Origin of the sequence: Thiocystis minor, from assembly GCF_016653465.1 — a bacterium.
Classification (GTDB): domain Bacteria; phylum Pseudomonadota; class Gammaproteobacteria; order Chromatiales; family Chromatiaceae; genus Chromatium; species Chromatium minus.
Genome location: NZ_NHSQ01000065.1, coordinates 54,959 through 99,222 on the forward strand (window position 1 = coordinate 54,959; position 44,264 = coordinate 99,222).

Sequence of the window (44,264 nt, forward strand, 5' to 3'; positions counted from 1 at the left end):
CGGTCTCGGCGGCGCTGTCCTCGGCATAGTCCAGGTCGAGCACGGGGACGCCGTTGTAGATGCCGACCGAAACCGCCGCGACCTGCGAATGGATGGGACTGGACGCCAGTTCGCCGCGCGCGAGCAGCCCGTCGACGGCGTCGCGCAGCGCGACCCAGGCGCCGGTGATGGAGGCGGTGCGGGTGCCGCCGTCGGCTTGCAGCACGTCGCAATCCAGGGTGATCGAGCGTTCTCCGAGCGCCCGCAGATCGACGGCCGCGCGCAACGAGCGACCGATGAGACGCTGAATCTCCAGGGTGCGGCCACCCTGTTTGCCCTTGGTCGCCTCGCGCTGGGTCCGTTGATCGGTGGCGCGCGGCAGCATCCCGTATTCGGCCGTGATCCAGCCCTTGCCCTGTCCCTTGAGGAAGGGCGGTACGCGCGCCTCGACGCTGGCCGTGCAGAGCACGCGGGTGTCGCCGCATTCGACCAGCACCGAACCCTCGGCGTGGCGCGTGAAACCGCGAGTGAAGCGGAGCGGACGGAGTTCGTCGGGGCGTCGTTGCGATGGTCTCATGATGTCTCGGTGTTCAGTGATGTGGCTTTGGCGATTTCAGGAAATCACCTTGATGATCGATTCCGTGACTGGCGACCGAAGCCGCCGGGGCCGTTTCCGTGAGTCGGGCAAGCTGAGTCTCGTCGAGGTGCGAGGACAGCACGGTCAAGAGTTGCGCGGCATCCTGGGGACGCTCCGCGGGATCCATGCGGAGCGACCAGTCGACGGCCTCCAGCAGAAACGCCGGATAGCGGTCCTTGAGCGCAACGGCGGCGGGGACGAGTGTATCCTCCTTTTGACGCTCGGGCGCGGGCTGGGGCGTGCGGCCCTCCATGCAGGTGCGAAGACTGGCGCCGACCGCGTAGACATCGGTCCAGGGACCGACCTGGCCCGTCCGGAAATATTGCTCCACCGGAGAGTAACCGGCCGTAATCACCTGACCGCCGCGGGTCCGCCCTCGACTGAGCGGATGGACCGCGCCCAGATCGAGCAGCAGCGGCTGATTGCCATGACGTAGATGGATGTTGCCCGGTTTCACGTCCAGGTGCAGCATGGCGCTGCGATGCAGCAGCGCCAGCGCATCCAGAATCGGCACGAAGACCTCCAGCAGAAAGGTGGTACTGAGCCCGCCCTTGCGTTCGTGCAGATAGGCGCCAAGATTGCGGCCGCGCTCGTTCGGCATCACCAGATAGCCGGTGTCGTAGGCCAGAATAAAGGCCAAAACCCGCACGATGTTGGGATGCTTCAGCGCTGCCAGCGCCTTGACTTCCTGGAAAAATAACTTCTTACCGTGGTGGAGGTTTTCGGTATAGTCGGGATTGATCGGCACCACCCGCAGCGCGCTGTCGCGGCACGCGATCTTCTTGGGCATGTATTCCTTGATCACCACCTCCCCGCCGCTATCCTCATCCTTGGCCAGATAGATGAGGCTGAAACCGCCCTTGGCGATCGGCTTGACGATTCGATAACAGCCCACAAGGGTGCCAGGGGGAAGACTCTCGCGGGCGGCGGCCATGATTGCGGGTGCTGATTTCCGGGCAAACGTTGATTGGATTCAACCGGTATAATAGACCCATCGCGCGCGGATTTAGGCCGCCGTTGCGTTTTTTTGCGCCCTGACTGACCCGAGAGACACTCCTCATCATGATCAAAAGTATGACGGCCTTCGCCCGCGAATCACGCGGCGGAGACTTCGGCGAGCTGACCTGGGAAATTCGATCCGTCAACCATCGCTATCTGGAATCCTATCTTCGCCTGCCCGAGGAACTGCGCGCGCTCGATGTCACCGTGCGGGCACGTCTAGCGGCCCGTCTCCAGCGGGGCAAGGTCGATTGCGGACTGCGTTATGTCCCGGCGGTCGGCGCCGTGGGCCGTCTGCGGATCAACCGCGCGTTCGTCGAGCAACTGCTGGCGGCCGGGCAGGAAGTGGGACAACTGATCGGGCGCGGCGTCGAGCCGTCCCCGTTCGAACTCCTGCGCTGGCCGGGGGTCATTCAGGAACAGGAGCCGGATCTGGATCGGCTGACGACCGCGGCCCTGGAACTGCTGGAGGTGACGCTCGACACCCTGCTCGCGACCCGCGAGCGCGAGGGCGCGCGGTTGGAGGTTTTGCTGCGCGATCGCTGCGACCGTCTGCTGGAAAGCGTGACGAGGGTACGCGCGCGCATGCCGGAGGTGCTGGCAGGGGTGCGCGGGCGGCTCGCCGAGCGGCTCGCCGAGCTGCGGGCCGAGCTGGATCCCGCCCGCTTGGAACAGGAAATCTCGCTCCTGGCCGCGAAACTCGACGTGGACGAAGAGATGGACCGGCTGGAGGCCCACGCGGCCGAGGTTCGGGATGTCCTGACCCGCGACGAGCCAGTCGGCCGACGACTGGATTTCCTGATGCAGGAACTCAACCGCGAGGCCAATACCCTGGGTTCGAAATCCGCGGACGTAGCGGTGACGCGCGAGGCGGTGGAGATGAAGGTGCTGATCGAGCAGATGCGCGAACAGATCCAGAATCTGGAATAGACGCCGACAACCGCGCGCGGAGAGCAGCATGGACGAAGGAGTTCTTTTCATTGTCTCGGCCCCGTCGGGCGCCGGTAAAACCAGTCTGGTCAAGGCGCTGCTGACGCGCGACCCCGGTCTGTCGCTGTCCGTCTCCTGCACCACGCGGCCCGCGCGCGCGGGCGAGGAGGACGGGGTCCACTATCATTTTCTGGACCAGGATCGGTTTCGCCAAGCGCTTGCCGAGGGCGCCTTTCTGGAATCCGCGGAGGTGTTCGGCAACCTCTACGGCACGCGCGAGCGGGACGTGCGCGACTGTCTGGCCGAGGGTCGGGATCTGATCCTGGAGATCGACTGGCAGGGCGCGCGTCAGGTGCGGGAACGCTTTCCGACGGCAGTGGGGATTTTCGTGCTGCCGCCGACGATCGCGGAACTGGAACGCCGGCTGCGGGGTCGGGGCACGGACAGCGACGCGGTTATCGCGCGCCGCATGACCCAGGCGCGCGATGAGATGGCACATTATGCCGAATACGATTATCTGGTGGTCAACGATCGTTTCGAGACCGCGCTCGACGCGCTCGCGGCGATCGCCACCGCCGAGCGGCATCGTCTGGTCCGCCAGCGGCCGCTTTTGAGCGATCTGCTCGATTGCCTGGACTGAATTCATAGGAGAAAAACATGGCAAGAATTACCGTCGAGGATTGTCTCGACCATGTCGATAACCGCTTCGATCTCGTCCTGCTCGCCACCAAGCGCGCGCGGCAACTGGCCAATGGCGTCGAACCCATTCTGCCCTGGGCCAATGACAAACCGACCGTGATGGCGCTGCGCGAGATTGCCGCCGGGCATATCTCCAATGCGATGGTTCAAGCGGCTCAGCGGGAGATGGACGAGACGGCGGCGGCCCTGGAGCAGGCCATCGCGGAAGGCTTTCGCGTCGATCCCTCGGAACCGGAGCCACCGGGGAATGCCCTCGACTGAGTGAATGACGTGCCCGCCACGCTGGGACAACTCGATGCACCGGGCGTCTGCCCCGCTTCCGCCGCGCCGCTGCCGCACAGTGTGAGCGGCCCGAGCACCGCTGGTTCGCGACCGCTGCAGACGGTCGCGGCATCGGAGGCAGGGGCCGGCTTGAGGTCTGGCGAGCGGGCTGACAGCGAAGTCCCGGCGCCAACCGAGCAGCGCTATCTGATCAGCGACCTGTGCGCCTATCTCGACGCTTACCTGCCGCCCGAGCAGGTGAGGGAGTGTTATCGCGCCTATATGTTCGGAGCCGAGGCGCATTCCGGACAGACGCGCAAATCCGGCGAGCCCTACATCTATCACCCGCTGGCGGTGGCACGCATCCTCGCCGAGATGCGGATGGACTATAAGTGTCTGATCGCGGCCTTTCTGCACGATGTCATCGAGGACACCGAGATCGCCAAGGAGCGGGTGGCCGAACTCTTCGGCGAGGATGTCGCCGAGCTGGTCGATGGCGTCAGTAAACTGACTCAGATCGACTTCAAATCGCGGGCCGAGGCCCAGGCGGCCAGCCTGCAGAAAATGCTGCTGGCGATGACGCGGGATATCCGCGTGATCCTGATCAAGCTCGCCGATCGTCTGCACAATATGCGCACGCTTGACTCCATGAGTCCGGAGGCCTGTCGGCGCATCTCCCGCGAGACCCTCGACATCTTTGCCCCGATCGCCAACCGGCTCGGGATCAATCGGGTGCGGGTGGAGCTGGAGGAACTGGGCTTCGCGCATTACTGGCCCTGGCGGCGCCGGGTCATCCAGCGCGCCTTGATCAAGACCAGCGGCGCGCGCATCGAGATGGTCTCCACCGTGGAGACCGCGCTGAAACGCGCCTTGCAACAGGAGGACATTCAGGGCGCGGTCGAGGGGAGGCGCAAGCATCTCTATGGCATCTATCGCAAAATGCGCGACAAGTCGCGCGATTTCTCCCAAGTGGTCGATGTATTCGCCTTCCGGGTCACCGTGGACCGGGTGGATACCTGCTACCGGGTGCTCGGTCTTGTGCACAACATGTACAAGCCGGTACCGGGGCGTTTCAAGGACTATATCGCGATCCCCAAGGCCAACGGCTATCAATCCCTGCACACCGCGCTGGTCGGTCCGCAGGGCATCCAGATCGAGATTCAGATTCGCACCGAGGACATGCAGCGGGTCGCGGAGTCGGGCATCGCCGCGCACTGGATGTATAAGTCCGGTGGCCAGGCGGCCGCCAACCCCGCCACGCTGGCCGCCGACTGGTTGCAGAACCTGCTGGAGATGCAGCGCGAGGCGGGCAATTCGGTGGAGTTCCTGGAGCATGTCAAGGTCGACCTCTTTCCGGGCGAGGTCTATATTTTTACCCCCAAGGGCCACATCCTGAGCCTCAAGCGCGGCGCCACCGTGGTCGATTTCGCCTACGCGATCCACTCCGACGTGGGCAATAGCTGCGTGGCCGCGCGGATCGACCGGCGGATGGCGCACCTGAACACGATCCTGCGCAATGGTCAGACCGTGGAAATCATCACCGCGCCTGGCGCACGGCCGAATCCCGGCTGGCTCAATTTCGTGGTGACGGCCAAGGCGCGGGTCAATATCCGCGGCTATCTCAAAAATATCCGCCATCTCGAAGCGCAGAACTTTGGGCGACGACTCCTGAGCGTCGAACTCGCCGCCTTCAATACCGACATCGATCGGGTCGATCCGCTGCGCCTTGCGGCCTATCTGGAGGACGGCCATCTGCGCGGTATCGAGGATCTGTTCGGTGAGATCGGTCTCGGCAATCGTCTGGCCACCCTGGTCGCCCGACGCTTGGTCGGGGTCGAGGGCGACGAAACCGCTGGCGAGGCTCGCCAGGATCGGGATCTCCACCCCCACCGGCTTGCCATCCGTGGAACCGAAGGCATGGTGGTCAGCTTCGCCCGCTGCTGTCGCCCCATTCCCGGCGATGACATCACCGCAATCTTCAGTCCGGGTCGCGGCATCGTGGTCCACCGCGCCGAGTGCCGCAACCTGGGGAGTCTGGACGGCAAGCGCGACAAGCGTCTCGACGTGCAATGGTCGGACCAGCCCGAGGGCGAATATCCCACCGAGATTCGGGTCGAGATCGGCAATCGCCGCGGCGCCCTGGCCGTGGTCGCCGGGGCGATCGCCGAGCAGGGCTCGAATATCGAAAACGTTCTCTCAAAAGAAAAGGACGGCATGACGACCGATCTGGAGTTCCTGATTCTGGTCCACAGCCGCGCCCACCTTGCCCGCATCATGCGCCGCCTGCGGCAGATCCCGCTGATTACCCGGATTGTGCGCGTGGCGCGTTCGTAAGCCGCATCCTCGGTTGTAACCCTGGTTGCACGACGCCAACTAACGCCTGAAGCAGCCACAAGCGCATCCCGCGCGGGCGTTGTGTAAGGGTGATCCCCAATGAATGAAATCTCACGCGACGAGCGTCTGTCCGCGACCCGGCGCACCATGGACCTCCTGCAGGGCTGGGGGCTGGGCACCCGCGAGATTGCCGTGATCCTGCAACTCCCGGAGACCGTCAAGTCCCGTCATATTGGCCGCTTTTGCGATAGCGAGCCATTCCCCGACGATCCTCGGGTAAACCGCCGGGTCGACTATCTCTCCCGGATCGAGGAGGCATTGCAGACCTTTTTTCCCCGCAATCCGGAGATGCGTCATCTGTGGGTCAAGCGGGCGAACAAGCGCTTCGGGCAGCGCGCGCCGGTGTCGGTGATGGTGGAGGACGGCGAGAGCGGCATGATCTCGGTGCTGTCCCATCTGGATTGCACCTTTGCCTGGGATCTGACCGGCTCGAAGACGGACTACGGCAAGACCTGACGCATCCGCGCGCCAAGGGCTTTCCATTTTTGCCGAGAAGGCAGAAGATTGCGTCATGGACGCATTCCCACTCCCCCTTGCCCGTATCGGCATCATTGGCGGCGGTCAACTTGGCCGTATGATGGCCAAGGCCGCGAAACGACTCGGCTGTACCTGCGTGGTGCTCGATCCGACTCCCGGCTCGCCCGCCGGACAGGTCGCCGGGCATCAGATCGTCGGTCATTATCATGACCCGGCGAAACTGCGCGAACTGGCCGAATCCTGCGATGTCACCACCTTCGATATCGAGGATATCGACACCGACACCCTGATCCAGCTCGTCCGCGAAGGTCACAACGTCCATCCCTCGCCCAAGGTACTGGCGCTGATCCAGGACAAGCTGACTCAAAAACAGGCGCTGGCGGAGGCTGGAATCCCCACCGCGCCCTTCATCCCGATGGCGGATCCCTGTCCGGCGGCCTTCGCCGACTTCGGCTATCCGCTGGTACAGAAGGCCCGTCGCGGCGGTTATGACGGACGCGGGGTGGCGATCATGCGGAGTCCCGAGGACTATCCGCAGCACCTGCCGGTTCCCTCGCTGGTCGAGCGCTTCGTCCCGGCCACGAAAGAACTGGCCGTGCTGGTGGCGCGCGGACTGGATGGCGACTGCCGCAGTTACCCCGTGGTGGAGATGTGTTTTCGCCCCGGCGAGAATGTGCTCGACATGCTACTGGCCCCGGCGAACCTTCCCGCCGAGACGGCCGCCGCCGCTGAGAATCTGGCCGTGCGGACGCTGGAGGTGCTGGGCGGTGTCGGGATCTTTGGCGTGGAGATGTTCCTGACCGGGGACGGCTCGCTCCTGGTCAACGAAGTGGCCCCACGCACCCATAATTCCGGCCACCACACCATCGAAGCCAATGTCACCGATCAGTTCGAGCAGCATCTGCGGGCCATCGTCGGTCTTCCGCTGGGATCGACGGCGCAATTGTCGCCGGCGGCCATGATCAATCTGCTTGGCGCGCCCGGACATCGGGGCCGTCCCGTGATCAAGGGCATGGCGGAGGCGCTGGCGATTCCCGGCGTCTGTCTGCATCTGTACGGCAAGGCCGCGACCTCGCCCTTCCGCAAGATGGGCCATGTCACGGTGCTCGATCCGGACATCGAGACCGCCCGCCGCAAGGCCGAGCGTGTCCGCGATCTCATTGAAATTTCCGGAGAGGATCATCCATGAGCCAGTCCGCAAACCATGGCCTGCCGCTGGTCGGGATCATCATGGGCAGCGATTCGGATCTGCCGGTGATGCGCGAGGCCGCCGAGATCCTGACCGAATTCGGCGTGCCGTATGAGATGACCATCGTCTCCGCGCATCGCACGCCCCGCCGACTCTTCGAGTATGCCGAGTCGGCCGTGGACCGCGGGCTGCGGGTGATCGTCGCCGGCGCGGGTGGCGCGGCGCATCTGCCGGGCATGGCCGCGGCCATCACCCCGCTGCCGGTGATCGGCGTGCCAGTCAAGAGCGCCTGCCTGTCCGGGGAGGACTCGCTGCTCTCCATCGTCCAGATGCCGCCCGGCGTGCCGGTAGCGACGGTGGCGATCAATGGCGCGAAAAACGCCGGCATCCTCGCCGTCCAGATCCTCGGGGCCTCGGATCCGGCGATGCGCGAACGGATCGTCCGCTATAAGCGCGATCTGGAGGCGTTGGTGATGGAAAAAGTGGCTAAGCTGGAGCAAACCGCGCGGGAGTCATGACCATGAATCCTTTGTCTCGTATCGATCCCGACGATCCCTATCCCGAGAGTGACGGACAGCCCATGGCGGACAACACGGAGCAGTACGAATGGATCGTCAGGATCAAGGAAAACCTGGAGATTCTGTTCGCCGACCGGGCGGATGTCTTCATCGCCGGTGACCTCCTGTGGTATCCGGTCCCTGACCGGCAGATCATCGGTCCCATCGCGCCGGATGTGCTTGTCGCCTTTGGCCGGCCCAAGGGCAAGCGCGGCTCGTACAAACAATGGGAAGAAGGCGGTATCGCCCCGCAGGTGGTCTTCGAGATCCTGTCGCCCTCCAACAGCCGCAAGGAGATGGCCGACAAGCGGGACTATTACGAGATCTATGGCGTCGAGGAATATTACCTCTATGACCCGGACCGCAACCGTCTGGAGATCTGGCGGCGCGAGGACGGTCGGTTGCAGCCGGTCTCCCATCTGAACGGCTGGGTGAGTCCGCGTCTGGGCATCCGGTTCGCCCTGCGTCCCGAAACGCTGGAACTTTTCGACCCGCACGGTCGTCCGTTCATGACCTCGGTCGAGTTGGCGCGCCATGTCGAGCAGGCACAGGCACGGGCCGATCAGGAGCAGGCGCGGGCGAACGCGGAACAGGCGCGAGCGGAGCAGGAGCGGGCGCGGGCGGACCAGGCCAGCCAGCGCGCGGAACGTCTGGCCGAACGCTTGCGCGCACTTGGGATCGATCCGGAGACACTCGACCCTGACACGCATCAGCATTGAACGCTGGAATTCGTGAACCGGTCGAAGGTTCCCGAGCCCGGATGCGTTTTCAATTCAGGCTCATTTTGCAGAAGCCGAACGGGCTGACCACCAACGGAGTGACGCGTGGATATCGCCGAACTACTTGCCTTCAGTGTCAAGAACAATGCCTCCGACCTGCATCTGTCGGCCGGGCTTCCTCCCATGATTCGTGTCGATGGCGACATGCGCCGGATCAATGTTCCGCCCCTGGAACATCGCTCCGTGCATTCGCTGGTCTACGACATCATGAACGACAAGCAGCGCAAGGATTACGAGGAATTCCTGGAGACCGACTTTTCGTTCGAAATCCCCGGCGTGGCGCGTTTCCGCGTCAACGCCTTCAACCAGAAGCGCGGCGCCGGCGCGGTCTTCCGGACCATCCCCTCGAAGGTGCTGTCGCTGGAAGATCTGAAGGCCCCCGCGAGTTTCAAGGACATCGTCGATGTCCCACGCGGTCTGGTGCTGGTGACCGGCCCGACCGGCTCGGGCAAATCGACCACCCTGGCGGCGATGGTGGATCATCTCAACGACAATAAATACGAACATATCCTCACCATCGAGGATCCGATCGAGTTCGTGCACACCAGCAAGAAGTGTCTGGTCAATCAGCGCGAGGTCCATCGCGATACCCTCGGCTTCAGCGAGGCGCTGCGCTCCGCCCTGCGCCAGGATCCGGACATCATTCTGGTCGGCGAAATGCGCGACCTGGAGACCATCCGGCTCGCGCTCACCGCCGCCGAGACCGGCCATCTGGTGTTTGGCACCCTGCACACGACCTCAGCGGCCAAGACCATCGACCGCATCATCGACGTCTTTCCCGCCGCCGAGAAGGACATGGTTCGTGCCATGCTCTCGGAATCGCTGCGCTCGGTCATCGCCCAAACCCTGCTCAAAAAGATCGGCGGCGGTCGAATCGCGGCCCACGAGATCATGATCGGCACGCCCGCCATCCGCAACCTGATCCGCGAGGCCAAGGTCGCGCAGATGTACTCGGCGATCCAGACCGGTCAGGCACACGGCATGCAGACCCTGGATCAGAATTTGAAAGAGTTAATGCAAAAGGGTCTGATCGCGCGCAAGGATGCCCGCGCGAAGGCCCAGAACAAGGATGATTTCATGTAATGGATCTGAAACGCGCGCTGGAACAACTGCTTGGCGCACTGGACGAAAAGAAGGGTTCCGACCTTTTCATCACGGCAGGCTGGCCGCCCAGTATCAAGATTGATGGCGCGATCTATCCCGCCGCCAAACAGCCGCTCACCGCCGATCAGGCGCGCGGCATGGTCTATGAAATCATGAACGAGCGCCAGCGCGCCGAGTTCGACGACACCAAGGAGTGTCAATTCGCGATCGACCGCTCGCCGCTCGGACGCTTCCGTGTCAGCGCCTTCGTCCAGCGCGATTCGGTTGGGATGGTACTGCGGCGTATCGAGTCCCGGATCCCCACCCTGGAAGAACTCAAACTGCCTTCGATTCTGCGCGATCTGGGCATGGTCAAACGCGGCCTGGTGATTTTCGTTGGTGCGACTGGTACCGGCAAATCGACCTCGCTCGCGGCCCTGGTCGGCTATCGCAATCGCAAGAGCAGCGGGCACATCATCACAGTCGAGGATCCGATCGAGTTCGTGCATGAACACGACGGCTGCATCATCACCCAGCGCGAGGTGGGGGTGGATACCGAGTCCTTCGAGGTCGCGCTGCGCAATACCCTGCGCCAGGCCCCGGATGTCATCCTGATCGGCGAGATCCGCACCCGGGCGACCATGGAATACGCCATCACCTTCGCCGAGACCGGCCATCTGGTGCTGGCCACCCTGCATGCCAACAATGCCAATCAGGCGTTGGACCGCGTCATCAACTTCTTTCCGGAGGACTCCCGCGATCAGATGCTGCTGGATCTTTCGCTCAACCTCAGGGCCATCGTCGCCCAGCAACTGGTGCCCCGCAAGAGCGGCCAGGGGCGGCGCGCGGTGGTCGAAATCCTGCTCAACACGCCGCTGGCCGCCGACCTGATCCGCAAGGGCGAGGTGAGCAAGCTCAAGGAGTTGATGAAGAAGTCCGGCGAGCAGGGAATGATCACCTTCGACCAGGCGCTCTTCAATCTCTACGAGGAGGGCGAGATCAGTTACGAGGACGCGATCCGTTACGCCGATTCGGCCAACGAGGTGCGACTCATCATCAAATTACAGGGAGGCACCGCGCAACGGGCCGCGACCGATCGCACCATCGACGGCATTACGCTGGTGCAAGAGGAAGAGCGGAAGCCATCGCCGCGGTAGCGGTGGCCCATCGCGCATCGGATGGGGCTTCGCCGCGCGCGATCAGCCCTGTTTCTCGAACACGACGCGACCGCCCAGCAGCGTCCAGACGACTCGCCCACGCATTTCCTGACCCAGGAACGGCGAATGATGGCCGCGACTGACCAGGGTCTCGGCGGTCGGAATCCAGATCTCCCCAGGATCGAAGACACAGAGGTCGGCGGGATCGCCGGGCGCGAGCCGCCCCAGGTTGCGGCCCAGGATCGCGGCGGGGCCGGCGGTCAGCCGTTCGATCGCCCCGGACAGATCCAACACACCCTCGGCGACCAGACGCAGCGCCAGCGGCAGCAGGGTCTCCAGGCTGGAGATGCCGGGCGCGGTCTCCGGAAAAGGCGCGAGCTTGGCGTCCGCGTCATGCGGCTGGTGGTCGGAGCAGATGGCGGCGAGGTCGCCTCTCGCGAGCGCGGCGCGCAGGGCGTCCCGGTCGGCGAGGGTGCGCAGCGGCGGGATCAGATGACAGTTCGCGTCGAAGCCGGCGAGATCCGCTTCGGTTAGAAAGAGCTGATGCAGGCTGACATCGCCGCTGGCGCGCACCCCTCGGCGGCGCGCCTCGGCCAGCATCGCCACCCCGCGCGCCGTCGAAAGACCGCGAAAGTGAATGCGCGCCCCGGTCTGTTCGGCAAGCGCCAAGTCGCGCGCGACCGCCACCGTCTCGCTGGCTTCCGGGATGCCGGGGAGTCCAAGTCGCGTGCTCATGCGTCCTTCATGCACGCAGCCGCCCTCGCCCAGATCCTGATCCCGCGGGTGGAGAAAGACCGTGAGCCCGAAGGTGGCGGCATACTCCAGCGCCCGGCGCTGTACCTGCGCATTGCGGATCGGCCGGTCGGCCTGGCTCAGCACCGGACAACCGGCCTGCTTGAGCGCGGCCATCTCGGTGATCTTGCGGCCCTCCAGACCCTGAGTCACGGCGCCCGCCGGCAGGACATGGGCATACCCCAGACGTTCGGCGGTCTGATGCACGAGCTGCGCGACGGCTGGGGTGTCGATCACCGGTAAGGTATCGGGCGGACAGCAGAGCATGGTGATCCCGGAGGCGGCGGCAGCGCGGGTTTCGCTGGCGATGGTCGCCTTCTGTTCGTGACCGGGCTCGCGCAGCCGGGCGCAGAGATCGACGAAGCCGGGGCAGACGATCAGACCCCGCGCGTCGAGCGTGCGCTCGGGCCGAAAGCCTTCCGGGGCGTCGCCGATGGCGAGCACCCAGCCCTCGGCGAGGTGCAGATCGGCGATACGGTCGATGCCGCTGGCGGGGTCGATCAGCCGCCCGTTGCACAGACTGATGCGGGATGCATTAACCATTGAGAAACTCGCCTCGCCCCTGGCTGTTCAGAGTTTGGGTGCCGATGCACATCGACATCACCGCCATGCGCACCGCAATCCCGTTCGTCACCTGTTCCAGAATGACCGAGCGGGGACCGTCGGCCACCTGCGAATCCATCTCCACGCCCCGATTGATGGGGCCGGGGTGCATGACGATGGCGTCCGGGCGGGCACCGGACAGACGCTTCTCGGTCAGCCCGAACAGGTGGAAATATTCATGCTCGCTGGGCAGGAGCGCGCTGTTCATGCGCTCGCGCTGGATGCGCAGCATGATGACCACGTCCACGTCGCGCACGCCCTCGCTCAGATCATGGAAGGCGCGCACGCCGAAGGCTTCCTCGACCTGGCTGGGCAGCAGGGTGCGCGGGGCGATGACGCGGATCTCCGCGACGCCCAGGGTCGTCAACGCCAGGATCTGGGAGCGCGCGACCCGCGAGTGCAGGATGTCGCCGACGATGGCGACGCGCAGACTCGCGAAGTCGGGCTTGTGCCGGCGAATGGTGAACATGTCCAGCATGCCCTGGGTCGGGTGCGAGTGCCGCCCGTCGCCGGCATTGATGATGCTGACATGCGGATCGGCATGCGCGGCGATGAAGTGGGCGGCGCCGCTGGTGGCGTGACGCACCACGAACATGTCGACATGCATCGCCTCCAGGTTGTGCAGGGTATCGAGCAGCGTTTCGCCCTTGGCAGTGGCCGAGGTGGAGATGTTGAGATTGAGCACGTCCGCCGACAACCGCTTGGCGGCCAGCTCGAAGGTGGTGCGGGTGCGGGTGCTGTTCTCGAAAAAGAGATTGGCGACGACCTTGCCGCGGCATAGCGGCACCTTCTTGACCGCCTGCTGGGCGACCCCGAGAAAGCCTTCCGCGCGGTCTAGGATCTCGGTCAGAAGCTCACGGCTCAGACCCTCGATGGTGAGGAAGTGCTTGAGATGACCCTGCGCATCGAGTTGTGGATTCGGCGTGTTCATGGGCGGTTCGTTTCCGGATCGGAGCCTGTGCCTGCGCGCGGATCCTCCTCGGGGGTTGACCGCGCGTCCTTGAGGTCGCTCTTGCCGGCGGGTTTTCGGGGCGTTTGTCCCCGGAGCAGGACCAAGGGGTCGGGGCCACTGAGCTTGATCTGTTCGTCCCGTTCCAGACGCGCGCGCAGGCCAACTACATCCGGGGCGATCGGCAACTCGCGTCCGGTGCGCTCGGCCAGGGTCGCCAGAATCACCGAGGCCGGCCGGCCGTAATCGAACAGGACATTGAGCGCGGCGCGGATGGTGCGCCCGCTTTGCAGCACGTCGTCGACCAGGATCAGATGACGATCGTCGATGCCGACCGGCAGACAGGAGGGGCGGACCTGCGGATGCAGGCCGATCCGGGTGAAGTCGTCGCGGTAGAAGGAGATGTCCAGATGACCGAGCGGCTCGTGCAGGCCAAGCGCCCGATGCAGCCGTTCCGCGACCCAGACGCCACCGGTATGGATGCCGATCATGAGTGGGTCGGCAATGCCCTGGCGAGCCAGCAGGACGGTCAGTTCATCGACCATCCTGGCGATGGCGGCGTCGATCTCGGCGGCGTTCTTCCAAAGTTCGGTCCGACCGGGATCGGGCGTGCGGATATCAGGGTTGCTCACAAAGCCAGGTTTCCAGGATGAGGGCCGCCGCGAGCGCGTCGACGGCTTCCCGGGTGGGCGGTGCGTGGCCAGGGCGCTCCATGATCTGACGGCGAGCCTCGATGGAGGTCAGGCGCTCGTCGATCAGATGGACCGCGAGTCCGTAGCGACCCTGAAGCTGGCGCGCGAATCGGTGGACCCGCGGCGACCAGTCCACTTCGGTATCGTCCATATTGAAGGGAAGCCCGACGATCAGCGCGCTGGGGCGCCAGTCGCGGATCAGCGTCTCGATCTGTGGCCAGTCCGGCTGTTCGTTCCGATTGCGCAGCGTGATTAAGGGCGTTGCCGAGCGTGTCACCATCTGGCCCACGGCCACGCCGATCTTGCGGGTGCCGAAATCGAATCCTAACAGGGTCGTCATACGCGATCCGGACGCGGTTTACGCGTGACCGGCTTCGCCGCTGAGCAGGTTGAGATCCACGACGCCAAGCAATTGGGCGGCCGCCATCCAGCGCGCGCTCGATGGCAGGCGGAAAATGATGTCATTGCTGGCCGGTCCGTTGAGCCAGGCATTGGCGCCCATCTCCTGCTCCAGTTGACCGCCGCCCCAGCCGGCATAGCCGAGCGCGATCAGGATTTGTTCTGGCCCCTCGCCGCTGGCGATCGCTTCGAGGACGTCGCGGGAGGTGGTGACGCTGATATCGGGCGTGATGGCCAGGGTGGAATCGAAGGCCGGTCCGGCGGTATGGAGCACGAAACCGCGATCAGTCTGGACCGGGCCGCCCTGATAGACCGGCGTCTCGCGCACCGCGGCGCTCAAGGTCGTGATATCGAGTTGGGAGAGCAGGTCGCCGAGCGTGACTTCCAGCGGGCGATTGATCACGATGCCCATGGCGCCTTGATCGGTATGCTCGCAGACATAGGTGACCGTGCGCGCGAAATTCGGATCCTGCAGACCCGGCATCGCGATCAGAAAATGGTTGGTTAGTGAGGTGCTGAATGGCATGGGCGTTAGTATCCTGATCGGCGCGCGGCGAGGCAAGCGTTGCCGAGCGATATTCTGACCGATTTCAGCGTTCAGGAACCAGAAAGATAATCCCCGCCAACTGCCAAATCTCCGATGGACCTGCGCTGGAGACTGGTCGCTGGAAGCTGACTGCTCTATTCAACGCTCCCAGCCCAAAACGCCGCCCTGCATGAACTGCCAGGTGCGGATGATGTCGAGCACATCGGTTTCGGCGGCGATGTCCGGCGGAAAAGGCGAATAGGGTGCCGCCAGTTCGACGATCTGGATCGCGGCCTGATCCAGCAGATCCAGACCGGAGGAGCGCACCACGCGGATGCGTTCCACGCTGCCGTCCGAGCGCAGCGCGACATGCAGGATCAAACTGCCATAGAGTTGCTCCTCCTTGGCCGCCTGAGGGTAGTTGAGGTTGCCGATGCGCTCCACTTTACGTGCCCACGCACCCAGATAGTTGGCATAGCGAAATTCGCGGGTGCTGGCACTGATGGATTTGCGCCGCACGCGACTTGCGTAGCGGTTTGCCCTGGACTCCAGCCTGGCGGTCAAACTGGCAATCTCCGTGCCTTGGCTGGCGAGGATGCGGGCGGCGTTCGCGGGAGCTTGCTGTCGCGACAGCGTGTCGGGCGGCGGTCGAGGCTCCGGTGTGGGCGCGACCCTGGCGGCGAGCACCGCTGGATCATCCCGTGAGACAGGCTCCTCCGGTGGCGCTGACGGCTCCTGGGCGATTTCGTTGCGGGCGACTGACGGTTGGACCACCTCCACCGGGGTGGGCGGCTCGGCGACAGTGCTCTCCGGACGCGTCTCCGCGAGGGTCTGGCTCGCCGCCGGCGCTGGGTCGTCGCCGGGTTGCCGCGCCCGCTCGGACCGAATCGTCGTGGCGGTATCGCCTCGTGGCGACTCTCCCAACCGATTCTGTCTCGAAAGTGCCGCGTCTGGCGCTGGCTGGGCGATCGCCGGTCCGGCTTCGTGCAGAATCAGAACCTCGAGAGCCGTTTCCGGAGTTGGTTTTGGTTCCGGTTTCGGTGGAGCGACGGGCGCCAGCAGGATTGCAAGCAGATGGATCAACCCGGCGCCGATCAGCGCCGGGGCGAAGGCAGGTGTCGCGTGGCCACCATCCGCGGCTGTCAGGAGGCGCGGCAGCGTCCTCGGCGCGTCCGGGTCACTGGAGAGGGTCATTTCAATTCGGTTTTCGATGACTCGGCGGCAATTTCCAGCGGCTCGCTCAGCACGATTTCATCCTGGTCATCCACGCGTTCGAGGCGTTCCGCCATGCCGGGGTTCAGATGCGTTCTGCCCTGGCGATCCATCAACAGGACATAACGCACCCCCATGTTGACCGCGATCCGGTGCCAGTCCGTCGGTCCGGCGATGAAGAGCGCGGTGGCGGCCGCCGCCGCCGTCGTCGCATCGTCGTGGATGACGGTGACCGCCCGCGTTTCCTGGGCCGGCGAGCCGGTGCGCGGATCGATGACATCATGGTACAGCCTGCCCTCAAACAGAAAATTGCGGTCATAGTCGGCGATCGTGGCCACACTCTCGTTGCCCCGAAGCGGCAGGATGGCGAAGACGCCCGAACCGTTGGGGCGGCGAATCGGGATCCGCCAGGGCTGGCCGGCGCGGTCGCCGATGGCGCGCAGATGCCCGCCGGCCTTGATCAGGGCATTGTCGATGCCGGCTTCCATCAGATGCCTGATGGACAGATCGATCGCATGACTTTTGGCGATCGCGTTGAAATCCAGGCGAAGCGAGGGATTGTGGCCGCGCAGCTCAAGATCCTCGATGTCAATCTGCGCCATGGTCGGGTTGGCCTTGACCAGACGCGCAATCCGTTCGGGCGAGGGTGGCGGACGGCTGCCCAACTGATCGTCATGAAAGCCCCACAGATCCATCAAGTGGCCAATGGCTGGATTGAAGAGGCCGTCGCTACGCGCTTCCAGGGCCTTGCCAAGACGGACCAACGGCAGCATGGAGGGCGGCGCGACGAAAGGTTCGCTGCTGGCAAGCAGCCGATTGACGCGCGTCATGGGGCCGGGTTCCCAGGCATGCCAGTCGCGTTCCAGGTAGACAAAGTCCTGCTCGATCCGGTCCGCGGCCTGTTTTGCCTGTTCCTTGCCGACACCCACCAGACTTACGTCTACCTGGGTTCCGAATGCCGTGAAGCGGGTGACGATGACCGGAGACCGGTCTTTGCAAGCGGTCAGCGCGAGCAGAACGATCAGGACAATCAGGGCCATTCGTCGACGCATCGCGCGGTTTGCGCCAGGGTCGGTCGCGGGGGACAACGCATACAGCATAGTGTCGCCGTTCCTCAGGGTAGGGGTTGGCCAGATCGCGCCTAAACCGCGGCGACCGCAATCTTCGTTGGATCAGGCGAGTCCGCTCTCACGGAGGGGTGGCGCGGATCACGCTTGGGCGCGGCTCAGGCGAGTCTGGATGCATTCCATCAAATCTCCCGCAATGTCGAGACCATGGGCCGCATCCAGTTCGCGGATACAGGTTGGACTGGTGACATTGATTTCGGTGAGATAGTCGCCGATCACGTCCAGGCCCGCGAACAGGATGCCTCGCGCCTTGAGTTCGGGGCCGACCTGTCCGGCGATCCAGCGATCCCGCTCGGTCAATGGGCGTGCCTCGGCGCTGGCCCCGGCGGCGAGGTTGCCGCGAGTCTCGCCTGGCGCGGGGATGCGCGCCAGACAGTAAGGCACGGGTTCGCCATCGACCATCAGAATCCGTTTGTCGCCGTCACGGATGTCGGGAATGAAACGCTGGACCATACAGAACCGTCGGCCAAAATCGGTCAACGTCTCGATGATGACGCTCAGATTGGGATCGTCCTGACGCACCCGAAACACCGACGCACCGCCCATGCCATCGAGCGGCTTCAAAATGATGTCGCGATGCCGGGCGTGGAAGGCGCGGATATCCAGCGCGCGACGGGTGATCAGGGTGGGCGGCGTACACTGCGGGAATGCGGACGTAAAGACCTTTTCGTTCGCATCGCGCAGGCTGCGCGGATGATTGACCACCAGACAACCTTCTCGCTGGGCTTGTTCCAGGAGGTAGGTCGTAAAAATATATTCCATGTCGAACGGCGGATCCTTGCGCATCAGCAGGGCATCGAGCCGGGCGAGCGGGCGCGTTTCCTCCACCCCGAAACGATACCAGCCGCTGGGGTCATCGGTGACATCGATGGCCCGCAGGCGCGCCATGGCGCGACCGTCAAGCAGGTAAAGGTCGGCGACCTCCAGGTACCAGAGTGGCCAGCCACGCCGCTGCGCCGCCAGCATCATGGCAAAGGTGCTGTCTTTTTTGATGTTGATGGATCCGATCGGATCCATCGCAAAGCCGATCTCGATGGACATGCCGGCAGTGTACTTCAGCCGCCGGTTGCTTGTCAGCGCATTCGCGCGGGCTTGCATGCTGCATCGCTTGACTCTAGGATCACGGATCATTCCGCCATCGTGGATCCTGAGCGCATCCGGATGCTCGGTCGTTTGGCCTCCTGTCGCTCTTATTTTCGGAATGATGACGCCGTTCACATCGACGCACCGCCTCGACCATGGTACAAATCCCAGCTATGTATAGTCGTCTTACAACTTGCTTTGGCAAGGAGCCGCAACCGTGACGGACCAGGCGGATCGTCCTGACTTGCGTGGCACCAGGATCCTGGTGATCGATGACAGTAAAACCATCCGGCGCACGGCGGAAAACCTGTTGGTGAAAGCCGGTTTCGAGGTCTGTGTCGCGGAAGATGGATTTGACGCGCTCGGCAAGATCGTCAGTTTCAAACCCGAACTGGTCTTTGTCGATATCATGATGCCGAGGCTCGATGGCTACCATACCTGCGCGCTGATCAAGAGCAACCCTGCTTTGCAGCATACGCCGGTGGTGATGCTCTCGAGCAAGGATGGATTATTCGATCGCGCCAGGGGGCGAATGGTGGGCGCGCAGATGTATCTGTCCAAGCCCTTCACTGGCGAGGAACTGCTGCGGGCAGTACGCGGCATTCTGCGCCAATCCTCCCCGCCCCTTTTCGGGCAGGCGGACGGACAGGATCCATCCAGCTCTTGAATGCCTGTCAGCCATTCACCGGCCAGGAATTTGCGCAAGCGGATGCTTTGTCGATACGGCCTCGTTCATGAGCAAGGATCATTCGCTGACAAGCCTTAGGCATATCATGAGACGCTTAAACCCGAACGCAAACCCGCCAGCTCAGGACGTGAGTGCTACCAGCGTCTCATCCGTGACCGCAACCGTGCTGGTGGTCGACGATTCGCCGACCGAGACACGCATCCTGTTCAATACGCTCACCAAAGCCGGATACCGGGTCGAAACCGCGGCGAATGGCGAGGAAGGGGTCGACGCGGCACGCCGCCTCCATCCTGACGTCATCCTAATGGATGTCATCATGCCAGTCCTGAACGGTTTTCAGGCGACACGGATTCTGCGTGGCGACGTGCAAACCGCGAATATCCCCATCATCATGGTAACGACCAAGGATATGAAAACGGACCGAACCTGGGGTTTGCGCCAAGGCGCAAACGACTACCTGGTCAAGCCAGTGGATCGCCAGCTACTCCTCGAACGGATTCGCATCCTCTTGGGTGCTTGACGCAAATGGCGCGCACCAACCGTTCCAGAACCGATCTGCACGCGCTGATTCGCGACCTTGACGCTCGCTGTCGGGCGCGCGCCGCCGGCTTGCCGGACGACACGAAACCTTCCGATAGCTGGGCGGCGGTGTTGTTTCTGGTGCGCGCGCAGCCCTTTTTGACGCCGCTGGAGCAGATTGCCGAAGTCCTTGAAATGCCACGCGACATTACACGGGTGCCGGGTACCCGGCCGTGGCTGCTCGGCGTCGCGAATAATCGGGGAATTCTGCTGCCAATTTTCGATCTGGGCGCCTTTATCGAGGGCGGGAAGCCCCCGCTTCAGGGTAGGGTCCAGGAATCTGGCTCGGACCGCCGCCGCGAAACCCGCGGTCGAGAGCGCGTGCTGGTGGTAAGGCAGGATGAATTGCCCTGCGGTCTGGTCGTCTCCGAGGCGATCGGTATGCGCTACATCAAACGCGGCGACCAAGTCGCCGAGGTACCGGAGGGGCTCGGCGCGAGCAAACCCTACGTCGATGCCTCGTTTCTTCTCGATGGCGCGCCAGTGCCGGTCGTCCGGCTGGGTCGCCTGATCGCCGATCCACTGTTCAACGCGGCCATGGTGTAGACGCTCGCGATCGACCTCGGCGGCGAGTTCGCTCAATGGTCAAGGTTCATGACTGACCTTGAAGCACGTTATGTACCGTCAGGCGTGACCAGGACATTCAATGGACATTCGAAAAGACAATCAACGCATCGGGAGTCGGCACTAGATGGCGAAGCCAATGAAAATAACTTTAGGCAAAACCGCGGCGGGGCGGTTCCCGGGAGGTTCACAGTGGACGACGCTTCTGTGGTTACTGATCGCGTTGATCTTTGCGGCGCTGGCGTTGCTGAGCGATCTTCAACTGAGCAATGTCGACGAAGCGAATCGACGGCAGTCGCTCGCCGCGGCCATGCAAACCATCGAAGCGCGGAATTTGATCGAATCCGCACGCGAGGCCGCGCGGGGCAACGTCGACGCCTTTGAGCGGCTACGCCAGGCGCACGAGCAATTGCAGGCCAGTTTGGCGACCCCGATCAGCGGTGCTGCCGACATGGCGACGCCACTCAGGGATCACGCGAGACAAGCCGAGAAATCCTGGGCGGCGGTCAGCGCCGCCGCCAAAGGGATTCTGGCCGAGAAGGCTCGTCTGCTGACCCTGCGCGAACACATCGAGACCGTGCAGGAAGCACTGCCGCAAGTCAACGAGAAGATGGCTGCGGCGCAGCGGGTCGTCGCCGAGACCGCTACGCCCTCTCAGGCGCTTCAAGCCGGCCTGCAAACGGCCCGGCTGGAGCGCATGAGCGCGGCTCTCGCGCAATTCCTGGCGGGCGAGACGCTCGCCGCCCAAACGATCGAGGATTTTTCGGCGGGCAACGACGCGTTCGCCGCCACGCTCGACGACCTGATCGAAGCATCCCGGAGCGGTTCGGTGTCGAGTGCCGGCGCTCGTTCCGCACTCGCCGAAACGAAGCTTCACTTCGACACGCTGCGCGCGTCGGCCAGCGACCTGCTGGGATCGATGCAAGAGGTTCAGCCAGCGCTCGACCAATTGCCGAGCCTGGAGACCGAGGGGCTTCGGCTGGAGACGTCATTGCAAGCCCTGATGTCTGACACTGGCCTGGGGGGAGGGCACTTCACGCTGGCCGGCATTCCCATTGGCAAAGGCGCGGTTCTGCTGTTCGGCGCCATCGCCGTGCTGAGTCTCGTTCTGTTGACGCTATTGACCTTGCGCGACGCCAAGCGTCGGGAGGAACTTTCGACCGCCCAGACCGAGCGTGACGAGGGCGCGATCCTGCGTCTGCTTGATGAAATGGGCGATCTCGCCAGCGGCGATCTGACGGTCGAGGCCACGGTCACCGAGGACAAAACGGGAGCCATCGCCGATGCCATTAACTATGCGATCGAGGCCCTGCGAAGCCTGGTGACCACCATCAACACGACCGCCGCCAGGGTCACGCACTCGGCGCAAGAGAGTCGCGCGATCGCCATGCGGCTCGCCGAGGCGAGCAGCGTTCAATCGCTGCAGATCACCCAGGCCTCGGCGGCCGTGCAGTCGCTGACGGTTCAGATCGACGAAGTCGCCCGCAATGCCGGCGAGTCCGCCGAGGTGGCGTCCCGTTCGGTGGAAGTGGCCGGACGCGGCGCCCAGACGGTGCGCGATACGATCCAGGGCATGGATGCAATCCGCGAGCAGATTCAGGAAACCTCGAAGCGTATCAAGCGGTTGGGCGAAAGCTCACAAGAGATTGGCGAGATCGTCGAGCTGATCGACGACATTGCCGATCAGACCAACATCCTGGCGCTGAACGCCGCCATGCAGGCGGCGATGGCGGGCGAGGCCGGACGCGGTTTCGCGGTGGTCGCCGACGAGGTCCAGCGGCTGGCCGAGCGTTCGCGCAACGCCACCAAGCAGATCGAGGTGCTGGTGCGGACCATCCAGGCGGACACCAACGAGGCGGTCAGTTCCATGGAGGCCAGTACCGCCGGCGTGGTCGAAGGCGCCAACTTGGCCGAGAACGCGGGCGAGGCGCTGCGCGAGATCGAGAACGTCTCGGCCTACATCGCCGATCTGACCAAGCGCATTTCCGATTCCTCCCAGCGTCAGTCCCGGCAGTCCGCTGAGATCAACGATACCGTCCAGGCCATTCGCGCCATCACCGAGGAGAATACGGATGGCACGCGCCGCGCCGCGGACTCGGTCGAGGAACTCGCCAACCTGGCCATCGAATTGCAGCGGTCGGTAGCAGGCTTCCGGCTTCCCTAACGGACAGGCTGACCACGAGTAGCGGGTCCATGGCAGAAAAAAAGGTGGTTGAAGGTCTTCATTGGGTCAAGGGCGAGATCGCCGCGACCCTGCGTCCAGTGCGTGACTTGGTTGAGGCAGGAGGTGCCTCTACCTCGCCGGGGAGTCTGGCGGCTGCCGTTCAAGCCCTGGAGCAGGTGCAAGGCGTCCTGCTGGCGCTGCAATTGAATACGCCGGCGCGTCTGGTGCAAGAGATGACCCGGCTGGCCGAGTGCCTGAGCGATGGCGGTTCGATGGCGCTCGAGGCGGAAGACACCCAGGACGTTCACGCGGTCGCGCGGGTGATGGGTCAGGCGCTTGCCCAGTTGAACAGTCACCTCGACAGCCTGGATGCCGGCTTCGATGAACGCCCGTTGAACCTCTGGTCGAGCATCAATGAGGTCCGCGCTGCCCGCAATGACCTGCCGCTGACCCATTTCGAATTCCTGACGTTAGCGGCAACGGAGACCGACGGCGATGTTCAATGGCGGCCCGAGGCGCTGGAGACTCTGGCCGAAGTCGTGCGTCAGGTACGGCCTCAATATCACCGTTATCTGGTCGAATGGTATCGGGGCGGTCCTGACAATCAGGGCCTGATCCGTCTCGGGAGTCTCTTTCGTCATCTGCATGGCTACCTCAAGGAGGGGGTGCTCGCCGACCTGTTTCTTCTCAGCGAGGCATTTGCCGAAGCCGTGCGGGACGAACGTCTGGCCACCGATGCCAAAACGCGCTCATTGATGGGGCATATCGATCGGGTCTTGAAGCCGTTGGCCCAAAAGCCGCCGCAGTGGCCGGACGTTGATGTACTGTCCCTCATCGAACATCTCCTGAATAGTCTTTCAGCGGTCGCGGTCAGCAATCCGGCCGTTGCCCGGCTATGGTCCTGGTATGGTCCAGACCGGTCCGGCACCTCCCGGTCACGCGAAGACAGGGATGGTTTTGGTGGCGATGCCGCGCTCGCCGAGCTCGCAGGCTCGCTCTTGAGCGAGTTCTCCCAGCTCAAAGAGCAGTTCGATCTGCTGACGCGCGAGGAACCGACCGATCACGATGCGTTGGATGCCTTCAGCGCGCGCCTGCGTCGTCTCGCCGACACCCTGGACGTGGCCGACGTCGGCAACCTGTCGGAGCGACTGCGCACGCTTGCCAATGATTTCAGTGGCTCAACGCGCGACGAGATGGCGAGAGATCGGGTACGGCTGGAGTCGCAGGCCATGGAACTGCTTGGCATCGAGGCGGTTCTGCTCGCCCATGCCGGTCATCGTTCGACGCGGGCCAAACAGATCATCGTGCCCGAGATGGATCTGTCCGAACTCACCGCGGCCACGTTGCGCGAAGCGGGTTACGAACTATTGCAAGTCAAGGAGGCCATTGCTGGCTGCCATGCCGAACAGGGCACGCTGGATGCCCTGAGCCCGGTGAAGCAACATCTTCTCAGTGTCTCCGGCGCCTTGACCGTTCTCGGCGAGATTCCGGCGGCGGAGCTTACCGATTCGATCGGCGAACTGGTCCAGAATCGCTATGTCAAGGCCGGGCGGACTCTCACGGCTGCCGAATTCGAGCATCTTGCCGATGCCGTCGCAGCACTCGAACTCTATCTTGGTCATCTCCAGGAGGCGGTGCCCTTCGGCGGCAGCCTGATCGAGCGCGGCAGCGAGTCTATTCGCGCCCTTCGGTCCGAGCCTGAGCCAACCCTAGCGCTTTCGATCGAAGAGCCAACCGGCACGACGGCCGCCTCGACCGATGTCGAGCGGCCCCTTGAGCTTGATCTCCCTCTCGATTCCGACATCATCCCCGACTCCCAGGTCTCCATCCCGAATCAACCCGCTTCGGAGATCGTCCCCGGCTTGATCGAATCGGAGTTTTCCGACGATGACGAGACGGCATTTCTCGATATCTTCATGGAGGAGGCCCGCGAGGAAACCGCTTCGGTCCAGATCCAGTTTGCACGCTGGGAGTCCAATCCCAACGATGTCTCCGCCCTGGCCACACTCAGGCGCAGCTTCCATACCCTCAAGGGCAGCGGCCGACTGGTCGGAGCCCTGCAGGTCGCCGAGTTTGCTCAGTCGATCGAGTTACTGCTCAATCGTCTGATGGAAGAGCAAGCGTTCCCCACCGAGGACATTCTGAGCTGCGTGGCAGAGGCGGTGAGTCTGTTGCCCGGTCTTGTCACGGCCGAGTCCGAGGGGCTCCAGTTCGACGTCGATCCTCTCGTTTCGCGCGCCAATCGGTTGCGGGAGACGTCCAGCCTTGCGGCTGGTCAAGAGCTCGTGACCACGATCGCACCAGCCGAGTTGTCAGACGAACTGGCGGCCGCGAAGCTGGCGGATCTTGCGGAGCAGGTGACCGACCACGATAGTCTGTTCGTCGCCGACGAAGAATTGCAGCGAATCTTTCAGGCGGAGACGTACGAGCATCTCGACGAGTTGCGGGTCTTTCTGCGGCGGGCCGAGGCGGGTGACGCCAGGGTGGATGAAGCGAGCCGACGCGCCTTGCATACCCTGACCGGTAGTGCGCGAATGTCTGGCATCGACTCCATTGCCACGGTGACCAAGGGGTTGGAGCAATGTATCAAACCGTTGCTGGCCTTGGGCGGCGTGCTGGATGAGCGCCTGTTGACTCTCATCGGGCGCGCTGTCGACGCCATTCGAGAACGGGTCGACGAATTGCCAGCCCTGGGTGCCGGCGCCTCGGCCCTGGTGGACCTTGCCGCCGAGATCGCCCAACTTGAGCCGCCCGTTCTGGCGGACGATAAGATCGAAATCCCCACGGCCATCGACGCTCTTCAGATCGAGGTGCCACCCGAGCCAGAGCCTTCGCGCGAGCATCTCATTCCGCTAGAGACCGCTCTCGACGACTCGCCTCGGTATCCCGCGGTGGCAGTCGAACAGGAGGCAGGCGACTGGCGGTCGGCGGCTGAATGTGCGGGCGAGCTGGAGACAGCGGAACCGACCGACGCCATGCCGGCGCCCGATCCGGACATGGTCAGCCTGTTCCTGGAAGACGCGCGGGATCTGCTCGACAAACTGGACACGCAATTCCGCGAATGGCAATTGACCCCCCAGAACCTTGGTGCGCTGGATGGCATCAATCGCCTCCTGCATACACTGAAAGGTAGCGCGCGCCTCTCCGGGGTAGCGGCTATCGGCGATCTCAGTCACGCGCTGGAAACCCGCCTGAAGGCATTGAGCGAAGATCCGCGCGCGGTCAATGAGACGACGCTGGAATTGACCCAGCGTGCCGTGGACACCCTCTCGGCGCAGGTCGACGCACTGGAACAGGGAGCGCCACTCCAGCGCATGACGACCCTGATCGAGGCGCTTGGCCGTTCGCCGTTGGAGATTCCGGGCGTCCCCGAAATGCCAGTGGAAGCGGCCTTGCCGCTGGCCGCGCCGTTCCAGCTCGCCGGGGCGATTCCCCCAGATGAATACGCGGATCTGGCGAGTGTTCGCGAAGGGCCGGCCCCGAGCGGCGTCGAAGGGCTGCCCCCGAGCGGCGTCGAAGGGCTTGCTCCGAGCGGCGTCGAAGGGCCGGCCCCGAGCGGCGCCGAAGGGCTTGCTCCGAGCGGCGTCGAAGGGTCGGCCCCGAGCGGCGTCGAAGGGCTGCCCCCGAGCGGCGTCGAAGGGCTTGCTCCGAGTGGCGTCGAAGGGCCGGCCCCGAGCGGCGTCGAGGGGACTGCGGCGCTTCCCGCCAGCCCACAGATCCGAGTGCGTTCCGATCTGCTGAACCGATTAGTCAACCACGCCGGCGAGATCAGTATCTACCGCGGGCGTTTGACGCAACGCAATGGATTGTTGGGTTTTGGCCTGGGAGAACTCGACCAGACCGTCGCGCGTCTGCGTGAGCAACTCCGACTGCTGGAGATCGAAACGCAGACTCAGATCATGCATCGCTTCGAGCGCGAACGTGAGCGTGAGCGCGAGCGCGAGGAAGAAGCACGCGGGTATGACGGCGAGTTCGATCCGCTTGAAATGGACCGCTTCTCAAGACTCCAGCAGCTTTCCGGCAGCCTGGCGGAGACCGTCAACGACCTGGTCAGCGTCAAGGAAATGCTGGGCGGCTATCAGCGCGAATTCACGGATCTGTTGACCCAGCAGGCGCGCATCGCCGACGATCTTCAGGACGGACTGCTCCGCACCCGGCTGGTGCCCTTTGTCCAAGTGGTTCCGCGTCTGCATCGCCTGGTGCGCCAGACCGCCGACACCCTCGGCAAGTCGGCGCGCCTGGAGGTGATCGGACCCGAGGTGGAACTGGACCGCACCATCCTGGATCGGCTGGTCGCGCCGCTCGAACACCTGTTGCGCAACGCGGTGGATCACGGCCTGGAGGATTCCAAGACGCGGACCGCGAACGGCAAGCCGGCGACGGGCAAGGTGACGCTGGCCCTGCGCCGCGAAGGCAATGACGCGGTGATCAGCCTGAGCGACGATGGCAAAGGCATGGATCTCGCCGCCATTCGACAACAGGCGATTGCCCGCGGATTGCTGGCGCCCCAGACCATTCTGCCGGACGAGGCGCTGCTGCAATTCATCCTCGAACCCGGCTTTACGACCTCCGGCAAAGTCACCCAGATCTCGGGGCGCGGCGTCGGTCTGGACGTGGTGGCCTCCGAGATCAAGGTCGCCAATGGCTCGATCGCCCTGGAATCGGTCCCCGGCCAGGGTGCCCGTTTCACCGTCCGGCTGCCCTTGACGCTGGCCATTATCGAGGCGTTTCTGGTCTCCGCGGGGGACAACATCTATGCCGTGCCGCACAGTACTGTGGAAGCGGCGGGCCGTATCGGTCGTGACGACCTGCTGGCCATCTACCGGGGCGAGGCGACGGAATTCACCTCGCGCGGCCACAGCTACAAGGTCGTCTATCTGGGCGGCGTGCTCGATCCTGCTCACGAACCCGATCTCGGCGAACGGCGCTGGCTGCCGCTGCTGATGATCCGGCTCGGCGAGCAGCGCGTGGCACTGCATGTCGACAGTCTGCTCGAAAGTCAACGGATCCTGGTCAAGCCACTGGGTCCACAACTTGCTGGCGTGCGCTGGCTGAGCGGGGGCACCATTTTGCCGGATGGGCGGGTCGCGCTGATCCTTGACGCCTTGGCGCTGCTGCGATCCGGCGCGGCTCAGCTCTATCGGCCGGCCGCCGCGACGGTGGAGACCACGAAGGGGCCAGTCTGTGTGATGGTGGTGGACGACTCGCTCACCGTCCGGCGTGTCACGAGCCGTTTGCTGCGGCGTCAGAATATGGAAGTGCTGACGGCCAAGGACGGGGTCGAGGCCCTCACTCTGCTCGACGAGCGCATGCCCGATCTGTTGCTGCTGGATATCGAGATGCCGCGCATGGACGGCTACGAACTGGCGCGCCACATCCGCCGCTCCGAGGGCCTGCGGGATCTGCCGATCATCATGATCACCTCGCGCACCGGCGCCAAACATCGAGAGTACGCCATGCAGTTGGGAGTGGATCGCTACCTCGGCAAGCCGTATCAGGAATCCGAACTGCTCAACGAGATCAACTCGCTGCTGGCGGAGCGTGCCGGTTAAACTGGAAAAGAGCTGCCAGCCGCCAGCAAATAGCTGAACACGCTTCTTGGAGTGATTTTGTGGTCTTTCGCCGTTCACCTAGTGGGTGACAGTTTCGATCAGCGAAAACTTTGGCAAAATAACGGCTGGCGGCTGGCGGCTGGCGGCTGGCGGCTGGCGGCTGGCGGCTGGCGGCTCTTACCCGAAATCCCCCCACAGCGCCTGAATGACCGCGATGGCGGCGAGCGGCGCCGTCTCGGTGCGGAGAATGCGCGGCCCCAGACGCACGCCTTGAAAACCCTGGCGTCGGGCCTGCTCGCGTTCGCGCGAACTCAATCCGCCCTCCGGTCCCACCAGCAGGGTTACGTCTATCTCCGGCGCGGGAAACTCGGTCAGAGCCAGCGGCGCCAGGGGATCGAGCAGCAGACCGCCGGCGGGCGCGGTCGCCAACCAGGGTTCCAGTGTGGCGGCCGGTTCCAGCGTCGGCAGCCGCCGCCGCCCGGACTGCTCGCAGGCGCCGATCACGATGCCGCGCCAGTGTTCCAGGCGCCGTTCAAGGCGCGCGCCATCCAGGCGGACCTGACTGCGTTCGGTGAACAGGGGCGTGAGTCGGTCGACCCCGAGTTCCACCGCCTTTTGGATGGCATAGTCCATACGCTCGCCTTTGGAGACGCCAAGCGCCAGATGGATACGCAGTCGTGGGGCGGTTTCCGGTTCGCTCGCGCCCTCGACGAGGACCGTCGCGGCCGTGCGATTCGGCTCGATCAGGCGGGCCGGATAGTCGCGGCCATCGCCATTGAACAGAATCAGCGGGGTGTTGGCGGTCAGTCGCAGAACCTGGGTCAGATGGCGGGTCGGGCCAGCGGGCAAGACCAGATTGGATCCGGCGCTCAGGGGCGACTCAACGAAAATGCGCGGGAGACGCATCGTACCGATCAGCCCGGATTCGCGGTTGCGCGCCAAGTGCCCACGGCCAGCAGTCCCCAGCCGAGGATCAAGGCAATACCGCCCAAGGGCGTGATCGCACCGAGCCAGCGCTCGCCGCTGAGCGTCATCAGAAACAGGCTGCCGCTGAACAGGGTGCCGCCGAGCAGAAAGGCCCAGGCGGCGGCATGCACCAATCTAGCGCTTGGGCGCTGGAGCAGGAACAGGCCGCAGACCAGGATGGCCAGCGTATGCAGTCCCAGATAGTCCGCGCCGGTCCCCCAGTTGACGAGCAGATCAGGCGCGACGCGTCCCTTGAGTCCATGGGCGCCGAATGCGCCGAGGGCGACCGTCAGCAAACCGCCGACGGCTCCCAACGTCAGCCACAGTCGCGCCTGATTCATGGCGTGATTTCCCGAGAGCGACTCGCGCATAGTGGACTGCCTCATATGAATTTGGGTGATTCCCGGCCTTGTCGATGACCGTGCGGCTCAGGCCGCTGAAAACGTCACGTATCGCGCTGACCACACGGTCGATCCATTCGACGGGCTCATCGCCATCAGAATTACCTAATAAGGCAATTTTATGAAAGCAGCCGGAAATACTGTTTTGATTTTACCGTGGCGAATCACTACGCTCCGATCCCCATAGTACCCGGTCAGGACTTGAGCGTCCTCGTTGCAGTCGCCCCACAGGATTGTGCCCGGCGATCGAGAGGACGAGCCTTGTCGAACCAGGCGCGGATGCAAAATTCCAAACCATCTCCCGAGGATCCGATGCCACGGGAGTCGAGAGCCGCTTCCCGTCCTTAGTCAAGCAATAAGGCGGCATTCACCGCAGTGAACCGTTAGGAGACAAGCACCATGCCAACGTTTGTGCGTACCGATAAGTGCGATGGTTGCAAGGGTCAGGACAAGACCGCTTGCATGTATATCTGCCCCCACGACCTGATGAAACTCGACCAGGACGGTTCCGAGACCGGCCACGCCATGAAGGCGTTCAACCAAGAACCCGAGCAGTGCTGGGAATGTTACTCCTGCGTCAAGATCTGCCCTCAGCAGGCGATCGAATGCCGCCATTACGCCGATGTGGTGCCGATGGGCGCCTCGGTGCAACCCCTGCGCGGCACCGATTCGATCATGTGGACCATTAAGTTCCGCAACGGCAACATGAAGCGCTTCAAATTCCCCATCCGCACCACCCCCGAGGGCTCCATCGATCCCTACGGCTCCAAGCCAGAGGCCGACATCGCCAAGATCGGCGACGCTGGATTCTTCACCCTGGGCGGCGTTCAGAAGCCCGGCAATCCGAGCGAACTGATCCGGAAATAATCGGCTCCCGGCCCGGCAAAGCGCCGGGCAGGATCAAGGCGACGTTCATCCGTCGCCCCAGGAACACCTAGAACAAAAACTCTGAGGTAGACGAAATGGCTGGAGAATTCGGCAATCCCGAAATCGTCGAGGAAGAAGTTGACATCCTCATCATCGGTGGCGGCATGGGCGCCTGCGGCGCCGCCTACGAGATCGGCCCCTGGCTCGATCAGGCGAAGAAACAAGGCTTTGACCTCAAGGTCAAGCTGGTCGACAAGGCCGCCATGGACCGCTCCGGCGCCGTGGCCCAGGGCCTGTCCGCCATCAATACCTATCTGGGCGATAACGATCCCGCCGACTATGCCCGCATGGTCTCCAATGACTTAATGGGCATCACCCGTGACGACCTGGCCTACGACCTGGGCCGTCACGTCGACGACTCCGTGCATCTCTTCGAGGAATGGGGCCTGCCGATCTGGAAGCAACCCGGCGACGAAGGCAAGAATCTGGTCGACGGCGGCAAGCCGGTGCGTTCCGGCAAGTGGCAGATCATGATCAACGGCGAGTCCTACAAGTGGATCGTCGCCGAGGCCGCCAAGAAGGCGCTGGGCACCGACCGCATCCAGGAACGCGTCTTCATCGTCAAGCTGGTCAACGATAAGAAAGATAAGAACCGCATCGCCGGTGCCATCGGCTTCTCGGTCCGCGAGCACAAGGTCTTTGTCTACAAGTTCAAGGCGTGCCTGCTGGTCGCCGGCGGCTGCGTGAACATCTTCCGTCCGCGTTCGGTCGGTGAAGGCACCGGTCGCGCCTGGTATCCGGTGTGGAATGCCGGCTCGACCTACGCCATGGCCGCCGAGGCTGGCGCCGAGCTTACCATGATGGAAAACCGCTTCGTGCCCGCCCGCTTCAAGGACGGTTACGGCCCGGTTGGCGCCTGGTTCCTGCTCTTCAAGGCCAAGGCCACCAACGCCTTCGGCGAAGTCTACATGGACACCAACAAGGAATTGTTGAACGACTATCCTCCCTATGGCCAAGCCGCCGTGCCGGCGTCCTGCCTGCGCAACCATCTCATGATGAAAGAGATGCGCGAGGGTCGCGGCCCGATCTACATGGACACGGTCACCGCGCTCGGCAAGCTCGCCGAAACCATGACTCCTAAGGAGATCAAGCACCTCGAAGCCGAGGCCTGGGAAGACTTCCTGGATATGTGCATCGGTCAGGCCGGTGTCTGGGCTGGCGAGAACATCGAGCCGGAGAAGAAGAACTCCGAGCTGATGCCCACCGAACCCTACCTGCTCGGCTCGCATTCGGGCTGCTGCGGCATCTGGGTCTCGGGTCCGACCGATCTCGGCGCCCCGACCTCCGAGGATCACGCCGACGCCGGCAAGATCCCGAGCCACCTGCCCTCCGGCTGGAGCTGGGGCTATCGCTCCATGACCACCGTCAAGGGTTTGTTCACCGCCGCTGACGGCGTGGGCGCCTCCGGTCACAAGTTCTCCTCCGGCTCGCATGCCGAGGGGCGCCTTGCGGCCAAGGCGATGGTCAAGTTCTGCATGGACCACAAGGACCACAAGCCCGAGCTGGCCGATTCGGTCGCCGATCTGGTCGATGCGATCTACCGTCCGGTGCGCAACTTCCTCGAGAACAAGGACTACAGCACCGCCATCGACGTGAATCCGCACTACATCACGCCGAAGATGCTTCAGTTCCGCTTGCAGAAGATCATGGACGAATACGTCGCCGGCGTCTCGACCATGTATCAGACCAACGCCAAGATGATGGAAGTGGCGGAGATGAAGCTGGAAATGCTCAAGGAAGACGCGCTGAAGATGCGGGCGAAGGATCTGCACGAACTGCTGCGCGCCTGGGAGAACTACCACCGCATCCTGACCGCTGAAGCGCACATGAAGCACATCCAGTTCCGCGAGGAAAGCCGTTACCCCGGCTTCTACTACCGGATGGATTACAACTTCGTCGACGAAAAGAACTGGAAGTGTTTCGTCAACTCGGTCTATGACAAGGAGAGCAAGACCTGGAACTGCTTCAAGCGCGCCCATGTCGATGTCGTCGATAAGGCGAAGCTATTCAAGTAGGCATTCGCTCTTTCCCTTCCGCTCCCTGATCGGGAGCAGGAAGGTAAGGGACTCAGTGACGACAAGTCCGGTCGCCGCAAGGCGTTCGGGCTTTTTTATTGCGGGACGTGTAGGGCTGTGTTTTACGATTGCGCACTGCGCGCCAGGAGGCTACGCTGTAATACATCGTAGCCTACTCGATAGAGGTACCAGGATGGGCGTCACGAGCGTAAGACTTCGGCCTGACCTCGAATTACCACTTGAAGAACTTGCAACACGTCTCGATAGAAGCAAAAATTACATTATCAATCAAGCGGTTAATGATTTTATTGCACGTCAGTCACAGGCCGATGAGCAGTGGCGCGAAACCCTTGAGGCGATCGATTCCATCAAGGCCGGCCAGCGCATCGATGAAAGAGACGTCACGCGGTGGCTTGAGACTTGGGGGACGGAGCACGAGCTGGCCCCCCCCGCCACATGAGGGTTTTCTACTCGCCCGAAGCGGTCGCGGATTTGAAGCGTCTCAGGGAGTTTATCGAGGTCAAAAATCCCCAAGCCGCACTGCAGGCAGCGGCTTCCCTCTTAAAGGGAATCGGCCAGCTCAAAACCTTCCCGTTGCTTGGCTCCGAGGTTCGACAAGCGCCAGATCCGGAACGGATTCGAGATCTGATCATCGGAAAATATGTCGTCCGTTATCTGGTAAACCGTCACGAGATCGTCCTCCTTCGTGTCTGGCATCATCGAGAAAATCACTGATCTCATCCCATTCGTCCTGAAAAGCCTGCCGAATGATTCGCAGGCCATCGGACCTCCCCGAGGATCCACCGCCATGATTCAGACCAAACCTGCCATTCCCTTTCAGAGCGTCGTCATGCCCGAGGCACTGCAGGCGGAAAACCGGATCCAGTTCCGTTGTCACCAGGGCATTTCCTGCTTCAACGCCTGCTGCAAGCGAGCGGATGTCACCCTGGCACCCTACGATGTGCTACGGCTCAAGCGCCGGCTCGGACTGACCTCGACCGAGTTCGTCCGCCAGTACACGGTTCCTTTCCAGATGGACGGCGACGGACTTCCCGGCATCAAGCTCAAGACCGACGAGAACGGCACCTGCCTCCAACTCGCGGGCGATGCCGGCTGCGGCGTCTACACGGATCGCCCGACCGTCTGTCGCTACTATCCGCTGGCACTCCTGGCCCTGCGCGAAAAGGACTCGCCCACTGCCGAGGAGCGCTATTCGCTGGTCCGGGAGGATCACTGCAAGGGCCACGAAGAACCGCGCGAGATCAGCATCCAGGACTATCGCGCCGAACAAAGCTGCGAAGACTTCGATGCACACAATCGCGGGTGGTATCAGTTGGTTCTGAAGAAAAAATCCGCCGGCCCCACCGTCGGGCAGCCGCCCCAGACGAGTCTGCAACTCTTTTTCATGGCATCCTATGACATCGATACCTTCCGCCGTTTCGTCCTGAGCGAGAATTTTCGCAAGACCTACGCGCTTCCCGATGGCTTTTATGTCGAGGGGGAGCAGGACGACGAAGCCCTGCTGGCCTTCGCCTTCCGGTTTTTGCGTCAGGTCCTGTTCGGCGAGCGCACGGTCCAGGAGGTCGCGGACGCCTGGGACCAGCGCGTGGCCCAGCGCCGGGAGATCTGGGACGCGCGCAAACAAGCCGAAATCGAGCGGCGTCTGGTGGCGGAAGATCGGAAATATGCCGAGGGCGGCGATGGCGTCTGTACCGAGTAACGCGCGTTCCGCGTGACATTCGCCGTTGCGAGCATCCCCAACCCGGCAGAGCCGGAACCAAAAACGTGGCCGAGGATTCCGCTCGTTGTCGTTGTCGTTGTCGTTGTCGTTGTCGTTGTCGTTGTCGTTGTCGTTGTCGTTGTCGTTGTCGTTGTCGTTGTCGATGGTCCGATTACGACAACGACAACGAGCGATGGCCGAAACGATGATCGACGCCTCGTTGTCGAATATCCGCGCGACAACGAAGTTTCTTCGACAGTTTTTTCAAGATTTGCGGACGAAGGGACTCGGTCGATTGTTTTCAGGAAATCGCCTTATAAGCCACTTTGACTCGCGACGATGGACGCCCTTTGATGAATGAACCCACCGATCCGCGCGCACGGCTCGCGGCACGACTCGACGCGACCGCCACGCTGCTGGCGGCCGTGCAGGCCGACGCCGAGTTGCTGGCCACGACCCTCCAGGCCGCGACCCGGACCGCCGAGTCCATCAATCGGGGCGGCACGCTCTTCATCTGCGGCAACGGCGGCAGTGCCGGGGAAGCCACTCACCTGAGCGGCGAGCTGATCGGCCCCTTCCTCGACAAGACCCGCCGCCCGCTCCCGGCCATCGCGCTCGGATTCGACACCAGCGCCGTCACCGCCGTCGCCAACGATTTTTCGTTCGACGAGATTTTTGCGCGACAACTCGCCGCCCTGGCGCGTCCCGGCGATGTGCTCTGGGCGCTGTCCACCAGCGGCCGCTCGCCCAATATCGTGCGCGCCCTGGAGACCGCCGCCGCGCGCGGCGTCCTGACCGTGCTGCTCACCGGCGCGCGTCACCCTGACCTGCCCGCCGCCGCCGAGATCGTCCTTGCGGTTCCCTCGCGGGAGACGCCCAGAATCCAGGAACTGCATCTCGTCCTTGGACACTTCCTGTGCGAGATCGTCGAGTCGTTGACCGCCGACAGCCGCGTCCTCTCGCCTTACCTTGGAACGACCTCGATCTGATACAGCCGCGGCCAGTATTTACCCGTGACGTACAGGCGATCGGTGGCCGCGTCATGAGCAATGCCGTTGAGCACCGCCTCGCGGCTCGGTCGCTCGGACTCCGGGTAGAGTCCACTCAGATCGAGATAGCCCGTCACCGCGCCGCTGTCAGGGTCGATCCGCACCAGATAGTCCTGGTGCCAGACATTGGCCCAGACCTCGCCCGCGATGTATTCCAATTCGTTCAAAAAGCGGATGGGGCGCGTGCCATCGCGCACGGTCAGTCGGCGCACGACACGCCGTGACTCAGGATTCAGAAAGCGCAGCTCGGCCGTGCCGTCGCTCATGATCCAGTGGCGCCCGTCCTGCGCGAGGCCCCAGCCCTCACCTTGGTACCGGAAAGTTTCGCGGGTCTCCAGGCTATCCCGATCGCGGATGAGACCAAGTCCTTCGCGCCAGGTCAGTTGAACGAGCCGCCCGTTCCAATGGGCGATCCCCTCTCCGAACAGATCGGGCGCCAGCCGGGTTTCCCGCTCGACGCGGCCGGTGGCAAGATCCACCCGGCGCAACGTCGATGCACCATAGTGTCCGGTCCCCTCGAAGAGTTGACCATCGACCACAATCAGACCCTGGGTGAAGGCGGTAGGGTCATGCGGGAAGCTCGCCACGACGCGGTAGCCGAAAACCGGGGCCGTGGTGGATGGCAGACCGCTGGCGCAACCGCTGTCCGGGAAGACGCTGAACAAGGCCAACAGCATTGAAACTTGTGCCGCGCGAAGCCGAAGGGGGTTGGCTGTGGATGCCATCCAGACACGGTCCTTGCGGGAACCTCGTTGGTCTATTTTAGGATGTATTCTCATACAATCTCGACGAGCTAACCGTCGGCGATGCGAAATGCACCTGCGAGGTCTCGAACCATGGCAAAAGATCCCCGAAAAATCTATCAACTCAAGATCGGTCTCAGCGGCGCGAAACCGCCGATCTGGCGGCGTCTGCTGATCGTCGATACCGTTCCGCTGCCGGCGTTTCATACCGTGCTGCAAATCGTCATGGGCTGGGAGGATTCGCATCTGCATCAATTCGTCACGGGCGGCAATGACTACGGCACCCCGGATCCGGGCGATCATTTCTCGGAAACCCTGAACGAGAGCCGCTACAAGCTCAACCATGTCTCTACGTGCCTTTACGCGCTATCGGTTGCTATGACTCCGTATGTTTAGAGACAAGGCAATGCCTTGTCTCTACGTGACCGGGGCGTGTCAGGATAAGGCAAGGGCGTCTGCCCGCCGGAGGACGGTGGCGGGAATCGACATCAGGCGGCAATCCCCGCCTGCTGCAACTCACGAATCTGGTCCCGGATCGCGGCGGCCTGCTCGAATTCCAGATTCTTTGCGTGCTGATACATCTCCTTTTCCAGCGACTTGAGCCGCTTGGCCATCTGCGCCGGGGTCAGTCTGGCGTATTCGGCAACCTGCTCGGCCACTTTGGCGAAAGCGCGCGCCTTCATCGGCGCACCGGGAGTGGCACTTTCCAGAATGTCGGCGACCGCTTTGCGGATGGTCTGCGGCGTGACTCCGCTGGCGAGATTGGACGCGACCTGTTTGGCGCGCCGGCGATCGGTTTCCTCGATGGCGCGCTGCATCGAGCCGGTGATTTTGTCGGCATAGAGAATCGCCTTGCCGTGGGCATTGCGCGCGGCGCGCCCGATGGTCTGGATCAGCGAGTCAGCCGAGCGCAGAAAGCCTTCCTTGTCGGCATCCAGGATGGCGACCAGTGAGACCTCTGGCATGTCCAGCCCCTCGCGTAACAGATTGATCCCGACCAGCACGTCGAATTCGCCCAGGCGCAGGTCGCGGATGATCTCGACCCGCTCCACGGTCTCGATGTCCGAATGCAGATAGCGGACCTTGACGCCGTGATCGTTCAGATAGTCGGTCAGATCCTCGGCCATGCGCTTGGTCAGGGTGGTGACCAGCACCCGTTCGTCGACGGCCACGCGCGGGCCGATCTCGGAGAGCAGATCGTCGACCTGGTTCAGCGCCGGGCGGACTTCCAGTTCCGGATCGACCAGCCCGGTGGGCCGCACCACCTGTTCGACCACCGCGCCCGAGTGGTCGATTTCGTACTGACGCGGCGTGGCCGAGACATAGATGGTCTGGGGCTGGCGCGCCTGAAATTCCTCGAACTTGAGCGGCCGGTTATCGAGCGCCGAGGGCAACCGAAATCCGTACTCCACCAGATTCTCCTTGCGCGAGCGGTCACCCCGGTACATGCCGCCGAGCTGCGGGATGGTGACATGGCTCTCGTCGATCACGACGATGGCGTCGGGCGGCAGATAATCGTAGAGCGTCGGTGGCGCCTCGCCGGGTCCGCGACCGGAGAGATAACGGCTGTAGTTCTCGATGCCGGAGCAATAGCCGACCTCCAGCATCATTTCCAGATCATAGAGCGTGCGCTGTTCCAGACGCTGGGCCTCGACCAGTTTGTCATTGTCGCGCAGCCAGTCGAGCCGCTGTTTCAGCTCGGGCTTGATCTGTTCGACGGCATTCAGGATGGTCGCGCGCGGCGTCGCATAGTGGGTCTTGGGAAAGACCGTGTAGCGCGTGACCTTGCGCCTGACCTCGCCGGTCAGCGGATCGAACAGCGACAGCGCCTCGATCTCCTCGTCGAACAGCTCGATGCGTACCGCTTCCTCGTCGGATTCGGCCGGATGGATGTCGATGACATCGCCGCGCACCCGGTAGGTGCCGCGAGCGAGTTCGACCTCGTTGCGTTTGTACTGGAGATCCGCCAGACGGCGCAGGATGGCGCGCTGGTCGATCCGGTCGCCACGTTTGAGGATGAGCACCATCTTGAGATAGGCCTCCGGATCGCCCAGACCGTAAATGGACGAGACGGTCGCGACGATGATGACATCCTTGCGCTCCAGCAGCGCCTTGGTGGCGGACAGGCGCATCTGTTCGATGTGTTCGTTGATGGAGGCGTCCTTCTCGATGTAGGTGTCGGTCGAGGGGACATAGGCTTCCGGCTGGTAGTAGTCGTAATAGGAGACGAAATACTCCACCGCGTTGTTCGGAAAAAAGTCGCGCATCTCGCTATAGAGCTGCGCCGCCAGGGTCTTGTTGGGCGCCAGCACCAGCGCCGGGCGCTGGATCTGCTCGATCACGTTGGCGATGGTGAAGGTCTTGCCCGAGCCAGTGACGCCGAGCAGTGTCATGCCGGCCTCGCCATCGCTCAGCCCGGTCACGAGTTGGCGGATCGCCACGGGCTGATCGCCGGCCGGCGCGAATTTGGCGACGAGTTGAAAGGGGATCGCGGACATGCGGGAACCTCGGCGAGCGAAGAGACGAAGATGCAGCGAATTGAAACCGAACAGAGTCGATATGCGTCAACCGCGACACCCTGCTTCCATGACCAGCACAGGGGGCGACGAGGGGCGGTTGCTACCAGTGTTTGGGGGCGAAATCGGACGCCGTGGTCAATTTGAAGACCTCGTCATGGATGGACGCTGTCATGAAGCCAGCGTCGCGCGCTTCTTCTACGGTGCCCCGATCCCAATCGACCCCAGCTAAAATCCCCAGCACGGTTTTGTTACCGTGCTCAGGGAAAAATTCCCGAAATCGCTCCATGATATTGCGAAACTGGAGAATCGATTCCTTCTTGACTCGACTCTTCACCTCTACGACAACCGCCATGTTGACGTCGCCATTCGCGTAGGAGAGAACATCGATTTCGATGGTTTCTCCGCCTTTGCGGATTCGGACCCGCGGCATGACGACCGTCATGCCAAACCGCTTGGCCAGAATGCACTCCAAGGACGGCAGCGCCATGCCTTCGGTGAAATACCCAAATTTATCGCCGATCCCGCCAATCTGGCAGCCAATCTCCTTGATCATGCGTTCGGTTTGATTAAAGCGCTTGGCCGATACCTCAAATTCGCGGCTGACCTCCTGGAATTGACGGTTCGTCTCCTGATTGGATTCCTGGAATTTACGGTCAGTTTCCTGGAATTTGCGGTCGGTCTCCTGGGTGGATTCCCGAAATTTGCGGTCGCTTTCCTTAAATTGCTCCGCGACTTCCCGAAATAACGACCGAACTTCTTCCAGCGTGGTACTTGCCATGATTCGTGTCCTCAATGATAGATAACCCTGTCAGCATACAAGGCTGCAAGTCGGTGTGCCGCGCGCCGGTTTGTTTCGCTATGATTGCAAGCCGCGCTCCGCGCATCCAGCCACCACGGAACCTCAGAGATTATCGCCGATGACCATGAAACTCGCCGCCCGCGTCCAGGCCGTCAAGCCGTCCGCCACGCTCGCCATCACCGCTCGCGCCAAGGCGTTGCGCGCGGCGGGCAAGGACGTGATCGGACTCGGTGCGGGCGAACCCGATTTCGACACGCCTGACCATATCAAAGCCGCCGCCATCGCGGCCATCCAGGCGGGATTCACCAAATACACCGCCGTCGACGGGACGACCGAACTCAAGCAGGCCGTCATCGACAAATTCAAGCGCGAAAACGGTCTGGAGTATGCCCAGGATCAGATTCTGGTCTCCTGCGGCGGCAAGCAGAGCTTCTTCAATCTGGCCCAGGCGCTGCTCGATCCAGGCGACGAGGTGGTGATTCCGGCCCCGTATTGGGTGTCCTATCCCGACATGGTGCTGCTGGCCAGCGGCGCGCCAGTCCTGATTCATGCTGGCGCCGAGCAGTCTTTTAAGATCACGCCGGCCCAATTGAAGGGCGCGCTTAACGAGAAAAGTCGGCTGTTCGTCATCAATAGTCCCTCCAACCCGACCGGCATGGCCTACCGCCGCGATGAACTGGAGGCGCTCGGCGAGGTACTGCGCGAGTATCCCAAGGTCGCGATCGCGACCGACGATATGTACGAACACATCCGCTGGAGTTCGGCCCCCTTCGTTAACATCCTGAACGTTTGCCCCGATCTGGCCCCGCGCACCCTGGTGCTCAATGGAGTCTCCAAGGCGTATTCGATGACCGGCTGGCGCATCGGCTACGCGGGAGGCCCGGCCGAGATCATCAAGGCGATGAAAAAGGTCCAGTCGCAAAGCACCTCCAACCCGACCTCGATCTCGCAGGTCGCGGCCCAGGCGGCGTTGGAAGGCCCTCAGGAATGCATCGGCGTCATGCGCGCGGCGTTCCATGAGCGCCACGACTTCGTGGTCGAACGTCTCAACCAGATCCCCGGCATCGAGTGTCTGCCGACCGACGGTACCTTTTACGTCTTCCCCAGGGCACAGGGTCTGATCGAGCGGCTGCCCGGCGTCAACAACGATCTGGAACTGGCCGAATATCTGATCGAGCAGGCCGGCGTCGCGATCGTCCCAGGGTCCGCGTTCGGGCTCAACGGCTATCTGCGTATCTCCATCGCCACCAGCCGCGCCAATCTGGAACAGGCGCTGGAGCGGATCGCCAAGCTGGCTGGCTGATCGCAACAACCGGATCTGCCCGAGCCGGGCGGAGCGAATGTGGAGAGACAACGCGCGCCTCAGCCGGGATCGAACGTACTCAGGCGCGATCTAATTTCGGTTCGGAAATATTCCGGATGAAATACCGAGGTGATGTTTAAGCAACTGAAAAGCCTGCTCGATCTGGACCGCTGACTGGTTGCTTAGCGCAGCGCCTCGACCTGCGCCACCGTCAGTCCCGTGGCCTGGGCGATCTGCCCATCGCTGAGCACGCCCAGCGCGATGAGGTTGCGGGCGGTGTCCTGGGCGGCCGCCAAGCGGCCTTTCTGCATACCGAGTTGCTCGCCTTCCTCTCGCCCTTCCTCTCGCCCCTCCTCGCGCGCCTCCTTGAGCAAGGACACCTCATCGTGCAGCGCCCGCTCGCGCACGAAGGCCAGGCGCCGCGCCTCCTCGTCGGCACTCAACTGACGCACGCGGTTCAGCGCCTCTTGAATCGGGGCATGTTCGATCGCGGCCATGGTCTGCTCCTCGCGCCAATGCTCGAAAAAGGTGATCCACGCGGACAGCGGATCGGCACCGAGCCCGAGCCGGTCCGCTTTCTTCAATTCGATCAGGTTCAACTGGAGTCGGTTCCCCAGAGTGACGCTGGGTTGGTCCGCGTCGCGCATCTCGAAGCGCCACCGCGCCTGCGCGCGCTGTTCCGACGTGTCGGCGAACAGATCGAAGTCCAGCAGATGGATCCCGACCGCCGAGCGCTACGTGGTGTAGCCCTCGCCCTGCTCCAACTGCTGGGCCAGCATCCGGGCCAGATAATACAGCGCCCGCGCGCCCCAGGCGCCATAGCGGCGCACCTGGATCTCGATATTGTAGGCGTGCCCCTCGCCATCGCGCGCCAGGACGTCGAGGATGATGTACTTGCCGCGCAACTCCTCGGCGTGGATGCCGGGGTTGAGGATCTCCACGGCGCAAATCTCGGGCAGGTCCGGGCGCAGGTCGTTGATCAACGACACCAGCAGCTCGGGGGCCTCGCCAAAGAGGCGCTTGAAGACGTAATCGTTCTTGGGGTCGAGCAGGGCGTCAGCAACGGAGGACATGGCGGGAGGCGTGGTCAGGGCGTGTGAAGTCGCCAGAATATCACCGTCTGACCCGCGCGGATGGGTCGTGGTTCGATGGGTTGCACGGCCAATCGGCGTCCGTGCCAATCGTCGGCGTCCATCCCCTGGCCGTTCTCCCCACCACTCACTCCCCGCCAATCACCGGTCAATGCCTTCCAATCACGACCAGCGAGGGAGCGCGAATCAAACCCATGCACAGCGGTTTGGAACGGGGCATCCGCAATGATCGTTGTCGTTGTCGAATAACGACAACGACAGCAAGAACGCCGACCGCGCGACGGGGGATTCCCCCCGTCGCAAGGTTTTCCGAACACCGGGAATGCGTCATTCCCGCGAACCTGGTTGAAACGTCCTGACAGGGCGCATGCGGCTCAATGGAAAATGGTCTCGGGGGTGTCGGCGGTGAGGAGACGCTCGGACCAGACTTCGAGTTGCTCGGGTTCGGCGGATTCGATGCGCGAGCGATAGGTCTCAACCAAATCGGAACCAAATTTACGGGAAAACAGGCGCATCAGGATGGTGGCTTCGCCACGCTGCAATCCCTGTTGCAACCCTTGTTGTAACCCTTGTTGCACTCCCTGCTGCAATCCCTTCTCAATCCCCGCTTGTTCAACAGTCGTGACATACGGCATCCGGTGTTGCTCCTCGTAGGCATAGAGTTCTTGACGAAAGTCCGCTTCCAGTTCCTGGGGCAGGCGGATCATCCAGTCGATGAGGCGGAAGACTTCCAGGATCAGCGTCTGCGGATAGCCGCGCTCGTACATCCGGCGGATGAGGCGGAATTTCCAGCCCTTGAGCGTCTCGACCTCGTTCGTCACCTTGGCGCGGATCTGGGCCATCACCACCAGGGCGAAGACGTTGTCGCTGGCTTCGAGTTCCGCCCAGCGTTGCGGCGCGACGGCATCGAGCAGTTTGACCATCGGGAAGCGGAAGGCGATCGCGCAGCCCCAGCGACGATGACGAAACTGGCTGGGGCGAAAGCGGGCGGTGGTGTCGGTCAGGACGGCGAGGCTAACGACATCCAGGCCATAGCGATCGCGCAGTCGGGTCTGGTAGAGGAACATCCGCTCACCAAAACCGCTCTCGGCGTCGCCCTGGACTTCGACATGAATCAGCACCGCGATCGCCTGACCGTCGAGCGCGCGTACGCGCACCAGTTTGTCGGCATAACGCCGACCGCGCGGGCTGTCGGCGCCGATTTGTTGCAGTTCCTTGTCGAGAAACTCCGGCGCCACACGCCAGTCGATCTGCGCATGAATGGCCGGGAACAGCAGCGCCAGGAACTCCGGGAAGAAGCGTTCCAGGGCTTCTTTCCAGGGGCTGTCGTAGTCGTTTTTGAGCGCGGTCTCGGCGGTTGAGTTGTCGACTGTCATGGGGGCGAGTGTAGCTGACTCGTCGGCGGGAGCGGGTCTAGGCACGATCCGCTGGCAAGTGCAGACACTGTCTCCGGAACTCCACGTCTTGGCGGGGCACGTCGCCCGCAAGCAGGCACCTACCTTGCTACGCCGATTGAAGCTCCAATCTTCGTTCAATGCGGTCGACTCGGTTGCGCAATTCATCCAGATCAGATTTTCCGGAATAAACCGCCGTGGTTAGCCCTCCCAATTGCTGCCCCATCGCGGAAAGTTGCAATTCGATCTGGACCAAGCGATTGCCGTGTTCGATTTGGGTCGTCCGGATAGCGCGTAGTTGTTCTAAGACAAGGTTTTCGACATTTTCGGTCATGGCGGTTTGTTGTCATCTGGGAAAGGATTACGTTCAAGTATAGCATCGCAATAACCAGCCCCCATGAGCATTGGTGCGATGGGTTTCGTGACCAGTCGGCATCCGTGCCAATCATCGGCGTCATCCCATGGCCGTTCGACCCATCCGACGCCGGCTTGTCTCGACCCGGCTCAATGGAAAATGGTCTCGGGGGTGTCGGCGGTGAGGAGACGCTCGGACCAGACTTCGAGTTGCTCGGGTTCGGCGGATTCGATGCGCGAGCGATAGGTCTCAATCAAATCGGAACCAAATTTACGGGAAAACAGGCGCATCAGGATAGTGGCTTCGCCACGCTGCAACCCCTGTTGCAGCCCTGTTGCACTCCCTGCTGCAACCCCTTCTCAATCCCCGCTTGTTCAACAGTCGTGACATACGGCATCCGGTGTTGCTCCTCGTAGGCATAGAGTTCTTGACGAAAGTCTGCTTCCAGTTCCTTGGGCAGACGGATCATCCAGTCGATGAGGCGGAAGACCTCCAGGATCAGCGTCTGCGGATAACCGCGCTCGTACATCCGGCGGATGAGGCGGAATTTCCAGCCCTTGAGCGTCTCGGCCTCGTTCGTCACCTTGGCGCGGATCTGGGCCATGACCACCAGGGCGAAGACGTTGTCGCTGGCTTCGAGTTCCGCCCAGCGTTGCGGCGCGACGGCATCGAGCAGTTTGACCATCGGGAAGCGGAAGGCGATCCCGCAGCCCCAGCGACGATGGCGAAACTGGCTGGGGCGAAAGCGGGCGGTGGTGTCGGTCAGGACGGCGAGGCTAACGACATCCAGGCCATAGCGATCGCGCAGTCGGGTCTGGTAGAGGAACATCCGCTCACCAAAACCGCTCTCGGCGTCGCCCTGGACTTCGACATGAATCAGCACCGCGATCGCCTGACCGTCGAGCGCGCGC

The 44,264-nt window shown here is 63.0% G+C and carries 42 protein-coding genes and 1 pseudogene (1 of these 43 cut by a window edge); 23 read left to right on the top strand and 20 right to left on the bottom strand.

Annotated elements, in window-relative coordinates; translation table 11 throughout:
- Both rph and CCR95_RS07755 read right to left on the bottom strand, forming a co-directional pair.
- On the bottom strand, positions 1 to 556 hold the 5' portion of the coding sequence (gene rph / locus CCR95_RS07750; protein ID WP_201093301.1) for a ribonuclease PH. It extends 161 nt beyond the left edge of the window; the window shows 556 of its 717 coding nt (coding positions 1-556); its start codon is at positions 554 to 556; its stop codon lies off the left edge, out of view.
- Positions 557 to 569: 13 nt separating this feature from the next.
- Positions 570 to 1,550, bottom strand: a complete 981-nt coding sequence (locus CCR95_RS07755) for a serine/threonine-protein kinase (RefSeq protein ID WP_201093302.1) — start codon at positions 1,548 to 1,550, stop codon at positions 570 to 572.
- 128 nt (positions 1,551 to 1,678) lie between these two features.
- Between CCR95_RS07755 and CCR95_RS07760 the strand changes: the two genes are divergently transcribed.
- From CCR95_RS07760 to CCR95_RS07805, 10 genes are all read left to right on the top strand, one after another.
- On the top strand, positions 1,679 to 2,545 hold the full coding sequence (locus tag CCR95_RS07760; protein ID WP_201093304.1) for a YicC/YloC family endoribonuclease: 867 nt from the start codon (positions 1,679 to 1,681) through the stop codon (positions 2,543 to 2,545).
- Between the two features lie 28 nt (positions 2,546 to 2,573).
- Positions 2,574 to 3,185 (top strand): guanylate kinase, encoded by a 612-nt coding sequence (gene gmk / locus CCR95_RS07765; RefSeq protein ID WP_201093306.1) that lies wholly within the window; start codon positions 2,574 to 2,576, stop codon positions 3,183 to 3,185.
- 17 nt (positions 3,186 to 3,202) lie between these two features.
- The gene (gene rpoZ / locus CCR95_RS07770) at positions 3,203 to 3,505 is read left to right on the top strand and encodes a DNA-directed RNA polymerase subunit omega (RefSeq protein ID WP_201093308.1); all 303 of its coding nucleotides are present in this window, start codon (positions 3,203 to 3,205) and stop codon (positions 3,503 to 3,505) included.
- 150 nt (positions 3,506 to 3,655) lie between these two features.
- The gene (locus tag CCR95_RS07775; RefSeq protein WP_201093379.1) at positions 3,656 to 5,839 is read left to right on the top strand and encodes a RelA/SpoT family protein; all 2,184 of its coding nucleotides are present in this window, start codon (positions 3,656 to 3,658) and stop codon (positions 5,837 to 5,839) included.
- A gap of 99 nt (positions 5,840 to 5,938) precedes the next feature.
- A complete protein-coding gene (locus CCR95_RS07780; RefSeq protein WP_201093310.1) occupies positions 5,939 to 6,355 on the top strand; it encodes a DUF2384 domain-containing protein in 417 nt (138 codons plus the stop codon).
- 55 nt (positions 6,356 to 6,410) lie between these two features.
- Positions 6,411 to 7,565, top strand: a complete 1,155-nt coding sequence (purK, locus tag CCR95_RS07785; RefSeq protein WP_201093312.1) for a 5-(carboxyamino)imidazole ribonucleotide synthase — start codon at positions 6,411 to 6,413, stop codon at positions 7,563 to 7,565.
- Complete coding sequence (gene purE / locus CCR95_RS07790; RefSeq protein WP_201093314.1) at positions 7,562 to 8,083, top strand: 5-(carboxyamino)imidazole ribonucleotide mutase; 522 nt, start codon at positions 7,562 to 7,564, stop codon at positions 8,081 to 8,083. Before purK ends, purE begins: the two co-directional genes overlap by 4 nt.
- Positions 8,084 to 8,085: 2 nt before the next feature.
- Complete coding sequence (locus CCR95_RS07795; RefSeq protein ID WP_201093317.1) at positions 8,086 to 8,841, top strand: Uma2 family endonuclease; 756 nt, start codon at positions 8,086 to 8,088, stop codon at positions 8,839 to 8,841.
- Between the two features lie 105 nt (positions 8,842 to 8,946).
- On the top strand, positions 8,947 to 9,984 hold the full coding sequence (locus tag CCR95_RS07800) for a PilT/PilU family type 4a pilus ATPase (protein WP_201093319.1): 1,038 nt from the start codon (positions 8,947 to 8,949) through the stop codon (positions 9,982 to 9,984).
- Positions 9,984 to 11,141: a PilT/PilU family type 4a pilus ATPase gene (locus CCR95_RS07805; protein WP_201093320.1), complete on the top strand. Its 1,158-nt coding sequence runs from the start codon at positions 9,984 to 9,986 to the stop codon at positions 11,139 to 11,141. Before CCR95_RS07800 ends, CCR95_RS07805 begins: the two co-directional genes overlap by 1 nt.
- A 42-nt stretch (positions 11,142 to 11,183) precedes the next feature.
- Here CCR95_RS07805 and CCR95_RS07810 read toward each other — a convergent pair whose 3' ends face one another.
- The 8 genes from CCR95_RS07810 to gshB form a co-directional block, all read right to left on the bottom strand.
- Positions 11,184 to 12,476 carry a dihydroorotase gene (locus CCR95_RS07810; protein WP_201093321.1) on the bottom strand — a complete coding sequence of 431 codons (1,293 nt, stop codon included), beginning with the start codon at positions 12,474 to 12,476 and terminating at the stop codon, positions 11,184 to 11,186.
- Entirely contained in the window at positions 12,469 to 13,467 is a 999-nt protein-coding gene (locus tag CCR95_RS07815) for an aspartate carbamoyltransferase catalytic subunit (RefSeq protein WP_201093322.1), read from the bottom strand. Before CCR95_RS07815 ends, CCR95_RS07810 begins: the two co-directional genes overlap by 8 nt.
- Complete coding sequence (gene pyrR / locus CCR95_RS07820; RefSeq protein ID WP_201093323.1) at positions 13,464 to 14,117, bottom strand: bifunctional pyr operon transcriptional regulator/uracil phosphoribosyltransferase PyrR; 654 nt, start codon at positions 14,115 to 14,117, stop codon at positions 13,464 to 13,466. The genes CCR95_RS07815 and pyrR overlap by 4 nt, the downstream gene beginning before the upstream one ends.
- Entirely contained in the window at positions 14,104 to 14,517 is a 414-nt protein-coding gene (gene ruvX / locus CCR95_RS07825) for a Holliday junction resolvase RuvX (RefSeq protein ID WP_201093324.1), read from the bottom strand. Before ruvX ends, pyrR begins: the two co-directional genes overlap by 14 nt.
- An 18-nt stretch (positions 14,518 to 14,535) precedes the next feature.
- Positions 14,536 to 15,102, bottom strand: a complete 567-nt coding sequence (locus CCR95_RS07830) for a YqgE/AlgH family protein (RefSeq protein WP_201093327.1) — start codon at positions 15,100 to 15,102, stop codon at positions 14,536 to 14,538.
- Between the two features lie 159 nt (positions 15,103 to 15,261).
- Positions 15,262 to 16,296 carry an energy transducer TonB gene (locus CCR95_RS07835; RefSeq protein WP_201093329.1) on the bottom strand — a complete coding sequence of 345 codons (1,035 nt, stop codon included), beginning with the start codon at positions 16,294 to 16,296 and terminating at the stop codon, positions 15,262 to 15,264.
- Positions 16,293 to 17,354: an FAD:protein FMN transferase gene (locus CCR95_RS07840; RefSeq protein WP_242523116.1), complete on the bottom strand. Its 1,062-nt coding sequence runs from the start codon at positions 17,352 to 17,354 to the stop codon at positions 16,293 to 16,295. Before CCR95_RS07840 ends, CCR95_RS07835 begins: the two co-directional genes overlap by 4 nt.
- A gap of 168 nt (positions 17,355 to 17,522) precedes the next feature.
- On the bottom strand, positions 17,523 to 18,482 hold the full coding sequence (gene gshB, locus CCR95_RS07845; protein ID WP_201093380.1) for a glutathione synthase: 960 nt from the start codon (positions 18,480 to 18,482) through the stop codon (positions 17,523 to 17,525).
- Between the two features lie 259 nt (positions 18,483 to 18,741).
- Here gshB and CCR95_RS07850 point away from each other — a divergent pair, with 259 nt between their 5' ends.
- The 5 genes from CCR95_RS07850 (at position 18,742) to CCR95_RS07870 (ending at position 28,071) form a co-directional block, all read left to right on the top strand.
- Positions 18,742 to 19,191 carry a response regulator gene (locus CCR95_RS07850; RefSeq protein ID WP_201093333.1) on the top strand — a complete coding sequence of 150 codons (450 nt, stop codon included), beginning with the start codon at positions 18,742 to 18,744 and terminating at the stop codon, positions 19,189 to 19,191.
- Between the two features lie 106 nt (positions 19,192 to 19,297).
- On the top strand, positions 19,298 to 19,732 hold the full coding sequence (locus CCR95_RS07855) for a response regulator (RefSeq protein ID WP_201093335.1): 435 nt from the start codon (positions 19,298 to 19,300) through the stop codon (positions 19,730 to 19,732).
- Between the two features lie 5 nt (positions 19,733 to 19,737).
- A complete protein-coding gene (locus CCR95_RS07860; protein WP_201093337.1) occupies positions 19,738 to 20,337 on the top strand; it encodes a chemotaxis protein CheW in 600 nt (199 codons plus the stop codon).
- Between the two features lie 157 nt (positions 20,338 to 20,494).
- Positions 20,495 to 22,519, top strand: coding sequence for a methyl-accepting chemotaxis protein (locus tag CCR95_RS07865; RefSeq protein WP_242523117.1), 2,025 nt, complete (start codon positions 20,495 to 20,497; stop codon positions 22,517 to 22,519).
- 29 nt (positions 22,520 to 22,548) lie between these two features.
- A complete protein-coding gene (locus tag CCR95_RS07870; protein ID WP_201093340.1) occupies positions 22,549 to 28,071 on the top strand; it encodes a hybrid sensor histidine kinase/response regulator in 5,523 nt (1,840 codons plus the stop codon).
- Positions 28,072 to 28,248: 177 nt separating this feature from the next.
- Here the strand turns inward: CCR95_RS07870 and CCR95_RS07875 are convergent, their stop codons facing one another.
- Positions 28,249 to 28,977, bottom strand: a complete 729-nt coding sequence (locus CCR95_RS07875) for a 16S rRNA (uracil(1498)-N(3))-methyltransferase (RefSeq protein ID WP_201093341.1) — start codon at positions 28,975 to 28,977, stop codon at positions 28,249 to 28,251.
- 8 nt (positions 28,978 to 28,985) lie between these two features.
- Positions 28,986 to 29,378, bottom strand: coding sequence for a DUF423 domain-containing protein (locus CCR95_RS07880; RefSeq protein ID WP_201093342.1), 393 nt, complete (start codon positions 29,376 to 29,378; stop codon positions 28,986 to 28,988).
- A gap of 459 nt (positions 29,379 to 29,837) precedes the next feature.
- Between CCR95_RS07880 and aprB the strand changes: the two genes are divergently transcribed.
- The 6 genes from aprB (at position 29,838) to CCR95_RS07910 (ending at position 35,089) form a co-directional block, all read left to right on the top strand.
- Complete coding sequence (gene aprB / locus CCR95_RS07885; protein WP_014779580.1) at positions 29,838 to 30,305, top strand: adenylyl-sulfate reductase subunit beta; 468 nt, start codon at positions 29,838 to 29,840, stop codon at positions 30,303 to 30,305.
- Between the two features lie 95 nt (positions 30,306 to 30,400).
- The gene (aprA, locus tag CCR95_RS07890; RefSeq protein ID WP_201093343.1) at positions 30,401 to 32,380 is read left to right on the top strand and encodes an adenylyl-sulfate reductase subunit alpha; all 1,980 of its coding nucleotides are present in this window, start codon (positions 30,401 to 30,403) and stop codon (positions 32,378 to 32,380) included.
- A gap of 193 nt (positions 32,381 to 32,573) precedes the next feature.
- Positions 32,574 to 32,840, top strand: a complete 267-nt coding sequence (locus CCR95_RS07895) for a CopG family ribbon-helix-helix protein (protein WP_201093344.1) — start codon at positions 32,574 to 32,576, stop codon at positions 32,838 to 32,840.
- The gene (locus CCR95_RS07900; protein ID WP_201093345.1) at positions 32,837 to 33,115 is read left to right on the top strand and encodes a type II toxin-antitoxin system RelE/ParE family toxin; all 279 of its coding nucleotides are present in this window, start codon (positions 32,837 to 32,839) and stop codon (positions 33,113 to 33,115) included. The genes CCR95_RS07895 and CCR95_RS07900 overlap by 4 nt, the downstream gene beginning before the upstream one ends.
- Before the next feature lie 73 nt (positions 33,116 to 33,188).
- A complete protein-coding gene (locus CCR95_RS07905; protein ID WP_201093347.1) occupies positions 33,189 to 34,100 on the top strand; it encodes a YkgJ family cysteine cluster protein in 912 nt (303 codons plus the stop codon).
- A 353-nt stretch (positions 34,101 to 34,453) separates the two neighbouring features.
- Complete coding sequence (locus CCR95_RS07910) at positions 34,454 to 35,089, top strand: D-sedoheptulose-7-phosphate isomerase (protein WP_201093348.1); 636 nt, start codon at positions 34,454 to 34,456, stop codon at positions 35,087 to 35,089.
- Here the strand turns inward: CCR95_RS07910 and CCR95_RS07915 are convergent.
- A complete protein-coding gene (locus tag CCR95_RS07915; protein WP_201093349.1) occupies positions 35,065 to 35,826 on the bottom strand; it encodes a glutaminyl-peptide cyclotransferase in 762 nt (253 codons plus the stop codon). The genes CCR95_RS07910 and CCR95_RS07915 overlap by 25 nt on opposite strands.
- A gap of 159 nt (positions 35,827 to 35,985) precedes the next feature.
- Here CCR95_RS07915 and CCR95_RS07920 point away from each other — a divergent pair, with 159 nt between their 5' ends.
- Positions 35,986 to 36,288: a plasmid pRiA4b ORF-3 family protein gene (locus CCR95_RS07920; protein WP_201093350.1), complete on the top strand. Its 303-nt coding sequence runs from the start codon at positions 35,986 to 35,988 to the stop codon at positions 36,286 to 36,288.
- A 92-nt stretch (positions 36,289 to 36,380) separates the two neighbouring features.
- Here the strand turns inward: CCR95_RS07920 and uvrB are convergent, their stop codons facing one another.
- Both uvrB and CCR95_RS07930 read right to left on the bottom strand, forming a co-directional pair.
- Positions 36,381 to 38,390, bottom strand: a complete 2,010-nt coding sequence (gene uvrB / locus CCR95_RS07925; protein ID WP_201093351.1) for an excinuclease ABC subunit UvrB — start codon at positions 38,388 to 38,390, stop codon at positions 36,381 to 36,383.
- Positions 38,391 to 38,511: 121 nt separating this feature from the next.
- On the bottom strand, positions 38,512 to 39,189 hold the full coding sequence (locus tag CCR95_RS07930) for a DUF3782 domain-containing protein (protein ID WP_201093352.1): 678 nt from the start codon (positions 39,187 to 39,189) through the stop codon (positions 38,512 to 38,514).
- Positions 39,190 to 39,328: 139 nt separating this feature from the next.
- On the opposite strand from CCR95_RS07930, the gene CCR95_RS07935 reads away from it, so the two are divergent.
- Positions 39,329 to 40,513, top strand: coding sequence for a pyridoxal phosphate-dependent aminotransferase (locus tag CCR95_RS07935; RefSeq protein ID WP_276570239.1), 1,185 nt, complete (start codon positions 39,329 to 39,331; stop codon positions 40,511 to 40,513).
- Between the two features lie 182 nt (positions 40,514 to 40,695).
- Here CCR95_RS07935 and CCR95_RS07940 read toward each other — a convergent pair.
- The 5 genes and pseudogenes from CCR95_RS07940 to CCR95_RS07955 form a co-directional block, all read right to left on the bottom strand.
- Positions 40,696 to 41,586: pseudogene (locus CCR95_RS07940) on the bottom strand (Rpn family recombination-promoting nuclease/putative transposase).
- A 392-nt stretch (positions 41,587 to 41,978) separates the two neighbouring features.
- On the bottom strand, positions 41,979 to 42,980 hold the full coding sequence (locus CCR95_RS07945; RefSeq protein ID WP_201093354.1) for an RpnC/YadD family protein: 1,002 nt from the start codon (positions 42,978 to 42,980) through the stop codon (positions 41,979 to 41,981).
- A gap of 127 nt (positions 42,981 to 43,107) precedes the next feature.
- Positions 43,108 to 43,332 carry a hypothetical protein gene (locus tag CCR95_RS07950; protein WP_201093355.1) on the bottom strand — a complete coding sequence of 75 codons (225 nt, stop codon included), beginning with the start codon at positions 43,330 to 43,332 and terminating at the stop codon, positions 43,108 to 43,110.
- 170 nt (positions 43,333 to 43,502) lie between these two features.
- Complete coding sequence (locus CCR95_RS26075) at positions 43,503 to 43,643, bottom strand: hypothetical protein (RefSeq protein WP_338115364.1); 141 nt, start codon at positions 43,641 to 43,643, stop codon at positions 43,503 to 43,505.
- A partial coding sequence (locus CCR95_RS07955) for an RpnC/YadD family protein (protein WP_476718521.1) occupies positions 43,643 to 44,264 on the bottom strand: 622 nt, incomplete at its 5' end. The genes CCR95_RS26075 and CCR95_RS07955, both read right to left, overlap by 1 nt.

Coding starts and splice junctions, on each gene's coding strand:
- rpoZ (WP_201093308.1), top strand. CDS start 3,203: ATGGCAAGAATTACCGTCGAGGATTGTCTCGACCATGTCGATAACCGC.
- CCR95_RS07930 (WP_201093352.1), bottom strand. CDS start 39,189: ATGGCAAGTACCACGCTGGAAGAAGTTCGGTCGTTATTTCGGGAAGTC.
- gshB (WP_201093380.1), bottom strand. CDS start 18,482: ATGTCCATCGAGATCGGCTTTGCGATGGATCCGATCGGATCCATCAAC.
- CCR95_RS07780 (WP_201093310.1), top strand. CDS start 5,939: ATGAATGAAATCTCACGCGACGAGCGTCTGTCCGCGACCCGGCGCACC.
- CCR95_RS07900 (WP_201093345.1), top strand. CDS start 32,837: ATGAGGGTTTTCTACTCGCCCGAAGCGGTCGCGGATTTGAAGCGTCTC.
- aprA (WP_201093343.1), top strand. CDS start 30,401: ATGGCTGGAGAATTCGGCAATCCCGAAATCGTCGAGGAAGAAGTTGAC.
- aprB (WP_014779580.1), top strand. CDS start 29,838: ATGCCAACGTTTGTGCGTACCGATAAGTGCGATGGTTGCAAGGGTCAG.
- CCR95_RS07795 (WP_201093317.1), top strand. CDS start 8,086: ATGAATCCTTTGTCTCGTATCGATCCCGACGATCCCTATCCCGAGAGT.
- CCR95_RS07895 (WP_201093344.1), top strand. CDS start 32,574: ATGGGCGTCACGAGCGTAAGACTTCGGCCTGACCTCGAATTACCACTT.
- CCR95_RS07935 (WP_276570239.1), top strand. CDS start 39,329: ATGACCATGAAACTCGCCGCCCGCGTCCAGGCCGTCAAGCCGTCCGCC.
- purE (WP_201093314.1), top strand. CDS start 7,562: ATGAGCCAGTCCGCAAACCATGGCCTGCCGCTGGTCGGGATCATCATG.
- CCR95_RS07870 (WP_201093340.1), top strand. CDS start 22,549: ATGGCAGAAAAAAAGGTGGTTGAAGGTCTTCATTGGGTCAAGGGCGAG.
- CCR95_RS07920 (WP_201093350.1), top strand. CDS start 35,986: ATGGCAAAAGATCCCCGAAAAATCTATCAACTCAAGATCGGTCTCAGC.
- CCR95_RS07880 (WP_201093342.1), bottom strand. CDS start 29,378: ATGAATCAGGCGCGACTGTGGCTGACGTTGGGAGCCGTCGGCGGTTTG.
- CCR95_RS07915 (WP_201093349.1), bottom strand. CDS start 35,826: ATGCTGTTGGCCTTGTTCAGCGTCTTCCCGGACAGCGGTTGCGCCAGC.
- gmk (WP_201093306.1), top strand. CDS start 2,574: ATGGACGAAGGAGTTCTTTTCATTGTCTCGGCCCCGTCGGGCGCCGGT.
- CCR95_RS07760 (WP_201093304.1), top strand. CDS start 1,679: ATGATCAAAAGTATGACGGCCTTCGCCCGCGAATCACGCGGCGGAGAC.
- CCR95_RS07910 (WP_201093348.1), top strand. CDS start 34,454: ATGAATGAACCCACCGATCCGCGCGCACGGCTCGCGGCACGACTCGAC.
- CCR95_RS07875 (WP_201093341.1), bottom strand. CDS start 28,977: ATGCGTCTCCCGCGCATTTTCGTTGAGTCGCCCCTGAGCGCCGGATCC.
- CCR95_RS07835 (WP_201093329.1), bottom strand. CDS start 16,296: ATGACCCTCTCCAGTGACCCGGACGCGCCGAGGACGCTGCCGCGCCTC.
- CCR95_RS07860 (WP_201093337.1), top strand. CDS start 19,738: ATGGCGCGCACCAACCGTTCCAGAACCGATCTGCACGCGCTGATTCGC.
- CCR95_RS07950 (WP_201093355.1), bottom strand. CDS start 43,332: ATGACCGAAAATGTCGAAAACCTTGTCTTAGAACAACTACGCGCTATC.
- CCR95_RS07855 (WP_201093335.1), top strand. CDS start 19,298: ATGAGACGCTTAAACCCGAACGCAAACCCGCCAGCTCAGGACGTGAGT.
- CCR95_RS26075 (WP_338115364.1), bottom strand. CDS start 43,643: ATGCGCCTGTTTTCCCGTAAATTTGGTTCCGATTTGATTGAGACCTAT.
- CCR95_RS07755 (WP_201093302.1), bottom strand. CDS start 1,550: ATGGCCGCCGCCCGCGAGAGTCTTCCCCCTGGCACCCTTGTGGGCTGT.
- purK (WP_201093312.1), top strand. CDS start 6,411: ATGGACGCATTCCCACTCCCCCTTGCCCGTATCGGCATCATTGGCGGC.
- ruvX (WP_201093324.1), bottom strand. CDS start 14,517: ATGACGACCCTGTTAGGATTCGATTTCGGCACCCGCAAGATCGGCGTG.
- CCR95_RS07905 (WP_201093347.1), top strand. CDS start 33,189: ATGATTCAGACCAAACCTGCCATTCCCTTTCAGAGCGTCGTCATGCCC.
- CCR95_RS07810 (WP_201093321.1), bottom strand. CDS start 12,476: ATGGTTAATGCATCCCGCATCAGTCTGTGCAACGGGCGGCTGATCGAC.
- CCR95_RS07815 (WP_201093322.1), bottom strand. CDS start 13,467: ATGAACACGCCGAATCCACAACTCGATGCGCAGGGTCATCTCAAGCAC.
- CCR95_RS07865 (WP_242523117.1), top strand. CDS start 20,495: ATGAAAATAACTTTAGGCAAAACCGCGGCGGGGCGGTTCCCGGGAGGT.
- CCR95_RS07805 (WP_201093320.1), top strand. CDS start 9,984: ATGGATCTGAAACGCGCGCTGGAACAACTGCTTGGCGCACTGGACGAA.
- CCR95_RS07945 (WP_201093354.1), bottom strand. CDS start 42,980: ATGACAGTCGACAACTCAACCGCCGAGACCGCGCTCAAAAACGACTAC.
- CCR95_RS07840 (WP_242523116.1), bottom strand. CDS start 17,354: ATGGCCCTGATTGTCCTGATCGTTCTGCTCGCGCTGACCGCTTGCAAA.
- uvrB (WP_201093351.1), bottom strand. CDS start 38,390: ATGTCCGCGATCCCCTTTCAACTCGTCGCCAAATTCGCGCCGGCCGGC.
- CCR95_RS07830 (WP_201093327.1), bottom strand. CDS start 15,102: ATGCCATTCAGCACCTCACTAACCAACCATTTTCTGATCGCGATGCCG.